Genomic DNA, 57,671 nt, shown 5'->3' with positions numbered 1-57,671 from the left:
ACAGGTGATAATGAAAGCACGAAAACAATCATTAAAAAGATACCATTCGATAATTGCAGTTTTGTTATCTAAAAGCTTCTGAATTTCTCTAAAGTGGATACTGCTACCAACTAAAAGCAAATTTTCTGGATTTGTTAATGTTGCTTTAGCTAACAGTTCTACTAAATTGCGGGTTTTGCTACGTTCAATATATTCTATTGCCTCCGTATCTCTTGCCAATGCTAGGCAAACTTCCACCATGCGTTTATAAAGTTGATTCCATTCTTCTGCTTGTTTACGCTTGGCTTCTTCGCCAGAAACAATTTCACCCCGCAAAGCTTCTACTGTTTCTATCGCGGTAACAAATTTTTTGTAAGCTGAGTCAAATTGTTTTTCCTCTTGGTATAAAATACCGAGATTTAACAAAGTTTCTGCATGGTTTTGGGGAAAGGCGCTGCGGGTTCTAACTTCGAGTGCCGCAGAATAAGCAGCGATCGCCTTTTCTATATTCTCGGCTCGTTCTCCTAATATTCTCTCACCGTAAGCAATCCCCAGATTATTTTGCGTACCTGCCCAAACAACAGGAAAGGCGCTGCGGGTATAAACTTCCAGTGCAGCAGAATAAGCAGCGATGGCACTTTCAATATTCTCGGCTCGTTCTCCTAATATTCTGTCAGAGTAAGCATTCCCCAGATTATTTTGCGTCGTTGCCCAATTTTCAGGAAAGGCGCTGTGGGTATATACAGACAGTGCAGCAGAATAAGCAGCGATCGCCTTTTCTATATTCTCGGCTCTCTCTCCTAATATTCTGTTACGGTAAGCATTCCCCAAATTATTTTGCGTCATTGCCCATTTTTCAGGAAAAGCGCTGCGGGTTCTTACTTCGAGTGCAGCAGAATAAGCAGCGATGGCACTTTCAATATTCTCGGCTCGTTCTCCTAATATTCTGTCAGAGTAAGCATTCCCCAGATTATTTTGCGTCATTGCCCAATCAACAGGAAAGGCGCTGCGGGTTCTTACTTCGAGTGCAGCAGAATAAGCAGCGATGGCACTTTCAATATTCTCGGCTCGTTCTCCTAATATTCTGTTACGGTAAGCAGTCCCCAGATTATTTTGCGTCATTGCCCAATCAACAGGAAAGGCGCTGCGGGTTCTTACTTCGAGTGCAGCAGAATAAGCAGCGATCGCACTTTCAATATTCTCGGCTCGTTCTCCTAATATTCTGTCACCGTAAGCATTCCCCAGATTATTTTGCGTCATTGCCCAATCAACAGGAAAGGCGCTGCGGGTTCTTACTTCGAGTGCAGCAGAATAAGCAGCGATCGCACTTTCAATATTCTCGGCTCTCTCTCTTAATATTCTGTCACCGTAAGCATTCCCCAGATTATTTTGCGTCATTGCCCAATCAACAGGAAAGGCGCTGCGGGTATATACAGTGAGGGCGATTTCGTAGCCAGCGATCGCAATTTCCATGTTGCTGGCTTTACTACCCAAAGGGAACTGCTGAATCAGATTACTCAAATTACCAATTACTGCGGCGATGGATGTTGCTGTATCTGGTTCCGCTTCTGCTAGGGTATTTGTTGCCCTACGGTGCAATAAATCAGCAAAAATATTATTGAGTTTATCGGTATTTGCTGCCAGCAATGGGTAAATTACTTGAGCATCGCCGTTGCTGTCTGCTGTTGCTTGCAGTATTTCTATTAAAAATTGCCCGTAAGTCTCTATATCTTCTTGAGTGATGGGGGTAGTTTCTGGGGTAGTGAGATATGTTGCTAAGTTTCTCAACCACTCGGCAGTATTTTCCTCTCCCTGCTGGGCAAAATGCTCTGCTGCTGCTACAACAACCTGCACAAAGTCAGCATCTAGCAATTCTGTATTCGCTGCTAATATCTCTGGTTCTTCCCCGCTAGGGCAATCTAGCAGGTTTTGAATTAGCTGATTATAAGCGTGTAAACGCTGTTCGTTCATGAGCAGGTGTGAGTTAGACGCATCTTGATGAAGCTTCAACAATATTATGCTCAATTTCAGAAAAATGAGGGGTAAAAAGTTTTAGATCCTGCTTAAAAAGGCTACGGTCTACACGCAAGTGTGAAATAAGTTAGTCGTCTGAGTTTATGCGTCGGTTTTACCCCACCCTAGCCCTCCCCTTGTAAAGGGGAGGGAATTAGAAATCTTGTCTCCCCCCTTTATAAGGGGGGATTAAGGGGGGTAATCCAGGGAATAGTAAGCACAGTCCAGGAATATGAAAACGCTGATGACAAAGCTGTATAACCAAACTTCAGAAAAGCAAAAACGGCAAACTCTCAGAAACAATATGCCCCCATCTGAAAAAATAGTTTGGGCAAAAATTAGAAATCAACAAATTGAAAGCTGTAAATTTCGCAGACAATACAGTATTGACAGATTTGTAGTGGATTTTTATTCTTCGGAATTGAGACTTGCCATAGAAATTGATGGTGATAGTCACTATCAAGATGGAGTTCCAGAATATGACCGCGATCGCCAAGCATTTTTGGAATCAAAAGGTACGATAATTTTGAGATTTACGAATCAAGAAGTTTATCAAGATATTGATGGTGTGATGGAGAAGATTAGGGAAGTTATTTGTAGGTTGAGGGAAGTTACCCTACTCTAGCCCTCCCCTTGTAAAGGTTTTACCCCACCCTAACCCTCCCCTTGTAAAGGTTTTACCCCACCCTAGCCCTCCCCTTGTAAAGGGGAGGGAACTAGAAATCTTGTTTCCCCCCTTTATAAGGGGGGATTAAGGGGGGTAATCCAACTTGTGTGTATACCTTAGCTTATAAAGGGGAGGGAATTAGATGTTCTAGTTTCCCCTTTCAAATGTTATTTTGGCGATCGCATTTGTTGATTCGGTGTTCGCATTTGTTGATTCGGTGTTCGCATTTGTTGATTTAGCGTTCGCATTTGTTGATTCGGCGATCGCATTTGTTGATTTAGCGTTCGCATTTGTTGATTTAGCGTTCGCATTTGTTGATTCGGCGTTCGCATTTGTTGATTTAGCGTTCGCATTTGTTGATTTAGCGTTCGCATTTGTTGATTTAGCGTTCGCATTTGTTGATTTGGCGTTCGCATTTGTTGATTTGGCGTTCGCTGTTGCTGATTTTACTTATTCTCAAACAACAAATCGAGATAAAAAATGAGTAACAATACAGGCAAACTCGTAATTATTTCGTTAAATCTTTAATGAAATAAATCCACAAAACTACCCATCTCAGAGAAAAGGATGCTCCACTATCTTGAAAAAGGAATTATTAAAAAAGAGGATATCTCATGTCTTTAAGAACTCGTAGTTCTGCTGCTGTTGACAAAGCCCAACTTCGTCTCGCCTTGCTTAAATCCGTTGATGAAAATCTGGATTTAGGACATGGATTAAGCATTGAAGCCTACAACCACCTCATCAACACTACCCGTGCGACGTTAGAAGCTCATAACACGCTTGTGTCCAATCTTGAAGAATCGCGTAAAACAATAATCCAGATGGATAAAGCCCTCTCCGAAATGTCTGAACGAATGCTAAGTGGAGTTGCAACTGTCTACGGCAGAAACAGTATACAGTATTCCAAAGCTGGCGGCTCTAATGCAAAAAGAAATAAACAATCTAGTTCAAAAGTTGCTCCAGTTGTAGCGGTTCTTGCCAGTCAACCTGCTCAAACTGCAATTGCGAATGCGTCAACTAACGGCAAAAGCACGACTCCTTTGCTGCAATAATCCACTTGTTTCATAAATTTAGTGCCGTGTCAAACCTAAATTTGTGTATTAAATGTAAGTTGGGTTGACGTCAGGAAACCCAACATGGATCATGTTGTTGGGTTTTGCAAAGCCTCAACCCAAGCTACGTTTTAATTTATCTGAATTTTATAGTGGCGATCGCCCTTGAGTTACGATAACACCTGCAAATTCCTAGCTGAAAACTACCCTGCTGATTTTGCCAGATGGTTACTTGCATCTGAAACCTCAGATATCCAAGTACTCAAAACCGAACTGAATCTGGAACCAATTCGTGCTGATTCAGTAACATTCCTGCAAATCTCTAACCAAATTCTACATTTAGAGTTTCAGACTACACCAAAATCCACACCCCCACTTGACTTTCGGATGCTGGATTACTACACCAGATTAAAACGAGAATACTGGTGTGATATTGAGCAGGTGTTGATTTTCTTACAAGCCACCTCCTCAGAAATTGTTTTTAATACTCAGTATGTAGACAAGAAAACTAGACACGAGTATCGAGTGATTCGTTTATGGGAAGAAGATCCTACACCACTGCTAGCGAACCCTGCACTTTTACCTCTGGCGACATTGGCGAGAACCGACTCACCCGCAGACTTATTAGAGCAAGTCGCTGCTAGTGTCGATATGATTGAGGAAACAGGCGAACGACAGAATATATCAGCTTGCGTACAGGTTTTAGCTGGGTTGCGGTTTGACAAAAATTTGATTAGACAGATGTTTAGAGAGGAAATTATGCAAGAATCTGTGATTTACCAAGACATTCTGCAAAAAGGATTGCAACAGGGATTGCAACAGGGAGAAGAACGAGGAAAGGAACAGGAGGCACTACAATTGATTCTGCGTTTGTTAACACGTCGTTTTAGTAACATTCAACCTGACGTAGAACAGCAGATCCGGACATTATCTATTACTCAGCTAGAAGATTTAGCTGAGGCGTTGTTAGATTTCACTAGCCCAAATGATTTAGTGAATTACCTCACCAATATCTCCCTACCTCAATCCAATTCAGGAGATTAAGGAAACTCACCATGCTGAGTGATTATTACTAAGCGCTTCTCAAAGCCACAATCGGGTCAAGTTTAGCGGCGCGACGTGCAGGAACAACGCCAAAAAATAGACCAATACCACCAGAGACACCAACAGCCATCGCGATCGCTACAGGAGAAATTGCCGCTTCTAATGGACTTAAGGCTGCTACTAAAAGAATACCACTGACACCAACTGCTGTACCAACTAACCCACCAGCAGCAGAGACGATGACAGCTTCAATCATGAACTGTAGCAAAATATCTTGCTCGGTTGCCCCGATCGCTTTCCTTAATCCGATTTCTTGGGTGCGTTCGGTGACGGAGACAAGCATAATATTCATGATGCCAATACCGCCCACAAATAGAGAGATACCTGCGATCGCAGCTAGCATAATTGTCAATGCACCTGTAATTTGACCAACTGTTTGCAAAGCATCTTTCTGGGTGCGGATAGTAAAGTCGTCTTCACCAGTAAGTTTGTGGCGTTGTCGCAGTAAATTAGTAATTTGAAACTCTGCTGCATCCACACTATCTGCATCTTTAGCTGAAGTCACAATATAGGTTAACTCCAATCCATAGGGAGAAGTTCGACCAACAATTCGGTTTGCTGTTGTGATCAGGGGAACCAATGCCGCATCATCATAATCAACGCCGAGGTTTGAACCTTTGGCTTTTAGCACACCAATCACTTGAAATCTGGTATCTTTGAGCCGCAATTGCTGCCCTATGGGATTGACGTTACCAAAAAGCCTTTCTGCCAATTTCGCACCTAGCACAACAACTTGGTTGCTACGCTTCATATCTATATCAGTGAAAAACCTTCCTTTTTCAGTTTCAAAGTCTCGCACTGCTAAGAAAGTAGGAGTAGTACCAATAATATTGATGTCGGTGTTTTTATTACGGTAAGTAACTACCTGCCGACTATTTAACTCCGCAGTCACTTCTGCTACAGTTGGCACTTGAGAAGCGATCGCTTGAGCATCTTCCAAAACCAGCGTTCTTGGCACATCTCTAGAGACACGCTGAGTCTCCTGATTCCCAGGAATCACAAACAACACATTTGGCCCTAACGATTCCAACTCTTTAGAAACAAACTTTTGTCCACCTTCACCAATGCCAATCATCGCAATCACCGAGGCGTTACCAATAACGATACCCAGCATGGTGAGGGCGCTACGCAGTTTATTCGACAGCAGAGTTTTCCCCGCCATTTTGACACTTTCTAGGAAATTCATTTGCTATACCAAATTGCCCAAGTAAGTCTTGTTTCTCTGCGTTTTAATTACGAATTACGAATTACGAATTACGAATTATTCTGTTCTTTCGCCTTTTCGATTTTGTAGTCTTTAGGAGGATTAATAAATACGCGATCGCCTTCTTTTATTCCTCCTAAAATCTGAGTTTGGTCTTGAATCTGCGCCCCAACTGTGATTTCCCGAAACAAAGGTTTATTGCTTGCATCTGGGATGAGTACGCCAGTTCTGCCCTTTTCGGTGACAATTGCCACAGTTGGCAATACTAAAGCATTATTAACGCGATCGCCCAAAAAAGTTAAGTCTACATTTAAGCCAGAACGCAGTTTATCTGTGCCAGTATTGAGGGTAACCCGCACCTGGAAAGATGTCACACCTTGTTCAACTACTGCTTCTGGAGCAATCAAACGCACCTGACCTTTAAAAACTTGGTCGGGATAAGCATCTGCGACAATTTCCACTTGCTGTCCTTGTCTAATTCTGCCGATATCAGCTTCTGGAACTTGTGCTAACACTTCTAAACCCCGTGCCACAGCGACAATTGAACTAGAAGTTGCTGATGCACTAGTAGAGGCAGAAGTTGTTGGAGTTACAAATGAGCCGATGTTGGCATATTTCTGCGTCACAATCCCAGTAAAGGGAGCGCGGATTACTGTATCATTAAGCTTCACTTGAGCGGCTTCTAACTGAGCCAGAGCAGCTTTCACGGCTGCTTCCCGCTGGGCAATTTCCTCTGGACGCGTACCATTTTCTAACAATACTAATGCTGCCCGTGCTTCAGTAACGGCTGCTTCTTGGCGAGTGATTTCCTCACTGCGAGTACCACTTTGTAAAAGTGATAGTCGTTTTTGCGCTTCCTCTAAACTAGCTTCGGCGGTTTGGTTTTCACTAATATATTGTTCAAGCTGATCTTGAGAAATTGCGCCTTGTTGGGCTAGTTGCCGATATCGTTTTACCCGTGCTTGTGACAGATTCACCTGCGCTTTTGCGGAATTCACCTGCGCTTGAGCTTGTCCAATCTCTTGGGAACGATTACCAGCACGACCTGCGGCAAGCTGTGCTTGGGCTTGTGCCAAACGCGCTTTGGCTTGAGCAATTTCTTGGGGACGATTCCCTGCACGGGCTTCATCTAATTGGGCTTGTGATTGCGCTAAATTCGCACGGTATTGAAGGATTTGTGCTTGAATGTCGCCAATATCCATGCGGGCGAGAATTTGTCCTTGCTGCACGCGATCGCCTTGTTCCACATACAATTGCCCCAAGACTCCGGGGTTCTTTGGACTAATATTCACACTCTGAACTGGCACTACCTTACCACTGGCTGGAATCCGTAAGGTAACATTTTTTGCTGCCACTGGCACTGTAAGTTGTGTAATATCTTCTTTGCTTATGCCTTGATTGAGTAAGGTATAAGTAGTCGTTGTCCCAACAACCACAGCACCCGCTGCCATTAATCCCATCAGCCAGCGCAATGGATACTTAATTTTTTTGCCAATAAAGGGAAGTTCTATATGCGTGGTCATATACGGAAGCTTACAAAATTGCTGTGCGGGAGTAGTTTGAAAGTTGAGGGCTAGGCTAAATATTGACTAATAAACTCTTAAGTAAACAGATAATTAGCTTTCTAATTGCTTAATCTTCCTTCATAGTAGCTGTTAATTTTTCCGTATGCCTACACCTGGATGGGTGACTTTATTATGAGTTAGGCAATGATTTAAGTAGTTCTAAACCTTGTATTAAAACTGCTGAAGTTTCTTCCTAACCTGTTGAGTTTTCTTCATAACCTGTTCGGCTTCTGCTCTAACCTGCTGGGCTTTTTCCATAACCTGCTGGGCTTCTGCTCTAACCTGCTGGGCTTTTTGCATAACCTGCTGGGCTTTCTTCCTATCTTGTTGCACATCTAAGGCGAACTGCTTTGCTACTTCAAGAATGTGCCTAAATTCTGGATTTTTAGTTTGCAGTTGACTGTGGATAAAGCGATCACGTCCTGCTGCCTTTGCTTGATATAATGCTTGGTCAGCGGCAGCGATTATTTCTTCAAAATCAGAATTAGGCTCAGGAATTATTGTTGCTAACCCAATACTTATGGTTACATAAGAACTAACTTGTGAATTCCGATGAGGAATTGCCAGTGTTCGTAAAGCAACAGTAATTTTCTGTGCAATGTAAGTAGCACCAAGTGCATCTGTATTAATTAAAATTACCGCAAATTCTTCCCCACCAAAACGGGCAACTAAATCAGCCGGACGTTGAACCATATCTTTGATGGCTCTAGCAATTTCTATAAGAGCGTGATCGCCCATTAAATGACCATAAGTATCGTTGTAAGATTTGAAAAAATCAACATCGCAGAGCATTAAAGAAAGAGGTTGTCGTTCCCGTGCCATTTGCCGCCATTGCTGGTCAAGATACTCTTCAAACCATCGGCGGTTAGCTACTTGAGTTAAGAAATCGATAGTAGCTACAGTAGCCAATCGCTGCACTTCTAGGTTAGCGGCTTCGAATTTTCGATGTAGCTGGGATTGCTGAATTAAGCATCTTAACCGTTGACGTAAAACTGGCCAGTGAATCGGTTTGATCATATAATCTGTTGCGCCTACTTTAAATGCACGGTCAACTGACTCTTTATCCTCAAGGACTGTAATCATTAAAACTGGAGTGTATTTGCTTTCTTCAACAGACAGCATCAAAGAGCAACACTCAAACCCATCCATACCTGGCATCATAGCGTCAAGGAGTACTAAATCGGGATGCAGCTGATGAAAAGCAGTTAAGGCCTCTATGCCATTTTTGGCTTCCGCTATTCGATATCCTTCCTGCTCTAAGAAAAGCCGTAGTACTTCCCGATTAAATACTTCATCATCAACAATGAGAACTAAAGATTGGTTTCCTTGAAAAGTAGCTTTCATTGTTGTCATCTAATATCTTTTCATCTAGTTCTAATGTTTTAAATAGCAATGGTATTAAAATGCATAGAGCCTCAGAGTTATACCATTTCACGAAATTCTTGATACACATCACTTTTCTTGCTTCCCCTGCCTCAAGAGCTTGCCCATGTATATCAACCTTAAAGTGAAACGGTATTAGATACTCTACGTTAGGTTCTGTTTTGTTTCGTTTCGTAGATACTTTTTTCTGATAAAATCATCTGGTTGAGCAGGTGCTAAGATTTATAACGCCTTTTGCCGCGTCACGCGATCGCCTTTCGTAACTCCAATAGACATCATAGTAAACACATATTAAATTTAAACGCATATTAAATAGCTATAAAAACACCTCGATAAAATTAACGAGGCAGGGGAGGAGAAGTAAGAATGATACATCCAGGGCGGCGTTTTGCAACCCTGTCACCTGCGCCAGTAAGTTAATGCGATCGCCCCTTGAGGGGCTATACTCGACGCAATCACGTTTTTACACTATCCAGAACGATTTCAAAATTGCAGATTTTGGTCATGGTACTTATGCCTCATAGCACGAATTGCTACTAATGTAACCCCAGGCTCTCAACAATACTTAAGTACACATTTACTATGATATCATTATGCAATTACACTCTTTCAGTTTTCACCTTTAGCACTAGATGGGGTTAACAGAAAGACTTTGTGTAATCTAGCGTGAAGCCCTAGTAGTAACAGAACGTTGTAAATTAGCCAGAGCGCGATTGTAATCCAAAATAGCTGAAACTCTATTACCTTCAGCCTGTGTCAGAGCATTTTCAGCATCAATTACCTCTGTTTGAGTTCCTACACCAGCTTGGAACCTCAGCCTAGCTAAATTCAGAGCTTCCCTAGCTTGATTTAAAGCCACACTAGAAGTCTGTACATTATTCAGATTTGATTGTAACTGCGAATAAAATTGTTCTACGTCAAAGCGAATTTGATCACGCTGGGTAGCAAATTGAGTTTCAGCGATCGCAATATCTGCTCTTGACTGATCTGCACGCGCTCTAGCGGCTCCACCATCAAAGACATTGAGACTTGCTTGAAGTCCTATAGAATAGCCGTCAGTAACGCTTACACCATCGTTATATTGGTCTAGCAGATTATAATTACCAGACAAACTAATTTGCGGCCCTAGCTGCGAAAGTGCCTGCCGTCGCTGTTGCTCAGAAATATTGCGTTGTGCTAAAAACTGTTGCAGTTCTGGACGATTTTGAAAAGCTTGGATAATACTTTCTTCTACAGTTTGCTGCCAAAGACCGGCTAATTGCACAGGATCTGCCGCTGTAATATTAACCGACTGTGGCAAACTTAACAAGGTTGCCAGCTGGCGACGAGCAATTGCTTGTTGTGAGAAAGCATTATTCAATTGTTGTTGAGCATTTGCTAAATTAACCTGAGCTTGTAACACATCAAACCGTGTACCGACTCCAGCCTGTAAGCGAGCTTGAGTATCCCGCAGACTAGCTTGAGCATTCTCTACAGCAGACTGATTAATTCGTACTTGTTCATCTGCTTGTTGCAAATCATAGTATTGAGTTGTGGTGTTCAAGTTAATTGTCTGTGCCTGAGTTTCAACAGTGAATTCCTGTACACGTACTTGTTCTTCAGCTGCTCGGATGCTAGCCTCTCGGTTGCCGGAAGTATAGAGATTGTAATCCAGTTGCGCGGAACCATTAAAAGAAGTGGTGGGCTGAGATGGTCTGCTCCTAAAACCATTACCGCTGTTAGTCACACTACTGTTGAGGTTAAGATTAGGAAACAACGCTGCTTGAGCTTCTCGTAGCGAACTCCGACTGCGTTCTAGTTGTAATATTGTTACCTGTAAATCACGGTTATTGCGTTTTGCTAATTCTAAAGCCTGAGCTAAAGTAATTGGCACAGTTCCCTGAATCCTCACCTCCTCTGGCTTGGTAGGGAATTGTAGAGGATTCGGATTGGCATTGAGGTAATTGGGAACTTGCACAGAGTTTTTACTCGTTGTTACAGGAGGATTCTGTGTTTGTGGGAGAGGTGCTGCACTTGCGCTCCCTACTAAAGTTGGGATGAGAAAAGCGATCGCACTTAGCGCACCAGCAAAGCTGAGCGCCACAGTTGCTGGGGTAGAATACACTAATAAGCTGAAATTCATATTTGATGTCTTAAATAAATCAAGTTTCACCGCAACTTTGAGGATGCGAGCAAAAATTACAGTTCTGATTTTAAACCCTACACTGTTACATCCTTTCTTTCCCCCTCCCCTACACCCTTACCCCTTACACCCCTTTTATCCACTCGATACCCTTAGACCTCTTCTGTTTGACCGAATTAACCTACAATCAAACCATCCTGAACTCGGATAATCCTTTTAGTTTGAGCAGCAATATCTGGTTCATGAGTCACAATCACAATTGTGATTCCTTGGTCATTTAGTTCTGTGAGCAACTTCATCACCTCGTAAGAAGTCTCAGTGTCTAAAGCTCCCGTTGGTTCGTCTGCCAAAACCAATGCAGGTTTGTTAACCAAAGCGCGAGCAATTGCTACCCGTTGTTGTTGTCCCCCTGAGAGTTGACTGGGACGGTTAGCAATCCGCTCTCCTAACCCTACTCTTTCCAAAGCTTCTAATGCCCTTTGACGGCGTTTTGGTTTGGGCAAGTTGGCGTAAACCATTGGTAACATCACGTTTTCTAAGGCTGTCGCCCGCGCCAACAAATTAAATTGTTGAAAAACAAAACCTATTCTTTGGTTGCGTACATACGCTAATTCATCGTCATCAAAAGTAGTTAGGTTTCTACCTTCAAAAATATAGTTTCCACTTGTCGGACGATCCAAGCATCCCACAATATTCATCAGTGTGGATTTACCCGAACCTGATGTACCCATAATGGCAACATATTCCCCTTCTTCAATAGAGAGTTGAATTCCCTTAAGTATGGGTACAGTAACTTCTCCTAAATAGTAAGTTTTAGTAATGGATTCCATCCAAATCATTGTTGCCATATTATGTAGTGCTGAGTGCTGAGTGCTGAGTGCTGAGTAATGAGAGTTTATTTAGCGTTGGAGGCTAAGTTATTTTGGTTTTTTTGTCTACTAACTGATATGCGAAGACCGCCAATAATTTTGGCTACTTCTTCTGCTTGATTTATGAGTTGGTTAAACTTGACTTGCTCAATGTAGCCGACATCCAAAGCTACATAAAGTTGAGAACGTAGTTCTGCACAAGATGATTTTGCTATAGCAAGAAACTGATGAAATTCTCCTAAATGAGTTCTTTCAAAACCTTCAGCAATGTTAGACATAATAGAAACTGCTGCCCTTTGTATTTGTCCAGATAGCCCAAAGTCTCTAGCAAACCCACCTTGTTGAGTTATTAGATAAATCTCTTTAGTTAAAATTCTTGCTTTTTGCCAAGCTATCAAATCTTCAAACCTTTCAACTTTACTCATTTTATTGATAACTCCAATCTTAAAATTGACAAATCACAACTTAAAAATTAACATTCAAGATTAAACAAACTCTCAGCACTCATTACTCTGCACTCAGCACTGTTTTAATCGCTTCTTAAAGCGGCAATTGGATCTAATTTAGCGGCGTTGCGTGCTGGAATTACCCCAGCAAGTAAGCCAACGGTTAAAGAGAGTCCAAAACCAGCAATAATCGATAAGAAAGAAATCACAAACGGAAACTTAAAAATAGTTGCAGCAGCAAAGGCAATTAATATACCACTCGCCATACCAATCCCTCCACCAAAAGTGGAAATTACGATCGCTTCGGCTAAAAATTGATTTAGGATTGCAGAATTGGTCGCTCCTACAGCTTTGCGAATGCCGATTTCTCGCGTTCGTTCCACAACGGAAACCAGCATAATATTAGCAATCCCAATACCCCCAACAACTAGAGAAATACCAGCGATCGCTACCACCATGATTGTAAATAAACCCACAACATTGGTGAAGGTGCTAACAATATCAGCTTGGTTGGTTAGCCGGAAATCATCGGCTTGCGGCGGATAAATATTGTGCCGTAGGCGTAAGAGATTAGTTACTTGAAACTGAGCAGATTCTAACTGCTGTTGATTAGCACCTTTGACTAAAATCCCATTCACAGAAACGCCTGTTAAAGCATTGTTACCAACTAATCGCTTCGACATACTAGTTAGAGGAATGAAAATTTGATCATCTCGATCCATCGGCCCTTGCGAACCTTTAGATTCCATGATGCCAATCACTTCATAAGCCTCGCCCTGAATTCTGATTTTTTCGCCTAATACATTGCCCGACTGTCCAAAGAGTGTGTTTTGAACTGTCGGGCCAAGAATGGCAACTTGTGAAGCAGTATCTAGTTCTTCTTGAGTAAAATATCTCCCTTGTTGAGGATGAGTATTTCTGACTTCTGGGTAGTTTAAATCTGTACCATAAATGGTTGTAGAAGTGTTCTGTCCTCCATAAACCACTTGTGCCGTGCGTTGTAGATAAGCAGAAACCATCTGAGCAGATGGGGCTTGTGTAGCGATCGCTTTGGCATCTTCCCAGGTCAAAGTACTGCTAGAACCTACTCCTTGGCGCACGTTTCCATTTCTGGCCGCACCTGCTAAAACTTGCAAGACATCTGTACCCAAGGCTTGTATTTGTTGCTCAACGCCCTTTTGCACGCCCTGACCGACAGAGGTAATGGCAATGACTGAGGAAATACCAATAATTACGCCCAACATAGTTAATCCTGTGCGTAATTTGTTACTCCACAGGGTCTCTGCCGCCATTGACAAGATTTCTAAGAACGAAACTGTGCGGGTATTCTTAGCTTTGTAAAAACCCTTAAAAAAACCCTTAAACATATTGTTGTATTTTAAATTAAGCTGTTGCACCTATAATTTGTTTTGTTAAGAGTCAAAAACTTCTTCCCCTGCTTCCCCTGCCTCCCCTGCTCCCCTGCTCCCCTGCTGCCAATATGAAAAATTAAATGTCTCACAGCTTACCTTTAACGGGAACCACGGCCAGAACGGCCGCCTCCATCTAGGCTTTGAGAACGACCACCACCTCCTCCTACACCAGGAAAAACTCCTCCTCGTGGTGATGATTGCGGTCGTGTTCCTGCTGGGAAACTCAGCAATACTCTCTCGTTTCCTGTCAATCCAGATTTCACTTCGGTAAACCTATCCACTGTGACGCCAGTTTCGATGCGAGTAAATAAAGGTCTGTCATTATTATTTCTTGCAACTAACACGCCTGTAGCATTTTCTTGGCGCACTACTGCGGCTGTTGGTACTACTAAAACATTTTTCAATTCACCGGCTTTAAAATCTGCTGCCACATTCATCCCTGACCGCAGTAACCTTTCGGGGTCTGAGAGTGAAACTTTGACTTCAAAACTGGTAACGTTTTGCTCTACTACAGATTGAGCAGCGATTTGGCTAACTTTACCTTCAAAGGTTTTTCCTGGATAGGCATCTGCTTTAATGGTGACTGGTTGACCAAGGCGGATTTTAGAAATATTTGTTTCAGCTAAATTGGCTACAACTTCATTTGTAGAAGCCAAAGCCAAAATTGAAGAAGAAGAAGAAGAAGCTACTTCACTACTAGCAGTTGTGGGTGTCACAAAAGCGCCTGGATCAGCGTACTTTTTGGTTACTACACCATCAAAAGGTGCGCGAATTACTGTGTCATTGATTTCGGCTTGGATGTTTTGCAGTGAACCACGAGCAGATGTAACCTGAGCGCGAGCTGCGTCTATGTCTTCTTTACGCGTTCCGGCTTTGAGAAGTGCTAGGGCTTGCTGTCTCTGCTTGACCACAGCTCTTGCTTGCTCGATGTCTTCCGGACGTGATCCAGCCTTTTGCAACGCTAGTGCTTGCTGTGCTGCATTCACTTGGGCTTTGGCACTATCACGATCTGCACGACTTTGGTTTAAGGTTTGCAGAGAAATACCACCAGCGTTGTAAAGTTGCTGATTGCGAGTAAGATTATCTTCGGCTTTACTCAGAGCAGCTTGGGTGTTTTGTAACTGTGCTTGAGCTTGGCCAATATCTTGAGAGCGATTACCTGCGATCGCTTTTTGCAAATTCGCTTCGGCTTCGTCTAATGCTCCTTGTGATTGACCAATTTCTTGCGAACGATTACCTGCGATCGCTTTTTGTAAATTCGCTTCGGCTTGTGCCAATTGTCCTTGAGCAGAAACAAGTTGTCCTCGCAGATTAGAATCATCCATGTAAGCTACAATCTGCCCTTGTTTGACGTTATCTCCTTCCTTCGCTAACAGTGATTTCAGGATGCCAGAATTTTTCGGGCTGAGGTTGATTGACCGCTCAGGTTTGACTGTGCCGTTAGCTGAAACTGTGATTGTTAAGTTCTGCCTTTCTACAGGTCTTGTCAGCACTCGGCGTCTGGCTTCTTGACGGGAAACTACGGTTAGTTGATAATAAACGGCGTAGCCAATTCCACCCACAAGGCAAATAGCGAGTAGCCAAGGTAGCCAACGATTCTTATTCTTTTTTTTCACAGATGGTGGAACCAAAGTCGATGAATCCACTGTATGCGACGTATCAATTTTCATATTTACTTCTAGTTTAGAAAAAAAGGCTACCGAGTTAGTTATTCACGGCTGTCACCATAACTTGGTAGCCCTATACTTAATTTATTCAGTTTTTAGTGTTTTAAAGGTTAATTTGCACTACCACCCCATCAGGAAGTCTAAAGTAACCATCACGCACTCTCTCTAATCTCCCAACAGGAACAATTTCCTGATTAGGACGCAGAATGTCTCCATTGGGAAGTCTGTAATAACCTTGATTACGCAGCCTGACTATTCTTCTAGCAGGAACAAGTTGCCCATTGGGATATCTAATATCACCGTTACGAAGTCTGACTGCTCTGCCATAACGATCATTGTCGCGGTTCCAATTACCTCTATCTCCAGAATCTCTGTCTTCTCTATAGTTGCGTCTACCATCGCGATCTCTATCTTGGTAGTTGGATCTGTTATCGCGATCGCGATTCCAATCTTGGCGATCTGCAACAAGCAAAGGCTTCGTCTGGGCATTTGCCGGCATACTCATGAAAGCCGGAACAACAATTAGGGCAGCCGCTGCTAAAAGTATGGATACACGGTTTTGTTTCAACATGGAATTGAGTCCTTATTGCACTAAAGTTTTATTTTGTTTAAGTTTCGATTAGCAATTAACAGACGAGGAAGGATAGAAGTTAGCCTATCTTTAGCTTTTGTTCTAGTTCTGCTGTTACTTTGGGGCTAACTTTAGAAGCAGCGATCGCCTCTGTTGGGTCTTTGCCTGATACGATGCTTTGATTAACCCAACTGTTAACTATTTAATTCACTCCTCGTATAATTTCTTACATTACACTTATAATTATCGTTCAAAAAGTCTGAACTTATATATGACCAAAGTCATTAGTAATTGCTAATGAATGTATGACAAAAGTCACCAATTTATTTAAAACTATAATTGCAAACTAATACCAGTTGTACTTGACAATTGTTTGTTAATTCATTGATTAAAAAACAATTATATAAGTACAAATTTAAGACTTACGCAATAGCTCAATATTCACACTTGAGGAAGAATGCAGAATTGAATTCTGGCGACTGACGCCTATATTCTGTTTGTTAAATTTTGAATTTAATTAATCCTAATTTGGTGCGATTCCCTGCCAAAGAATTTCCACAAGACTCTGAACAAATGAGTACATCGCTGTGGGCGAGTCATCATAGTTTAAGAAAGTTTCCTGCTCTAATTTGGCAGTTGCCATACTTACTTGTAAAGACATCTGCTTTAATAAAACGTAGTTTATTAAAGATCCTATTAAGATATGAGCCACAGCTTTGGCATCGCAAGGGCGAAGCCGCTCTTGGTTCATCTCACGCTCTAGGAAAGTAAACAGTATCTTGAAATCTCGAATGGGTGGTGGCTCTGTATCTCTAAATCCTGAAATATCTTTACCTCTGGAACGTACCATCATTATTCGAGGCATCACCTCACTATAAAATTCCAGAATCTTGTGGCACAGGTAAATCAAGTTTTCTTTAAGATTGCCCTTGCCAGAGAGAGATTCCATTTCATTCACCCACGGGGGTATTTCTGGAATTCCCATCGCTGCGAAGAACAATTCCTCCTTGGTTGAGAAACGCTTAAAAATTGATGCTTCAGAAATGCCAGCCCGCTGAGCAATTTCTAAAGTTGAAGCCCCAAAGCCTTGTTGCAAGAAGGCTTCACGTGCTGCTTCTAAGATTTGCTCATTGGTGATTTTGAGTTTACGAGGCATAAATAAGTAAGTAATTACTTATTAATTTAGAGAGTATTGATGGCAATGTCAAGGGATAAATTAGGTTAAAGTAACTGCTGGCAAGCACTAACTCCTGTTAAATTTGCCTTTCGTCTCAAGCGGAGATCGTTTAAGCTTATCTGAAAGATTATTTGATTTATAGTTAAGAGGCGGTAGTGTGCCTAAAAAGGTTAGTTTGATTTCTCTTCTAGTTGTCTGTAGTTTGTGGAGTATGCCAAGAGCAGCTCATGCACAAGCACTGATACCTCATACACTGCAACTAGATCCAGCTAAGTTGGAGAAGCAGGGGTTGAGTTTGGCTCAGGAAGCGGCTCAATTAGCTCAGTTTCAACAGGTTGATTTAGCTTTGCCACGAGCAAAGCTGGCTACTCAACTAGCTCCTAAGAATGATAAAGTATGGTTGCTGTTAGGTGGATTGCAATTGCAAACCAAAGAGTTTGGTGCTGCGATCGCTAGCCTGAAAAAGGCACAATCCATTAACCCTAAAAATGCTGACATTCTGTTTGCTATTGGTTCAGCTAATTTTCAGCAGCAGAATTACCAAGCAGCTGTTGCTAATTATCAAGAAGGTTTGAAGTTAAAACCCAATGATGCAGAAGGGTTATTTGATTTAGGTAATGCCTATTATATGTTGGGTCGATTACCAGACGCGCTCACCCAGTATAATCAAGCCGTATCTCAAGATAAAAAATTCTGGCCGGCGATTAATAACATTGGTTTAGTCAGTTACGAACGAGGTGATACACAAGGAGCGATTAAGCAATGGCAAACGGCTGTAAGTATTGAGAAACAAGCCGCAGAACCTTTATTAGCATTAGCTGTGGCACTCTATACTAAAGGCGATCGCCAACAAGGTCTGACAATGGGAGAAGCCGCACTCCGCATTGATCAGCGCTATGGTAATTTGGATTTTCTCAAGGAAAATCTTTGGGGTCAACGGCTACTGTCTGATACAAAAAAATTCCTAGAATTACCCCGAATTCAAGCAGCCTTACAGCAACGCGAAAACTCATTATCGGCCCCGGAGCCACGGCCAGCTCAGTAGGGAGTGGGGACTGGGGATTGGGAGAATAAATACTAACTCTTGTACAGACGCGATTAATCGCGTCTCTACTTTTATTCCCTACTTCCTAACTCGCCACTTGCCTAATATCATTTTTCGTAGTACATATATACTAAAAAGACAGTAAATAGTAGTCCCAAAACATTGTTGGGAGTATTCCTGACATCAGTCCTCAATTTAACTGTGAGGGTCTGTTGGTAGAAGTGCGATGATTTGGTCAACAAATTGCTGATGGTCGACAACTGGCTTAGAAATGTAGCCATCAGCGCCACTTTGCTTAAGAAAGTTCTCGCGATCGCCTTCCATCGCGTGTGCCGTTACCAGAATAACGGGTAAGTTTGCTGTTTTTGGATCAGATTTCAGCATTTGCGTAATTTTGATTCCATCCACAGACTTACCTTGGTAAACACTTCTAGAGAGAGAAACATCCATCAAAATTAGGTCAACTTCTCCTAATTGGGCAATTTTTATTACTTCTTCAACATTTTCGGTGTGTTTTACATCCAAGCCTCCGCGCTTGGACAAAATCTTGGAAAAAACGCGAGCATTAATCAGATCATCTTCAACAATTAAAACGGTTTTCATGAGAATTTTACTTATAAATGAGAGGGGATTAAAGAATTCAAAATTACCGCTCGCTTCGGTCTACTATACGAGAAGTTTAGCAGTTCGCGCTTGGCGATAAGCTAAAGCACTCTAGTTTAAACCACCACTCCTACTTCTCCATAGACGAAGCATATCCGACTCTGGACAAAATTAAGAAATGCAATCATAGTAAGTATCCTGACTACTGAATGTATGTAAATTAAAGCAAGGACAGACGACCATCTGATTAAAAGAGTAATCTGCTTCCTTTTTAATAGTTAATGGCATCCCCTTTATCAAGGATAATACTACTGCTTTTTATCCTCTGGCTATCAAGATTGTGTTATCAATGCTATTTCATCCGTTATGCTGTGTTTGCTAGGGTGTTAAGTTATAGCGGCTTTTGTATAGTTAAAATTCAGGGAAAAAACTCATGGCAAAACAGTTAAACCTTCTCTCAACGGGACAGGTAATCACAACAGCCCTGCACACCGAGATGCAACGGTCTTACTTAGAATATGCCATGAGTGTGATTGTTGGGCGAGCGTTACCAGACGTACGTGATGGCTTAAAGCCAGTTCATCGCCGTATTTTGTATGCCATGCACGAACTCGGTCTGACGCCAGATAGACCATATCGTAAGTGTGCGCGTGTGGTAGGAGATGTGCTAGGTAAGTACCACCCGCACGGTGACCAATCAGTTTACGACGCCTTAGTTAGGCTGGTACAGGAATTTTCCAGCCGCTATCCGTTACTGGCAGGACATGGCAACTTTGGTAGCGTCGATAATGACCCACCAGCAGCAATGCGTTACACAGAAACGCGCCTTTCACCCATTAGCTATGAGGGAATGCTGGCAGAAATTGGCGAAGAAACTGTGGAATTTATTGGGAATTTTGATAATTCTCAAGAAGAGCCGACGGTGTTACCAGCTCAGTTACCTTTTTTGTTGCTGAATGGCTGTGCTGGGATTGCCGTGGGTATGGCGACAAATATTCCACCACATAATTTGGGGGAAGTCGTCGATGGCTTGATTGCCTTAATCGACAATCCAGATTTAGCGGATGAAAAATTATTTGAACTAATTCCCGGCCCGGATTTTCCTACTGGTGGGGAAATTGTTGGTAATTCAGGAATTCGTGAGGCATACATCACAGGTAAAGGTGGGATTGTGCTGCGGGGAGTCGCCAAGCTAGAGGAAATTGCACCTGTTAGGGGAAGCAAGCGACGGACAGCAATTATCATTACAGAATTGCCTTATCAAGTAAATAAAGCCGGCTGGATTGAGAAAGTCGCAGAATTGGTGAATCAAGGACGCCTGCTAGGAATTTCTGATCTGCGAGATGAAAGCGATCGCGAAGGTATGCGGGTGGTTATTGAACTCAAACGTGATACCAATCCCCAAGAAGTTCTCCAGCATTTGTATCACCAAACTGCTTTGCAAAGCAACTTTGGGGCGATTCTCTTAGGTTTGGTAGATGGACAACCTCGCCAGCTAAGTTTGCGCCAAATATTACAAGAGTTTTTAAATTTCCGAGAAGACACGCTCAACCGTCGTTACAGTTACGAGTTGGGTAAGGCAGAAAGTCGGCTGCAACTGGTGGAAGGTTTGCTCAAAGCGCTGTCTAACTTGGACGAAGTGATTGCAATTTTGCGGCAAGCTCCTGATGGCACTACGGCAAAAATTAATCTTTGTAGCCGATTGGATTTGAGTGAAGTACAAGGAGATGCAATTCTGGCTATGCCATTGCGCCGCCTTACCAGTTTAGAACAGCAGAATTTACAGCAGGAGTTTGAGCAGTTAAGTGAGCAAATTGAAGTATTGCGGCGGTTACTGAATGATCGCCGCGAATTACTCAAGGCGTTGAAAAAAGACTTGCGATCGCTCAAGCGCAAGTACAGCGATCCCCGACGGACAAAAATAATTGGAGAGGAGCAAAGGGGCAGAGGAGTAGAGGGGCAGAAAGGCAAAGGGGTAGAAGGGCACAGAAGCAGAGGAGCAGAGGAGCAAGAGGATAAACCCAAAACTTCCGAACCTTCAGAAGAAGCACTTTTGGAGTTTACTCAGCGGGGATATGTCCGCCGTATTCAGCAATCAGGTAAAAAGTCGAAAATTGAAAATGGTCTGCCAGACAATGACTTCATTATCCAAAGCGAATTGACTGATACAGACAAAGATTTGTTGATCCTAACGAGTGGTGGCAAAGTCTATCCTGTGAATGTGGGAGATATTCCCCCAACAACTGGACGTTCTCCAAGGGGAAAGCCACTTATTACTATGCTCAGTAATACTGCTCAAGGCTCTCAAGAAGCTGTGGTTAGCCGCTTTGTGCTACCTAAACAATTGCAAACTACCCAGATGATTCTCCTGACAAAGCAAGGAAGAATTAAGCGCTTGTCTTTGGAGGAATTTTCAAATTTAACTCGTCGCGGTATTACGATTTTGAAGCTCAAAGATGATGATGAATTGTCATTTACCCAGTTCATTACTACAGGGGAGCATCTGATTTTAGCTAGTTCAGGTGGACGAGTGTTGCGGTTTGCAGTGAATGATGAACAACTTCCCGTGATGGGTAGGGCAGCAATGGGTTTGCAAGCATTTCGGCTATTGCGAAATCAGCAAATGGTTGGCTGTGTCACTGTAGCCAAAGATGACCATCTGTTACTTGTTACTCAAGAAGGATATGCTAAGCGGATGGCTGCAACTCAGCTAAGAGCAGCTAATCGCGGTGATTTAGGTACACAAGCGCTGAAATTCACCAATAAAACTGATAACCTAGCTGGGATGGTAATGGCGATCGCTTCTAGTGAAGTAGCTTTAGTAACGAATAAAGAGCGAGTAGTGCGAATACCTGTGGAAACAGTGCCTATCTTAAGCAAAGATAGCAAGGGTGAAAGCATCCTCCAACTCAATCGCGATGAAAAAATTATCAGCGTTGTGGAAGTGCGTTCATAAAGGGTAATGTTCAACTTGCGACTAGCCAACTTGCAGGATTTAGAGGTGCTTGCCCAATTGCGCCTTGAACTCCTGCGCGAAGCTGGCGATATTAAAGGTGACACCGACACAGCAGCTTTAGCAGAAGCAATCCGAAAATATCTAGCAGAAAAAATGCCGCAGGGTGAATTTTTAGCTTGGGTGGCTGAAGTAGATAATCAAATTGTTGCCGCTACCAGCTTGGTATTTTTTACCCGACCTCCATATCATGGTAATTTATCGGGCTTAGAAGCGTATATCATGAACGTTTATACAATTCCAATGTGGCGAGGGCAGGGAATTGCTACAGCTTTATTAAAGGAAGTTATTAGTTTTGTTAAGGTAACCCAAGCAAAACGCCTCTGGCTTCACGCTACTGAGGATGGAAAACGTCTGTATGAAAAGCTTGATTTTATCTCAACTACAAAAGAAATGGAAATTGTCTGGAATTAATCTCAACGTTCGTTTTTACCTCCCCTAATCTCCCTCAAATGAGATTAGTTACTAATATTCAATTGTATTTATAGGCTCTAGTTTAAGAATAATAGATATTTTAGCTAAAATAATTGATATATTTTCTCAACTATTTTATATAATCTATGAGGGTAAAAAATTTGTGTAATTTATCTTTAACTCTCAGTATTTCTATCTTAGGGTTGATGTTTTATTTTGCTGATTATCACTTATGGCTATTTAAGTCAATGTTTGGCAACAAAAGTATAAATTAGTTGTTGCAATTCTCAAAAACCTTGTTATATTAGTTTACATGAGCGCAATAAATCTTCTTAAATTAAATTTAGGGTATCAATCATGACAAACGCAACTACAACAAAAGTTACTACTCCCGTCATTGAAGACCGCAATGCTTGGCGCTGGGGCTTTACCCCACAAGCAGAAATCTGGAATGGTCGTTTAGCGATGATCGGTTTTTTAGCAGCAGCTTTGATTGAGCTTTCCTCTGGTCAAGGTTTTCTACACTTTTGGGGCATTCTGTAAGTCTTAAGATACAAGATAAATCTTAAGGTACAAGATGAGCTATCAATAAAAAAACCTGGAGTGCTAATTCACTACCAGGCTTTTTATTTTTTGTTATTTGTCCCCGAAGTTCTGATGCCTACGGCAAGCCCTCCGGTTGACGCTCTCTGCGAGACGCTACGCTAACATCAGTCCACGACGCTCCTCCGTCGCTACCGCTGACGCTAACTGCGGCATAGCCCTTACGGGTGACGCTCGTGCCTCGCTAACAGCAGTTCCTTCATTTGGGGAAACCCCAAGATCGGACTGCTTCACCGCTAAGCGTCTAAGCCAGAAATCGACGCTCAGACTTCTTTCTTGGTCATTTGCCATTTGTTTAAAACTAATGACAAATGACTAACGAATATATTCCTTGAGTACGCTGTTGCGATTTGGGTGACGTAACTTGCGGAGTGCCTTCGCCTCGATTTGACGAATTCGTTCACGGGTAACGTTGAAAATCTGTCCGATTTCCTCGAGGGTCTTCATCCGACCATCATCCAAACCGTAGCGGAGTCTGAGAACATCGCGTTCGCGAGGACTGAGACTGTCGAGGACTTTTTCTAAATCTTCACGGAGCAAATTTTTAGAAACTTGGTCTTCTGGTGTTTCGCCATCGGACTCAATAAAATCGCCCAGTCGAGAATCTTCTTCTTTACCGATGGGCGTTTCTAGTGAAATTGGCAACTGGGCGGATTTAGCAATAAATCGCAACTTCTCAATGGTCATTTCCATGCGAGTGGCGATTTCTTCTTCAGTGGGTTTGCGTCCCATCTCTTGAGATAGCAGTTTGGTGGTTTTCTTAATCCGAGAGATGGTTTCGTAAAGGTGAACTGGAAGGCGAATAGTCCGGGATTGGTCTGCGATCGCTCTGGTAATTGCCTGACGAATCCACCATGTAGCGTAGGTAGAAAACTTATAACCTTTTTCGTGGTCAAACTTTTCAGCAGCGCGAATCAAACCGAGACTGCCTTCCTGAATTAAATCTTGGAATGACAAACCACGATTCATATACTTTTTGGCAATCGAAACCACAAGCCGCAGGTTAGATTGCACCATCTTGTCTTTCGCTCTGCGACCAACATGAAGGCGATAACGGAAAGCTGGCAATGGCAATTGTACTGCTTCTGCCCACTCACTATCACGAGGGTCGCGATCTAACTGCTCTGAAAGTCTTTCCCGCACCCTTTCTAGTTCAAGCAAATCGGCGATTTTACGCGCCAATTCAATTTCTTCATCTGCCCGCAACAGCCGAATTCTACCAATCTCTTGCAAGTAAAGCCGAATCGAATCTTCGGTATAGTGCTTTTTCTTGCTTTGTGTCCGACGACGCGATTTAGCGGCTTTTCCAGACTTTGCGTCGTCCTCATCAGACTGAGGCTCTAAAAACTCCTCGTCACCTTCATCGATGATCAGCAAGTCCTCTTCTTCGTCTATTAAGAGTTCTTCTAACTCGAGCTCAGGCTGATTCATTATTTCTAGGTCAGGCTGATATATGCTTTCGAGTACGTTGTTAGCCTGGTTCATGCCGCGTTCCTCATGCTCCTTGCAGAATCAATTACTCAAGATGTGTTTACCGCTCTTTAAAAGAGCTAGTTTTCAACCGAAAACATAATTTTTGGCTGATTTACCAAAAACACTTTCGGAAGTTTTAGACCTCCTAACGGAGGAGTTTTTTACTTTAGTTTATGCCACTACTAAAGGTGACTTGCTCACCTTAGTAAAGGTCTTATGTGTTGCTTTCACACCCAGCTTTTAAGTGACTGGCGCAAAACAATACTTGCTTTAATCAAAAAATTTGCCACATCATACAAATGAAATAATACTGTTGGCAGATTTTCTTAGAAAGACTGTTCCGATTGTAGCCTGTTTCACAAAAATTGCACTCTCTTTGTGTATTAATCATGAAGTCATTAAGCAAGATAATGCCACCTTTACCAGAAATACATTAAAAACGGTAGTCATACCCTTAAATTTTTTCTAACCCTTTTTGGCATTGGTGTGGCATTTTCATGACATTCAAAAGTATCTACACTTGTTTTACGCCATTTCAGGTATTATATAAAACATTTATTACCTAAAATAAAGCGTATTTCATGTTAACTCAGGTGGCAAGTATTAATGTACCCATTTTTACAATCCCTTGATAAATTACTCAGTCTAGAGAGCAAAGCGGGGCTTTCCATTAGGTAGATACAATAAGAGTAGTGGCGTTTGTCTTAAGGCTTTAATCTTGTTGCCAATGAGCCTAACTAAGGAGTTGAGTACATGGCAGAATCGTCCTAATGGTAGATCAATTGAGATTTAACTAATTGGGTCTTATTAACACGTTAGCGCACTGCTGAGATTTCAGCCCTATGAAACTTGACAAACTCTTCTTATTCTATCCAACGATATTTTAATCAATTCAGAAACGATTTGACAGTCAAAATCAGCAATAATTAGGCTATTTAAATTAAAAGTACATTGGATACTTGTAACATAGTAGCCTTTGCCCTAGTAGTACATAAAGACATTAGCAAGTTTATAGCTAGATAGTGTCTACTTCTGGCAGCTATAGCTTTGAGGATAGAAAACTAAAAGAGTTTATTTTGAACCTAGTGGCAAAATTTTTTCAGTAATACAAGTGTAAAATATAATACTTACATATTGGATATTTTTGTCATATTATAATAATAAATCCTTAAAACAATTATTAAAGGCAGTTTCCTAGATGATAGTGGAGCATTCCTCTCCAAGCATAACAAATGCCTTATTATCCGCAAGTCAGCCTAAAAAGTATTGCCTCATACTAAAGTTATGGTGAAGTTGACACGTCTGCCGACACTCAATCATTGATTTTTTAAAAGTATTGAGAATAAATATTTTTTATGATAATGTCTGCTTCCAATGAAAAATTTAAAATTTTTAGTTGATTTTTATGTAATCGATTACACAAGTTTCATAAGCAAAGCCTTTTGCCCATCCTATAGAGTGAGCTACCTATGTTGTAGCGTTGTTTCATGTACGATGCTAGGGGTAAGCCACTCTAAAACTCTCTGAACTGATTATTAGCGTCTAGTTCATGCATGTATTGGGGTGGTTTTCAAACCTACCTACAATAAAAATTAACAACTATTGGTTTTGCTGAACTACCCTCGTGTGAGAGTGGTTTTCAGGCTTGCGATCAAGTTGGGTGGTAGAATTACCTGTCAATTACGTGAACGATGCAGTTTCTAGCCTTCATACTTTTTCTAACATCCATTTAAACAGATAATTATTTACAATACTTAATAAACTTATGGATATAGTCCTTCAATCTAACGATATAGTTTGCAATATCAAAAATATCTACACCTAATCTTGACAATTTTTCTAGTTTGTCATCTGTAAAAAGGAGTAATATTTAATTTTAAAATTTGTTATTGGGATATGTAGGGGTACAGAAATTCATTGTGAAGCATTTAGTTTAGCGATTGAGATTGAGGAAGAGTTGACGTGTTTACGCGAATGCTTACCGCGTAGGTTGTCTGCAAGACATAAGCTAATGAGCATTTAAGTTGCATAAAACAGGGTTCAAGCCCTTACTACAAGCAAATCAGTCTGGAAAAATGAGTGACAATTAGCTTAGGGAACTCAGACTTTTAAAGGCAAAGGACACGTAAACGCCTAGCAGCTTACTGTTGGTCTTGGTCTTCCTCACAATAAGTGAAAGAATAAGACTGTCAGAAAATTATTAGGTAAGTTTTAGCAATAAAAAAGGTAATGGATGAAAACATCTCATCCATTACCTTTTTACCAACCTCACAGATCATTAAGGGAGTGGCATCGTATTGATATCAGATATCTAAATCGGTGAAGTTAAGTTTAGAACCATAGGTTTCAATGAATTCGCGTCTCGGTGCGACACGATCGCCCATTAAAATAGTAAAAATGCGATCAGCTTCTGCGGCGTCTTCAATTTCTACTTGCTTGAGGGTGCGGGTTTCTGGGTTCATAGTAGTTTCCCAGAGTTGTGCTGGCATCATTTCACCCAGACCTTTGAAGCGTTGGATGTTGTAGTTAGCATTAGCTGGTAGCGTGGCGATGTGCTGTTGTAGTTCGCGATCGCTATAACAATATTTTGGTTCACTGCGTCCCCGTTCTAGTTTATATAATGGCGGACAAGCAATGTATATGAAACCCTGTTCGATCAGCGCTCGTTGATACCGATAGAAGAAAGTTAACAACAATGTACGGATGTGCGCCCCGTCTACGTCAGCATCAGTCATGATGACTATGCGATGATAGCGTAATTGGGTGGAGTCGAATTCATCACCTTTGACACCTAAACCCAGCGCTGTAATTAGCGACTGGACTTCATTGTTTTTATAAATTTTGGCGTCGTCAGTTTTTTCGATATTCAGAATTTTACCGCGTAGGGGCAGGATTGCTTGGGTGCGGCGATCGCGTCCTTGTTTAGCGCTTCCACCCGCTGAGTCGCCTTCTACAATATAAATTTCTGATTCGCTGGGATCACGAGAACTGCAATCTGCCAATTTACCAGGTAGTGGTGAAGATTCCAGCACCGATTTGCGCCGGACTAATTCCCGTGCATGACGCGCTGCTTCTGCGGCTTTAAAGGCTTGGATAGCTTTATCTAAAATCGAGTCTGCTATACCTGGGTGAAATTCTAAATACTCAGTCAGAACTTCTCCCACTAAAGAGTCAACAATTCCTCTGACTTCGGTATTGCCAAGTTTAGTCTTGGTTTGTCCTTCAAATTCTGGGTCGGGGACTTTGACGGAAATTACTGCTGTCAAACCCTCGCGGACGTGTTCGCCACTGAGGTTAGGTTCATTCTCTTTAATTTTATTACGTTTGCGGGCGATCGCATTTAATGTGCGGGTTAGAACTGCCTTCAAACCTTCTAGGTGCGTACCACCATCAACCGTGCGAATATTATTGGCAAAACCTAGTACGTTGTCTGTATAAGCATCAGTACACCATTGCAAAGAAACTTCTACTTGAACGTTGTTACGTTCTCCTTGCACATAAATGATTTCTTCATGCAGCGGCTGTTTCTCGCGGTTCATGTACGCGATATACTCTTTAATACCGCCCTTATACTCGTAAGATTCTACCTTGGGTGTATCGCTTTTGAGTATTTCTAGACGATGGTCAGTAAAGGTAATTTTGACACCTGCATTTAGATATGCTAATTCCCGCAGACGACCTGATAAAGTAATGTAATCAAACTCAATACCAGTGCTGAAGATTTGAGTATCTGGCTTGAAGGTGACAGAGGTTCCAGTTCTAGCTTCTTTGTAAGCTTTGACTTGCAGTTCTGTAACTGGGATACCCCTTTCATAGCGCTGGATATGAACCTTTTTATCTCGCCAAACTGTAACTTCCACGACCTCAGAGAGGGCGTTAACAACGGAAATCCCAACCCCGTGCAATCCTCCAGAAACTTTGTAACCACCGCCGCCAAACTTACCTCCGGCGTGTAGTACCGTCATCACTGTTTCTAAGGCCGATTTCCCTGTTCGCGAGTGAATATCAATAGGAATACCGCGACCATCATCTGTTACAGTTACAGAACCATCAGCGTTGATATCCACCTCAATATGTGTGCAGTAACCCGCCAAAGCCTCATCAATTGAATTGTCCACCACCTCGTAAACTAAATGGTGGAGTCCTCGCGGCCCTGTAGTACCAATGTACATCCCTGGTCGTTTACGGACGGCTTCCAGACCTTCCAGAACTTGAATCTGATCGGCACTGTAACTGCTCGTCATGAAAATTCTCCTGATGCGTGGGGTTTAAATCGCCAAAAGGCAAATAAAAGTAAAAACACTCCAAAATTGTAACACAAAAGCCTTGCTGGCGTCTGTAGGGCAATTTTAAGAGAAGTTTATACAGGGGTTGCAGTCCTTTGGAAGATAGGGGCAAAGAAGCAAGGGATAGTGGGAGAACAGGAGAGTGGGGGAGAATGACTATTGTACAGACGCGATTATCGCGTCTCTATTAATGATCAATGACTGATGACTAATGACAAAATTGATTGTAATTTGTGGGGCAACGGCAACGGGTAAGTCAGGATTGGCTTTGGCTTTGGCTATGCGGCTGGGTTCTGTAATTCTCAGTGCTGATTCTCGTCAAGTGTATCGCGAGTTTAACATTGGTACGGCTAAACCAACAGTGGCTGAACAAAAATTGGTATCGCACTATTTAATAGATATCTGCGCTCCAACAGACACGATGACATTAGCAGACTACCAGGAACAAGCACAAGCCTTAATTTATTCTCTTTCTCTGTCTCCTTTTTCCCCTCTCCCCCTCTTCATGGTTGGTGGTACTGGTTTGTACATACGTTCAATTGTCCAAGGGATGAAAATCCCCAGAGTTGCACCACAGAAAGAATTGCGATCACAACTTGAATCTTTAGGTCAACCTCAACTTTACGCGATGCTACAACAAGTTGATCCAGTTGTTGCACAAAAGATTCATTTTAATGACTCGGTGCGAACTTTAAGAGCATTGGAGGTATTTTATGTGACTGGGTGTCCGATTTCAGAACAGCAAGGGGAGAATCCGCCGAATTATCCGATTTTGCAAATTGGTTTAGATTGTGATGTTGAAAGATTAGGCGATCGCATTAAAAGGCGTACTGAGCAAATGATAGCAGATGGGTTAGTGGCTGAGGTGGAATATCTTTGTCAAAAATATGGCGCTGATTTGTCTTTGTTAAATACTTTAGGATATCAAGAAGTTAAGCAATATTTAGCTGGGGATATTTCCTTAGAGAAAGCGCAAGAATTGACAGTTTTGCATACGCGACAATTTGCTAAGCGACAACGTACTTGGTTTCGCGCATATCCACAAATTGAATGGTTTGATGCAGATGCTCCTGAGTTATTAGAAAAAGTCTGGCAGCGTGTGCAGGAGTTTCTAGAAAATTCTAACTAAGAGTGTCTGGATCAATTCCCATCGCTCGGAGTCTTTCTGCTAGTAATTGTGCGCGTTGTTCTGCTTGGGAAGCGCGTTGTTCTGCTTGAGAGGCGCGTTCATCTCCAGTTGGCAAAACATTCCCATCTTGGTAGCACCAACGCAGCCAAGTATCTTGTCTGGCTTCAAATTCGCCTTGCCATAGAGTCAACCCTAAACTAACTTGTTCTAACCAAGTTTCTGGAGTTTCAAAATAGCGCCTTCCTCGGAGTTCATAAACACGCAATACTTGTTCTCCTAATTGCTGATTCGGGTCATATACAATGTAGTAACTAGCTCGCATATGTTCATAAATTTGCAACTTTTTACCTAGTTCCTCACCTTCTTTATTAGAGACAATTTCAATCACAACCTCTGGTGGTTTCCCAAAACGCCAAACCATATAACAACGATTTTGTTTTTCCCACCAATTTGCAGGCACTTCCACATCTAAGCTAAGAAAGACATCAGGTACAATAGGGGGCTGAAGGTCTGTATAGTAAATGCCCACATTAGCTTCAGCTAAAAAAGTTTGTTGCTGTATAGAACTGTAAAGAGAGCTAACTAAAAGACGTTGTTGTTTGGCAGATGCGAAATTGTCCACAGGCGTATCATCTTCAGTGATTAGCTGGTTGGCATCTGGCACATAGTAATCATCATTATTGATTATAAGTTGCTCAACCATGATTTTATGCAGTACTTAAGAGCGTTATTTCTAGGTTAGTTGATTGTAAGTGTGGGAGTGCGATCGCACTCCTCACATAGCAATAGCAAGCCTGTATACCTACAGCCAGCATATTGTGTCAAAATCTACATTGAAGCAATCTCTACCATCAGCACAATGAGTGGACAAATACTGCGGCAGCGCTATAGAGTTATCCAGAAGTTGGGAGCAGGGGGATTTGGTGAAACATTTCTAGCTGAAGATTTAGATATCCCTGTTGAGCCTAAGCCGAAGTGCGTCGTCAAGCGGATTCAGCCGCAGATGATGGACACAGATGTTTTACGAATGTTCGAGAGAGAAGCACAAACACTATACAACTTAGGGCAGAACCACAACCAAATTCCCAAGCTATTCGCCTATTTTCAGGAAAATGGAGAATTTTATCTGATTCAAGAATTCATTGACGGAAATGACTTGAGTCAGGAAATTACTCTGGATAATCAGTGGAGTGAAGTTGAAGTAATTAAATTTTTACGAGAGATTTTAGAAGTGCTGGCGTATCTTCATCAGAATAATATGATACACCGGGATATTAAGCCAGCAAATATAATGCGGCAAAAGGCAAATGGCAAGCTAATTTTAATCGACTTTGGGATAGTGAAGGAAATTAGCACTGTCATGATAAATGCTTCTGGGCATACCAGCCGCACTGCTGCTATTGGCACTTTGGGTTATATGCCAAGTGAACAGGCTTTAGGAAGACCAAAATTCAGCAGTGACATTTATGCGTTAGGGATGACAGCTATTCAAGCACTAACTGGAATTGCACCCCGCCTACTTCCAGAAGACAATAACGGTGAAGTCGTTTGGCAGGATAAAGCGTATGTAAGCGAAGGCTTAGTAGAAATTTTGAGCAAAATGGTGCGTTATGATTTTCGTCAGCGCTACGCAGATGCTAATGAAGTTTTGCAAGTTTTGAATCAGGCTATAGAAAACCAATCAGTTCGTACTGCATCACCAAGACCAATCAAGATTGGTGACAAATATGGCTATATTGACCGAAGTGGGTTAGTTATTCAACCTCAGTTTGATTATGCTAGTAAATTTTCTAAAGGGCTAGCAACGGTCGAAATTGATGGCAAGTGGGGCTATATCGACCAGAGTGGGCGCATCGTCATTCAACCCCAGTTTGATCAGACTAGTAGATTTTCCGAAGGGCTGTCAAAAGTTAAAATTAACAGCAAGTGGGGCTATATTGACCAGAGTGGGCGCATCGTCATTCAACCCCAGTTTGATCAGACTAGTGAATTTTCCGAAGGGCTGGCAAGCCTTAAAATTAACGGCAAGTGGGGTTATATCGGCAAGAGTGGGCGCATCGTCATTCAACCCCAGTTTGAATCCGAGTTAGATTATATTGGCGACTTTTCTGAAGGGCTAGCAACGGTCGAAATTAATGGCAAGTATGGTTATATTGACAAGAGTGGTCGCATCGTCATTCAACCCCAGTTTGATAATGCTAGTAAATTTTCCAAAGGGCTAGCAACGGTCGAAATTGATGGCAAGTATGGTTACATTGACAAGACTGGTCGCATTGTTATTCAACCCCAATTTGACGAGATTTACGGCTTTTCTGAAGGGCTGGCAGCAGTCGGGATTGGCTACAAATGGGGCTATATCAATAAAACTGGGCGCTTGGTCATTCAACCCCAATTTGATTTTATTTCTTTGAGAGGCTTTTCTGAAGGGCTATCAATGGTCAAGATTGACGGCAAGTGGGGCTATATTGACAAGGCTGGACGAATTGTTATTCAACCACAGTTTAATTTTTCACTTGGTGAAGATGCTTTTTATCATACAGGCTTTTCTGAAGGGTTGGCAACGTTCGAGATTGACTACAAATGGGGCTATATCGACAAAAGTGGAAGCATTGTTATTCAACCCCAGTTTGATCAAGTTGAGGACTTTTTGGAAGGAATAGCAAAAGTCGAAATTGGCAAACAGCAACGCTATATTGACAAGACCGGAAAGTTTATTTATTAATCTGTAAAACTGTAACGACTAATTTAATGCTGCACAGTTACCTCACCTCATCTCAGTGCATTTATAAAAAAGCACTTTTGGCTTCATCAAAATGTACAATGGAGATCAACCCATCTCACTCAACCTACAATACGCCATGAGAGCTAATTGCCAATAACTTAAAACAGTTGTGAATGTATCGTATACAAGCAGATTATGTTGATAAATATCCTGGATTAGCTGGCATTAAAATAACAGCTTTAGATTTATCTCAAGAAGTCATTTCAATTTTAAGCAACTTGTAGTTATCTATCTTTAACAGTAAAAAACTATGCTTACCCAAGATAAAAAACAACGTAACTGGCAACCTATTATCAAAGCATTCGAGGCTGCACTTGGTAAAAATGGCGTGATACAACGCCGCGAAGAACTTATTACTTATGAATGTGATGGTTTAACTAGCTATCGCCAACGTCCGGCTGTAGTGGTCTTACCTAGAACTACAGAACAAGTTGCCCAAGTGGTGAAAATATGCAACCAGTATTCTGTCCCCTTCATCGCACGTGGTTCTGGCACTGGTCTATCTGGTGGGGCTTTACCATTAGAAAATTCTATTTTAATTGTCACTTCATTAATGCGGCAAATATTAAGCACTGATTTAGAAAATCAGCGCGTTGTCGTGCAGCCAGGAGTAATTAATAGTTGGGTAACACAAACTGTTAGTGGTGCTGGTTTTTACTACGCTCCCGATCCTTCCAGCCAAATTATTTGCTCTATTGGCGGTAACATTGCCGAAAATTCTGGTGGAGTGCATTGTCTCAAGTATGGTGTGACTACTAACCATGTTTTAGGATTAAAAATTGTTACACCTGAAGGGGAAATTGTTGATTTAGGTGGTCAAATTCCAGAAATGCCAGGTTATGACTTAACAGGTATATTTGTGGGTTCTGAAGGTACTTTGGGTATCGCTACAGAAATTACTCTACGAATTCTTAAAAGTGCAGAATCAATTTGTGTGCTTTTGGCAGACTTTACTAGTGTAGAAGCGGCGGGGGAAACTGTTTCTGATATCATCAGCGCGGGAATCATTCCTGGTGGTATGGAAATGATGGATAACTTCAGCATTAATGCAGTTGAAGATGTTGTAGCAACTAATTGTTACCCCCGCGATGCTGCTGCTATTTTGATCATCGAAATTGATGGTTTAGAAGTGGAAGTTGCAGGAAATAAACGGCGAATTAGCGAAATTTGTAAAAAGAATGGTGCGCGTGATGTGACTACTGCTACTGATCCAGAAACGCGATTGAAACTATGGAAGGGACGCAAAGCTGCTTTTGCTGCTGCCGGCAACTTAAGTCCAGATTATTATGTTCAGGATGGTGTAATTCCGCGTACTCAATTACCTTATGTTCTCCAAGAAATTGAGGCATTAAGTGAAAAATACGGTTATCGAGTTGCGAATGTATTTCATGCTGGCGATGGCAATCTTCATCCACTGATACTTTATGATAATTCTGTGCCTGGAGCATTAGAAAAAGTGGAAGAAATTGGAGGAGAAATTCTGAAACTTTGTGTAAGAGTTGGTGGTAGTATTTCTGGTGAACATGGTATTGGCGCGGATAAAAAATGCTATATGCCAAATATGTTTAGCGAAGCTGATTTAGAAACTATGCAATGGGTACGACAAGTATTTAATCCCAAAGGTTTAGCAAATCCTGAGAAGATATTTCCTACACCGCGCACTTGTGGGGAAGCCGCTAATGCGTCTAATATCAAGCAGTTTGCAGGAGTTGATAAATTTTAATTTCTTAGAAATTGGCAAAGGCGAAAAATTCCTTGATGATTATAAGTGTAGTTTATTTAGTATATAAACTAAGGCTACACACGTTGATTCATAGCCTAAAAGCCTTGAAGCTTCGGCTACGCTCAGCTTCAACACTCTCGCTAGCCGAAGTGTTGAAAAACAGCTTTTGTCTCTAGTCCTGAATGTAGGCAATTAATTTCATCTCTACATTTGTTGACAATTTTTTGGGATTGCAAGGAGTGAACAGATTTTAACTTTGCACCAAAGTATAAAGGTACAAGCCTTAATTTACATCGTTGTATTTTGGTGCAAAATCATCATGTCTTTACATAATCCGGAGGGTTGTAATACCAATTCAATTAATGATTGCAACACATACTTCGGTGAAGACGCGATTCATCGCGTCTCTACAGATGGTCTATTTGTCACATTCTTTTTTTAAATTGGTATAACTTTATTTTGTAGTTATGCAGCAGGAGTCAGAATTCAGGATGGGCTACGCCCCGCTATGCTAACAGAAGGAAAACAGGTTTAATACCTGACTTTACTTCGACTACGCTCAGTAAGCATGAGAACTATATTGTGTACTTCCTCAAGTTGAAATCTACTGTATTATTCCGATCGCACTAGGTCACGCTTACAGATGAATCGGATTACTCGCCGTTTTTTTTATTACTTATTTTGTTTGGGATTTGTAGTATATTTAACAGTAATTTCACTCTCTTCACCCTCAGCTTATTCTCAAACAAACACTTCTTTAACTAAAGAAATTCGCGGCGTTTGGCTGACTAATGTTGCTAGTGGTGTATTATTTGTACCTTGGGGTATTAACCGCGCTTTAAATCAACTATCAGCACTCAACTTCAATACTGTTTATCCTGTAGTTTGGAATCGAGGACACACCTTTTATAAAAGCGCTGTAGCCAAAATGGTTATAGGTTCAGAGACTCAACCTTTTCTCAAATTCATGCACGGTGGACGTGATGTTTTAGAAAAGTTTGTGAAACTTTCCAAAGCTCAAGGTTTAACTGTCATTCCCTGGTTTGAATACGGGTTTATGACACCACCTAATTCCCAATTAGCAAGACGTTATCCTGATTGGTTAACAATTGGGCAAGAAGGTATAAACTATATCAAAGAAGTTCCGCCAGAAGAAATTAACAACCACTTCGTAACTAAGCAAGCTTGGCTGAATCCTCTTCATCCACAAGTTCAAAAGTTTATTCAATCGTTAATTGTGGAAGTGGTGAAAAATTACGATGTAGACGGAATTCAAATTGATGATCATTTTGGGATGCCTGTACAGTTTGGCTATGATTCCTTTACCATCGAACTCTACCAGCAAGAACATCAAGGCAAAAGTCCGCCAATCAATCCTTTTAACTCGGAATGGATGCGTTGGCGAGCCGATAAAATAACTGATTTCATGGCAGAAATCTATCAAGCTGTCAAGGCTGCTAAACCAAAAGCCAGAATATTACTGTCTCCTAACTCTCAAGCTTTTGCCTACAAATATTATTTACAAGATTGGGAAAGTTGGGTAAAAAAAGGTTTAGTTGATGAGTTGATTTTACAGGTATATCGTAATGACAAAAGCAGTTTTATCGCCCAATTGGAACAACCAGCAGTGGAATTGGCGCGGAGTTTAATCCCAGTAGGAATTGGGATATCGACGGGGACAACATATAATCCTGTACCAATTGCAAAAATCAGAGAACAGGTTCAAATAGTGCGCGATCGCAATTTTTCAGGTATCTCTTTTTTCTACTGGGAAAGTTTGTGGAGTTACATCACGCCTGAATCCCCTCAACAACGACGCAAAGCTTTTCTTGATATCTTTAATGCCAAAGCTGCCAGACCATTACAACTAGAGAAAGTTTGATGTCATTAGCGCCGGAAAATACTAGATTTAACTTTATAGTGCTGTGGACTCTAGCTACTTTAAGCGGTTTTTTACTGAGTTTGTTATTAATTGAAATTGGCGATAAGCCCTATATTGGAGTAGTACAAGCTGCTATTGGTGGAATTGCGATCGCAATTCCTCAAGGCTTTCTCCTCCAAGAACCCATATTCTGTATTAGGTGGGTTTTGTCAAGTCTTTTGGGTTGGAGTGTGATCACGGCTATCGGTATTGGTGCAATCGGTTGGATTGTACCAAGTACTCAAGTTTTTCCTGTAAGACTTCTGTCTGGGGCGATTAGTGGCGCGATTGGCGGCTTTGGAGTTGGACTGGCCCAATGGTTAGCAATTCCTCAGCCAGTCTCTTGGGGATGGCAATGGATGTTAGTCAGTTCCTTCAGTTGGGCGGTTGCTATTCCTGTTGGTTCTACTATGGGGATCATTTTGCGCCACATAACGAATTTATTCTTAGGCGAAGTCATAGGTTTAGCTATCACCTGGACTCTGGTTGCTATCTTCACAGGAATCCACGCTCATAAATTGCGATCGTGAGCTATTCTTCCGTCCTTTAGCAGTTTTCCTAGCAGGACTTTTCAGAAAGTTACATTAATTGTTGTAAAATTTTATCCTGTAAAATATAAAATTGAGTTAAAGATATGCAACAATCTAAAGAAACTGTTAAAAATAAATCTCAGGAACTTTGCGTTACAGAGCAAATGTACTTTCGCCTTAAAAAAGCAGGATTTGTTAAGCTGAGTCCTATTAGCTTTCCTAAATTTCTGATAAGAAGTAGAGAAAGATCCAAATTTTCGATGAGCAACAGCTGACAATTCTTTGCTTCGGGCGCAAAAGGGCATCTTTATACAAGCATAAAAACAAGAGAGCGCCTAGAAGAGTCAGTAAAACCAGACAGGGACTCTCGCATGAATATAAATCCAGCTGAATCAACTTTAGAGTTGACACAACTATCTCCTCCTCAGATTCTTTTCGATACAGAAGTAAATAATAAAACCAGTAGTGAGCAGTTTCTACTGAGTATGTACGATTCTGTGCAGGCATCTATATTTGTAGTAGATGTTCTGGAGGACGGGGATTTTCAGTACGTGGCACTAAATCCCACTCATGAAAGGTGGTTAGGCATTCGCTCAGAGGAGCTAAAAGGCAAAAAACCAGAGGATATTCTCTCTGCCATCGATGCGGCCAGAGTGCGTCAGCACTATACAGACTGTGTGCGCTTCGGCAAAACCATTTCTTACGAACAATGTTTGCAATTTCAAGGAATTACTACTTGGTGGAGTACAACACTCACCCCATTACGGGATGCTAATTCTAGGATTTACCGATTAATTGGTACTAGTAGCAATATCACCACTGCCAAGCGAGCAGAACAAGCCGTCGGACTTCAAGCAGAACGAGAACAGTTACTAGAAGCGATCGCCTCTAGGATTCACCAATCTCTAGATTTAGAAACAATTCTCCATCAGACAACACAAGAACTGCGGCAGTTTCTGGAAAGTGATCGCGTGCTGATTTATCGTTTTGAGCCAGATGGTAGTGGATTGATTGTTGCTGAATCAACTGTGGCTGAAAGTAGTCCGCTGTTGGGAAAAAATATTTATGATCCCTGCTTGAGTAGCAAACCTAGAGAACGTTACGGACGGGGTTGCATTCAAGTTGTCGAGGATATTTATGCAGCGGGTTTGCATCCTTGCCAAATAGACTTACTCGCCTCTTTGCAGGTGAGAGCCAATCTGGTTGTGCCAATTTTCTTAGAGCAAGATGTGTGGGGGCTGTTGATTGCCCAGCATTGCCGTGAACCACATCAATGGCAACAGACAGAAATTGATTTGCTCAAGCATTTGGCGACTCAAATGGGAATCGCTGTGCAACAGGCAGAACTGCATCAGCAGCTTAAAGATATTAAAGCTAAGTTGGAATTTAAAAAACAGAAGCACAAAGCCCAGTTGCAGCAAGTGCGGAACTTTGATGCCTTGGTGCGGCGCATGACAGAACAAATCCGGGACAACCTGGATAAAAATCAGGTATTGCAAACACTCACCCAGGAATTGGCACAGATACTCAATCTTGATCGTTGCCAAATCGAACTCTATGACACCTGCCACACCCTGGTAACTGTTGCCTACGAGTACACGAATACCCTACCCCAGTGCCAGGGATCAACGCGACAGGTTGCAGACTCTCCTGAAGTTTATCAACCACTGTTGCAAAATCAACCTCTGCAATATTTAGAAATTGTTCCTGGATGGCAACCAAATTTGCTGGTTGTTGCACAGATGGCTTGTCCTATTTTCGATACTCAAGGGATTTTGGGAAATATTTGGGTGACAAGACCATCACAAGAATGCTTTGATGAATTTGAAGTTGGGTTAGTGCAGCAGATAGCAAGTGAATGTGCGATCGCCATTCGCCAAGCTCAGCTTTATGAAAAAACTCAGACACACGTTAAAGAACTAGAAAAACACGAACGCCGCAAAAATGAATTTCTCCGCACCCTTTCCCAAGAACTGCGGACACCAGTTACTAGCATTAGCCTTGCAGCCCAAACCCTCGAAAGTGTGCTGACATCGGAAGGAGTCTTAGATATCGAGATAGTTCCGCAACTATTGCAGATTTTGCATAACGAATGTGGGCGAGAAAATAAGTTAATTAACGATTTGCTTACCCTCACATATCTCGAAGCCGAACCCGATCCCCCAACTTTAATCGCGATTGACTTGCAAACTTGGCTTCACCCCATCGTCGAGTCTTTTCGAGAACTCACCAGTTGCCAGCGACAGCATTTAAAGCTAACTGTTGATCATGCACTCCCACTTTTTGAGACAGATATCACCGACTTAGAGCGAATCATCACCGAACTGCTCAACCATGCCTGCAAATACACTTCAGCGGGCGAATCAATCACAGTCTCTGCTCACATGATAGAGAACGCACTCAAGCTGAGCATCTGCAATTCTGGAGTAGAGATCACCAACAATGAGCGATCGCGTATTTTCGAGCCGTTCTATCACCTTTCCAAACACGATTCTTGGAAGCATAGTGGTACTGGGCTGGAACTGGCATTAGTGCAAAAAATGGTTAGGCATTTAGGCGGCTCAATTGATGTAGAGAGTGCAGCAGGCCAAACTACTTTTACCGTTAAATTCCTGCTTTAACAGATTACTCATCTGCCGCGCTGGTAAATTAATCAAAAGTTTGCTATCATCGTCTTCTGTGTGGGTGACTAGCTCAACGGTAGAGCAGTAGACTCTTAATCTATTGGTTGCGGGTTCAAATCCCTCGTCACCCACTGCTATTAATTAGATGATGATTGCTTGGTGCAAAGCAAGCAAAAATAAAAAAGCTTGTAGAACAAGTTTTTAAAGTTGTATGGTAATTTTCAATAAACAGCAATAGTTAGAAGGTTTTGCCTAGAACTTACTTAGAGAAAAGTTAATTTAGGCTTTAAACAAATTATCTATGTAGCAAGCAAATATTTCTACTCATCATTATTTGGAATTTCTGTATCCCAAGCATCATTAGATTTCGCAAGTTCATCGGCTTTGCGAGAGTCTGAAACTATCACCAACTCAGTATCTTGTTGATGATGATCTCCCCATTTATCTAAAACATCTTCAATCAAAACTTCTTGCACCCAAATTTTAGCAACAACAGTCAAGGGTAGTGCCAAAAATAATCCTAAAAACCCAAAGAAAGTAACGAAAAATAGCTGGGCAATTAAAGTTAGAGCAGGTAGCAAAGAAACTTGATGTGCCATGACAACGGGTGTGATGAAATTGCTCTCAACTTGTTGAATAATGAAGTAGAGAATCAAAACAGCAACAACTTTCCAGGGATTATCCAAAAGAGCGATCGCCATTGCTGGGATCACACTCAAAGTTGGGCCCAGGTTAGGGATTAAGTTCAAAAATCCTGCTAATACGCCTAAAGCCAATGCTGCTTTGACACCTAAAATTGATAAGCCAACTACGCTCATCAGTGCTACTACACCCATAGCAAAGAAAGCACCTGTTACCCACCCCCCTAACGAGACTTCGCATTTATCTAAAATTCCCTCTACCCGCCACCGATAAAACGAGGGAAACACCCGGACAAATACTTTGCGGTAAGCGTGGGGATTGGCTAACATCATCCCTGTTAAAACTAGTACCAGCAAAATCTTCAAAACAACTTCTAAAGAGCCGGAGACAAAGGCAAAAGAGTTTCCTAATACTCGATTGACGATGGGTTGTGCTTGTTGGATTAGGCTATTAAGATCCGGGATGTAAGGAACTAACTCATTAGGAATGCGAGTTCTGAGTGCATCTAGCCAACTATTAAAGCGCTCAAACCCTTGAGGAACACGATAGGTTAGTTCTTGAAACTGCTGTGCAAAAGGCGGCACAATCAGACCGAAAAAACCCACGACGCCTGCAAAAAAGATAGCCACCGACAACAAAACAGCTAATCCACGCTTCATGCCTAAGCGCTGGAACCGTTTCGCTAACCGATTTAAGGTAGTCGCTAACACAACTGCGGCAAACATCAGTAAAAGTACTTCTTTGATTTGCCACAATATGTATAAAGAAATAAGTATGGCGATTAAACCGATCCATTGACCAAGGTTCACAGGCTGTCTCCCAATGGTTGGCAAGATGCAATGAAGAGTGCTGAATCCTGAGTGCTAAGTAATAAGTACTGAGTGCAATCAATTTCAGACACGTTAGCTGATTTTAGCAACTTCTGCGTAGATGGTTTAAGTTAATTTTGGTTCTGTCTTTGGAAACGCCACAGTAAAGCGATCGCCATAATTGCAGGTGGTAACAAAACTATAATCAGCGCATTGGTTGCTGTTGCCGCAATTGCTAAACTCGGTGCTGCGTACTTAATTAGTAGCGACAGCAAAGCCGAAAGTAGAAGTAATTTAAAAACAAATCCTAGTTGATTTTCCATAAGAGTACGGCAATACACATTTTTTTGTAGGGTTACACTAACTTGGGCTGCACCATCTCATTTCTAGAATAGACCTATCTGAAAGATATTCAAGCTCTGAGTGAGTGCTGGTGTGTTTGATGGCATTGCTTTGGAGGGTCTATTTGCCCTGTTATTGATCTGAAAAATCAGTCATTAGAAAGTAGTCATTTGTCCTTGGTTATTCGTAAGCACAGAGGAGAAATGACTAATGACAAAGGACGAATTCAATTTGAGGAAACATCAAAATGCCTGTTGAAACTAATAATAAAAAGCCTATCAAACCGCCCAAGGTGCGTCAGGTTGGCGGCAGCTTCCTAATTTTCCTAACACTGCTGTTAGTACTTAACTTTATTGTTCCTAGCTTCTTCAGCCCGCGATCGCTACAAGTTCCCTACAGCGATTTTATTGCTCAGGTAGAAGCGGGAAAAGTAGATCGGGCAATTGTGGGTAGCGATCGCATTGAATACTCCATCAAAACTCAAACTCCAGATGGCAAACCCACAGAACAAGTATTTACTACTACACCAGTAGCAATTGATCTAGATTTACCCAAAATTCTCCGTGACCATCATGTTAACTTTGCTGCACCACCACCAGATCCAAATGGCTGGATTGGCACTTTACTTAGTTGGGTAGCACCACCGTTAATTTTCTTTGGCATTTGGGGATTTTTAGTCAATCGTCAAGGTGGCGGCCCGGCTGCACTAACGGTAGGTAAAAGCAAAGCCCGCATCTATTCCGAAGGTAGCACTGGCGTCAAATTTACAGATGTGGCTGGTGTAGACGAGGCAAAAGTAGAACTAGAAGAAATTGTCGATTTTCTGAAGAATGCTAGTAAATACACCAACTTGGGTGCAAAAATTCCCAAAGGTGCATTGCTCGTAGGGCCTCCAGGAACAGGTAAAACATTACTGGCAAAAGCGATCGCCGGGGAAGCTGGCGTTCCTTTCTTCAGCATTTCTGGCTCAGAATTTATCGAATTGTTCGTTGGTGTCGGTGCTGCACGCGTCCGCGACTTATTTGAACAAGCTAAACAGCAAGCTCCTTGTATTGTCTTTATTGACGAATTAGACGCATTAGGTAAGTCTCGTGGTGGTAGCGGATTCGTCGGTGGTAACGATGAACGCGAACAAACCCTCAACCAGTTACTCACCGAAATGGATGGCTTTGATGCCAACACAGGCGTAATTATCATCGCCGCCACCAACCGTCCCGAAGTTCTCGACCCTGCTTTACGCCGTCCTGGTCGATTTGACCGCCTAATTGTAGTTGATCGCCCTGATAAAATTGGTCGCGAAGCGATTCTGAAAGTCCATGCCAGAAACGTCAAATTGGCTGATGATGTCGATTTAGGCACTATCGCTATCAGAACTCCCGGTTTTGCTGGCGCAGATTTAGCAAACCTTGTGAATGAAGCTGCGCTGTTAGCAGCAAGACAAAATCGCCAAGCTGTAATCATGGCAGATTTCAACGAAGCGATCGAGCGCTTGGTTGCTGGTTTAGAAAAACGCTCTCGTGTTCTGAATGAAACTGAGAAAAAGACCGTAGCTTATCACGAAGTTGGTCACGCTATCATCGGTGCATTGATGCCTGGTGCTGGTAAAGTCGAAAAAATCTCAGTTGTGCCTCGTGGTGTAGGTGCTTTGGGTTACACAATTCAGATGCCAGAAGAAGACCGCTTCTTGATGGTAGAAGACGAAATTCGCGGACGGATTGCGACTCTATTAGGTGGACGTTCTGCTGAAGAAATCGTCTTTGGCAAAGTTTCCACTGGTGCAAGCGACGATATTCAGAAAGCTACAGACTTGGCAGAACGCTACGTTACTTTATACGGGATGAGCGATAAACTTGGGCCTGTGGCATTTGAGAAAATTCAACAGCAATTTATCGAAGGTTACGGCAACCCGCGTCGTTCTATTAGTCCGAAAGTAGCTGAGGAAATTGACCGCGAAGTTAAGCAGATAGTAGATAATGCTCATCATATCGCCTTGAGTATTCTGCAAAACAACCGCGAGTTGTTAGAGGAAACCGCACAAGAACTATTGCAAAAAGAAATTTTGGAAGGTTCTCAACTCCGGGAACACCTCAAGCAAGCAAGAACACCAGATGAACTTACAGAATGGTTGCGTACAGGTAAGTTATCAGAAGATAAACCACTGCTGCAATCTATTTTGAACTAACAATTTGGGATTGAATTAAAAAAGCGTAGGCGAAACCTACGCTTTTTTAATGGGCAGTTTATCAACTATACACTGGCAAATACCTGCTTATATTGTATATTTATGCGTTTTCGATAGAATCTTCAATTGGCAGGACGTACCACACGAATTAGTTTGCATTGTAAAGTTTCCTCTACTGTGACAGCCTCATCTATCCGTGCTGCGAACTGTTCCCAGTTGCGATTGTTGGTGCAAACAATAATACCGCAGTGTTTGGAGTTACGACGATGCAAGCGGATGAAATCATCTCGATTGATAGTTAATATTGAGCGTTCTTGGCTGATGGCAAATACTAGCACTTCGTCATCAGATATACCTTGAGATGCATTGCCTGCTTCTTGAACTGTCAAAACATCATGCCCTAAAGCACGTAATAATTCTACTACTGGAAACGGAAACTGCTCATCCGCGTAAAAACGTGCCATCAATTAGGCTACCTCATTGCGCTCAATTGCCAGTTGGATTTCATCAGGGTGAGCTTTTGCGTATGCCCAAGCATTGGCTAAATCAGTGGTGGTAATAGTTGGATAGCTTGTCAAAATGTCTGCATCACTGTATCCAAGACCACGAGCTTCCACAAGTACCCAGATGGGAATACGAGTATTAGCGATACGAGCTTCTCCACCACAGACTCTAGGGGTTTTCTCAATTCCTTGCCAATTGCTACCCAGACTTTGAGCTAGTAGCTGAATAGCTTGCACTTTTTCATGAGGGCTGAGGGCAAGAAGTTGTTGCTCTAAGTCTTTGAGTGTCACGAATATAATTTCTTTGTTGTTGCGGGAGGCTACATTTAAAATTTTATCAGCTGAGTTAACTTGAACTTTACCTCAACTCAAAGTCAACCAACCAAAAATCTGTTCCACAGTCAGTTCCAACTCGATACCCTCAAGTATGGGTAACTTATCAGCACCTTCGTATAATTCCACCCGCTGTCCGGGAAAAATCCCCAGCACACTTTCATCTTCTGGGTTGATTAACCAGCCGAGTTCAGTACCATTGCGCGAACAATGGAATAATTTACTCAACACTTTTTTTAATCTTTGGTCTGGGTAAACAATCTCAATTGCCCAGTCGGGATGAATTTCAAAGCGATTAACAATTCTGCCAGTTGAAGTTTTAGGAATTCTATCCCAGCGAAACACAGCGACATCAGGGACGATAGAAGCACCGCCAAAGGTGCAACGTAGCTCGGGGAAAGCGTAAGCAATTTTCTGGCTTCTAGCTATACCGTTAATTGTTTCGCAAAGAGTAGATTGGAGCAAGCTATGTTCGCCTTGAGGCATGGGTTTTTGAATAATTTCTCCCTTAAGAAAATCTGATGCTGGTTCAGTTTCCGGCAGTTTAAGGAACTCGTCTAAAGTTAGTTGGGGTTGACTGGCAATAATCATAAGCAAATAGTATGAAGTTGATAATTGAATTATGTGCGAACTTGCTAAACGACAGTTAGAGGAAGAATTTAGTTTAAATAGTAAGTGGCACTAAAATTATAATTCCACTAAAGATAAGTAAAACCAAAGTAATGATTAAACCGGATTTTAGAGACATAGTATTTAAAACTACTAATAACCATACAAAAGCCACTTCAACTATAGTTGCTCCAAAAACTTTCACAATATGTGTAGCTATTTGAAATAAAGAATAAGCATGATATAGCTCAACTTTGTTATTGATAAAATATAAACGTAAATCTCTACTTGACCTAAGCAAGACAAGATTTATTCCAATAATTATTATCGTTGAAAGTACAAAAGTAATGAGTTTAAATAATCGATTTTGAAGTCTCATATTTTTTGATAAACCCAATCCATCTTTACTTGCAGTACCAATAGCGATCGCTGCTCTGGTAGCTATGTAGTTGGGTGCGTTATCGCTTTAGCGATCGCCTACTCTTAAAGCTTGCTACGCCTAACGTCCTTCACTTGTGACAGGTGCTAAAAATTATCTTTTTGGTAAACCTACAAGGCGATTAACTTGAACGGATATATCACCAAAGGCTAAGGGGACAATAGTATCTGTGGTTAATGTCAGTTCAGTTGTGTATTGCCCATTTTTTAAGTCTCGAAATACTAACAACTGAGAATTTTTGAGATTGACTACCCAATATTCAGCAATGCCTGCTTCTGCATAGATGTCTTTTTTATCACCTAAGTCTTTGCTCAAAGTAGATTGAGAAAATTCTATAATCCAGAAAATATCTTCAGGGTAGGGATGGTGTTCTAAGTAAACTTCCCCTAAAGGTTTAACAATAGCAACATCGGGGACGGGTTCTGAGTCGTTGGGTAGGGTGATGGGTTTGGCATCACGGATTTTTGCCCGTTCACCAAGCAATGTGCGGAGATAATCAGCTGCTTCGGTATTGTAGTAGGCATGAGGTTCTCGTTCTGGGGGCATAACTATGAGGTCGCCACGCAATAGTTCAATGGGTTGGTCATCAAAGATGCCTGCTTCTATTGCTCGGTGATAGCGTTCAATTGTCCATTTATAGGTAGTTACCGTCATAGCCGCCTTCTTTCTACCGCTTCGACAATAGCTTTAGTTTGATTTTAGTTGATTACTAAGTTACAAAGATTTTTGCCTTGCTACCCTACTGACTAATTACGAATTACGAATTACGAATTACGAATTAGCCTAGCCCTCAACCTGCCGCAGTTCCTCTAATTCCTCTGGCGTGAGGGGATTATTTCCTGACTTCAGTGCTTCTATCCAGCGTAGCCGTCGCTGCTTCACATGGTCTGAGTAATCAAGTCTGTTACTTTCTACAGCAGCCTGAAAATCTTCTAATGCGCCTACCAAGTCGCCTGTCAGTACTCTAGCCAGTCCTCGATTGTTTTGATAGCGTTTATTGTCAGGGTTTAAGGTTACAGCTTTTTCACCGAAGCGGAGAACAGCTTTAGCATAACCGTATAAACAGCCAACCCAGCAAATACTACTCCAAAATTCAGCAGAGTTGATCAAACTAGGGTCAAATATTTGGGCTTGTTTGAAAGCTTGCTGTGCTTCTTTAATTTTGCCTTCTCTTACCCAACTGATGCCCTGACTTAAGGAAGCCGCAGCCGCAAAAGCTGGGTGTTTCGCTAACTCTGAAGATACGCCTACTGCTTCATGCAGCCTCTTAGCATTAAACCATTTTGTGTCACTGTTCCATACAACTGCTTCGAGATTGGCAGCCCTAAAGTCGGCATTCCAGAGTTCGGCACTGCTGAGGTCAGCACCGCTGAGGTTAGCACCGCTGAGGTTAGCACTGCTGAAATCGGCATTCCAGAAGTCGGCATTTCTGAGGTCGGCACTGCTGAAGTTGGTATACCCAAGGTAGGTACTCCTGAGGCGGGCATCCCTAAGATCGGCACTGCTGAAGTTGGTATTCCAGAGGTCGGCAAGGGTGAGATCGGCACCCCTGAGGTCGGCACGGCTGAGGTTGGTATCCCAGAGGTTGGAATTCCACAGCTCGGCACCTCTGAGGTTGGCATCCCTGAAAGACAATCTTAAGTTGTCCCTAAAAGAGACATTCAGACACTCACTGTAGTGGATAAGACGCAGCAAGCGTTGTGAGTCAAATTGATCGCTATTAGGTTGACCGCAGGGGTAAAAGTTGATTTTTTCTTTGAGGTCGTCTTTTGTTTGGCTATAGTGATGCAACTCTAGAAGCAAAATCAACACGTTCAGCCCTGTATACACATCCACTTCTCGCAATCCCAAGTGATTTTCTCGCTCTGGTAATTGCTCTTTCAATTGTTTTTTCTTCATCTGAGGCAGGTTTACATCGTCTGCATCAATAAATTCGCCATCGCACCAACGAAAATAGAATTGCTCCAATCTTTGAAACAATCTACACAAGCGTTCCACGTCTTGAAATTCTGAACTCTCAGTCAACAACCCCATCAAATATTCCGCAATCGCAGGCGTTAAATTCCCATAACCTAATAAATCGTAAATCTGCTTATCCATCGCGGCTGTGCTAACCAAATCTTCTTCGCGCTGACGCTTGCTTACTTTGGTTGTCCAATCTCCAAAGCTTTCTATTAACCGTTCTGCCAATAAAAACTCGCAAAAACTCTTGTGGACAAATTCAACAGAGCCGCCGCGATCGCCTGAAGCTGGTTTAATATAAAATGCCGTCAACAGATTATTGAGTAGCTTATCTTGTTGATTTTTTTGGGAGGCATTTTCCTGTCTCGCTTGCTGAATTAACTTTGCAGCTGGGTTATTACTGTCTTTAAGTCGTGCTTCTAACATCGTCACTCTGGCACAATCATTCCCAGACTGCACCACACACAAAGCGGCTTCGGTGAGAAATTGCCGCAAATCTTCGCTCTCCAATCCAGTCAAGCGGGAGTTATCATTCTGATTTTCACTGTCACGCTGTTTTTCTAGTACCCACTTCACCGCTTCATCATAGATGCGGATTTTTGCCTTAATACCGTCTGCGCCTGCAAACATTTGGACGTTGAGACGTTTGTCTCGGTGCATCCGCGCCAGTAAATAGAGTAGTAAAGGTTCTCGTGCTAGGTTATCTTTGACTTCATCAGGGCAAGCCTGCAAAAATTCTTCAAACTCACTCTTGTTAACTTGAGTTGCAACCGCCCATTTTTCCAGCCATATTTGCCGCAGCGAGTCATCCATTGGTTGAAGTTCGACGCGCTTTAAGCTTTTGGTTTGTGAAAGAAACCGCTCAATTCCTTGCAAGGCTAGAGGACGACCAGTAACTAAAAACTGATGATGACAAAGGCGGTCTTTTTGATACTGTTCCACCTGTTCTAAAAATTCCTTCAAGCCGCCACTGGCACGTCCTTCCAGCAACAACTCATCAAACCCATCCAAGAAAAATAAAAAGCGAGTATTTTTATCGGTCAGCCAGCCTGAATCACTGGTGACAAAATCAAGGTGTTGTAAATAGTTTTCTAGAGTATCAGTTAAGTTATCTTTTAGTACGCGCAAATCTCGCAACCGAATCAGAATTGGGGTAAAAGTCGGATGCAATTCTCGCCGCACCCAATCAGCAAACATCCGACAAAAGACACTTTTGCCCCGTCCGGCTTCGCCCTGAATAAACAAAACTTGTTTCTGTTTTGTGTCTGCATCATTCAGTATTGCCTTAACCCATGCTTCCAATTCAACATTTGCATCGTCTTTAGTATCGACTTGTTTGACTTGCAACGGTACATACAAATCGCGAAAGGTAATATGGGTTTCATCAAAAATGTTTTCTTCTGGCTTTGGTTGAATTATCTTTTCTAAATAATCTTCAATATCCAGATTTTTCTCTAGCTTTTCTTTTCCTCCGGCACTGTACCATTTCCAAAGTTTGTCTGCTTTCTCTCCGACTTCTACCAATGCGTCTTGCATCTTATCATCGGTGTGACGCGCCACTCGCTCAGTTAAGGTTTTTGCTTCTGTCTCATCTAATCCGGCTTCTTGCAAGCGTTGCTGTAATATCTGATTAAATGATTCTGCTAGTTGAGATTCGTGAAAATAGAGAATTGCTTTTTTCACTTCCCGCTGTTCAAACTCTTGCTCACCCAATGTCTGAATCTGCAAAGCTAAAGCATGAGAAGCTGGGAAGTTTGGATCAATTTTCTTGAGTAATTCGGAATCTTGTTTGAGAATATCCTGAAAGCTATCTATATATGCAGCCTGACTAACTAGCAGTACACAGTTTTCTAAACTTGGCTCTTTGTCGGTTGCATCAACAATGAACTTTAGGATAGTAATAGCGATGGGTGCAAAGGGAATTACTTCTTTGGTAATTTGACCGAGAGGAGAATTAAAGACATCTAATAGCGACGAAATCTGTTCTAGATATGGTTTGAAGTTTTGAACGTTGGGTTTTTGCTCTTTGATTGCTTTTGCCAAATCAAGCACGGCTTTAGCTGCTTCGGCTCCAGTTTTTGTTACCTCTACCCCTTGTGTCCAGTTCAACTCCTGAATGTTTCGCAAAAACTTCCAGAGTTTCGTCATCGCCATAGACTATTCTCCAACAGCATTAATTTGGTAAAAATGCACCTGTATAGCGCTTCTCGTTTGTATGCAATAGATTTTGACTTCTCTCCAAACCTCTCTCCTAAAAGGAGAGAGGCTTTGAGTCTTACTCCCCAACACTAGTAGGGAAGGGGTTGGGGGCTAGGTCTTTATTACACTCAACTGAGAACTGCTATATTACTTAACTCATAGTCAACCAGCTAAAAACTTGTTTAACTGTCAGTTCTAACTCGGTATCATTGAGTATAGGCAACTGATAAGCTATTGTATATAATTTCACTCGCTACTTGGAAACGCTGTTAGTGCAGTTTTAAGTTTCACTTAGAGGTGTAGAAGCCCAGAGATTTTTTAAAGTTTGTTGTCCACGGGTATCAAAGACTCGTTAACGGAGATAAAAGGTGGATTCATCCAGTTCAAAGACTCGTTAACGGAGATAAAAGGTGGATTCATCCAGTTCAAAGACTCGTTAACAGAGATAAAAGGTGGATGAACAGACGCGATTAATTGCGTCTCTACTAACTCCGTTGCCAAATTTTAATTGTCTTATCCAAACTGCCGCTAACCAACATCTCACCAGAAGCGGTAAAAGCTAATGCTGTGACTGTGTTGCCATGTCCTGTAAACGTACCCAGCAATTCCCCAGTTTGTAGATGCCATAATTTGATGGTTTTATCAGCACTACCACTGGCGATAATTTGTCCATCAGGACTTAAAGCGATCGCATATACTCTATCTCTATGACCTTTGAGGGTGCGAAGTAATTTCCCAGTTTCTAACTGCCAAATTTTTATCGTCTGATCCCAGCTACCGCTGACGAGTAGTTTACCATCTTCACTCATCGCCAGTGAACTAACGATGTGAGAATGACCCATCAACATATGCAGCGGTTCTGTTTCTTGCTCTTTGAGATTTTTTCCCCTCGTTGGGGTTGAGGTATCCCAAACTTTGATTTTGCGGTAGCTACCTGTAACCAGAGTTTGCCCGTCTTGACTCAAAACCAGAGAGTGAGCCGCGGTATCATCTAAAGAGAGTGCGATCGCTACCTGACGTTGCATTAAATCCCAAAATAGAATTTTTCTGTCATCCCCACCAGTAGCTAACATCCTGCCATCTGGCGTAAAAGCAACACACCGCACTATCCCATTATGCTTATGCAAAATATCTATCAAGTCTAATGCGCCTACGTGCCAAATCTTAATCGTAGAGTCTGCACCACAACTTGCTAAAGTTTGCCCATCAGAACTGAACGCCAAGGAATTTACTTCATCCACCAGCCCAGACATCACCCAAGGCTGTTCTGATAATGTATCTATTAATATACCTTTACTTAAATCCCATAACTTTGTCTCTCCACGACTACCACTAGCCAATATGGGCGTAGTTTTGCCATTCTTATATGAACTAAAGGCAAGGCAATTAATTCCTCTAGTATGCCCTTGGAGAGTTTGCCAACATTCCCAATCACCTACAATTTCTTTAAGAATATGCTCTGGGGGCAAAGTTTGAATTGTCTCTGCCGTTGTTCTTTCATCAACTACTGGTGGTGCTTCTTTTTTAGTAGTTAATGATTCTAAATACCAACTCAATCCCCCTGCATACAACAAGTTACTGGGAGAAATGTACAGTTTTGGTTCAGTTAATTCTATTTGATTTGAAGGTAAAAACCCTGTAATTACAGCTTGCTTTTCGTAACCTAATTTACCTGCAAATGGATAAAGCAAACATAGAAAAATTAATAATTGGTGATTTTTTAAATCCTCTTGAGTAACCGACCATCTGATTTTGTTTTTCTTAATACCGTTAAAACTTTCGCCATCAGCAACGTAAACTAAAACACTCAGTTCGGGATTATTCTTAACCACGTAAGAAAATTTACTTTCGCCACGCAAATTACCTTCATCATCTAAGACGATGTTTTGTAAGGTATCTTGTGGGACTTTTATTAGCAGCTTGCCCAGGCGTTCAGCTATCACCTGTTCAACGATTTGCTCTCGTAAAAAATAATCTTCCGCTTGCTGCTGGAAGTAGCTGGGAAAAGGAATCACCCAATCGGGAGGTTCAGGATATTCAGGTGGCGTTGGCGGTGGATTTTTGGAGATAATCTCTGCTTGTTGACGAGAAAATTCCAGGATTTTTGCCAATGGCCCTCCCCAAAATGCCATAACCTCGGTGTGGCAACCTTTGACTTGACTTTCCAACAAAGACAAGTCGTAAGTCTTGAGTTTTTTCACACGTTGAAGAAAGTCAGCTTGTTGAGCTTTTAGTAAGCTAATCCAGTCCATTTGCATTATAACGGCACATTATTGCATACCTACGGTAAGCTATACCATTGCTATTACTCAAGTTTATAATCTTAAGTTAATTAAAAATTCAGTAATCCTAGCAGTCTAATAAAACACAGCTATCAGCATTTATTCGCCCTCAAGTTACCCCTTAGATAGTATTTGAACATTTAATTAACTGATGTCAGTCAATTCTAACGAATCTGGAGAACGAGATACTGTTTCCCTAGAAACAGTTCTATATCTCAAGGAAGCTATGATTTGAGAGAAAGATCAGGGTTATAGCGGCGTGAGATTAACAAATACCTATACGAAAGTCAACTAGCGCATCTTAATTTCGGTACAAGACTCTAAAATTGTCATAAATAATCAATTTTGACTGATTCTAGGCTTTGTGTTTTTGTCTCTTGAGTGTATTGTCTATACCAGAAGGTTTGCCTAAAGTATCGCTTGCTTCTAGCTGTTGAAGTTTCATTTGTAACTCAAAGTCATGACTGCTAATAATTGTTTCTAAATTCGCTATTCTCTGCTCTAACAGTTCTACCTGCTGCTGTTGTAGATATGGAGTTTGCGATTTTTCTTCATTAGAACGCCAAACAGCAACCGTACCAACTGTTGCACCACCAATAGCAACTAAAGGAAGAACAGCACCGCTTCTAGTGGCAACTGAAAGTGGAATGCAAATCGCCAGAATGCCTACTGTAAGTCCCCAAATTCTTGTAGTGGCAACTACTCTAACATCGTGGGATGCTTCTAAGTTTTTTTTCGATTGTTTAGCCATAAGTTTATCTCAGCAGTTACTCGCTAGATTGGCATAATTACTGACAAAATACTTCCTACAATAGGGTTAAGTATAATTGCTTCACGGAAATATTTTGTGATTATTATTACCTTCGTCAGAAATACTTGGTGTTTTCGTGTCTTAGCCTTTTTTATTACCTGGAAACAAAGGTTTTAATGTTTCTCTTTTTTAGATTTAAACAGCTAGTTGTACACTAGGGCAATATAAAGATTTGCTTGAAATTATGTAAGGAAGCAGCAGATGCTAGTTCGTGCTTTTTTTGAAGCTGCCAAGGTTGAGAGTGCTAAATCCCCTTACGATACAGTTCATCTGAAAATTTTTTATCCAGCAAAAATGTCTGGGAGTCATCTAGAAAAGGATATGGGAATTGTACCTGTAGATCCAGAACAGGCTCCTTTTCCGGTAGTGATTTTCTTCAATGGTGTTAACTGTGAAGCCCAAAAATACCAATGGCTAGCAGTTGAACTAGCTAAACGGGGGCTGGTGATAGTTCTATTTAACTGGATAGCGGAAAACATTCCTGGAATTGTTGGCTTGACTCCTGGGGTTGATTTGGCGAACTGGAACCCAGAAGTCTATGGTACTGCTCCGACTGCTGCGGCTTTGCCAGCAATTTTAGCGAAACTGGAAGACTTACAGACAAAGGGGATTTTAGCAGGGACGCTTGACTTACAACGAATTATTTTAGGCGGACACTCGGCTGGTGGGAGAGTAGCCATAGAAAATGCCGATCGCAGTTTTTTCCCGCAAGTCAGTGCGGCTTTTGCTTACGGCGCACATAACACTGGCGGGGTGGCTTTAGGGTATGAGCCAGGTACTATGTTACCGTTACCAGACACCTTACCCCTGCTACTGATAGGAGGAACCTGTGATGGAGTGATTGCTAATAGCAGCGATCGCTATGGTGTAGATTCTGGTAATGCTACCACCCCAGTCATCCGGACATTCACTGAAGCGATCGCAGGGGGACGAAATGACAGCTATCTAGTACTTCTAGAAGGAGCAAATCACTTTTCGATGGCTGATAGCCTAGACTCTACTACAGGTAGACCCTTTCTTGACTTCCCCGCCACCCAACCCCAAGAAAACTTCCGTCTGCTGATGGGTGAAATCATTGGCTTGTTTATTGATACTCATATTCGCCTTCAACCAGAAGCTTCCCAGCAGCTAGAACAATTGCTTAATGCTACTAATCCTCTGATAAAATCCTTTGAGCGGAAGTAGAGACGCGATTATACTCTGCGAGAAGCCGCTCTTCGAGTGTCTACGCGTCTGTACAGGAGTTAGTCATTAAATTATTTCCCTCATCTCCCTCACCGATCCATAAGGGTTCAATAAGTAATCTAAAATCTAAAATTGATTGATATGGCAAGTAAGTAGGTAGGTGCCAAAAAAGTCAGCTATGTTAAGATATGTAAAGACTGATAATGCATCTACAAGGTAGTTGGTGTATGGGTGCGCGTTTAAGGGTATTTCTGACTCCTGAGCAAGACCAAACTTTACTAAATCTGAGAAAACAGGATGTACCACAGAAAGTCAAAGACAGGGCGGAAATAATCAGGCTAAATGCACATGGTTGGTATGTAGAGAAGATAGCAGATCACTTTGATTGTCACAAAAAAACAGTCACAAAAGTTTTGCATCAATGGCAAAAACTGGGCACAGAAGGGCTTTGGGAATCTCCTGGGCGAGGGGGGAAACCAAAGTGGCTTGAGGATGACATGATATTTTTAGAAGAATGCCTCAGAAACGAGCCACGCACATACAATAGTTCTCAGTTAGCTTTGAAGTTGAAAACAGAACGCAACGTTGAGATGAGTGCCGACAGATTAAGACGGGTACTCAAAAAAAGGGGGTCGATTGGAAACGGACAAGGAAAAGCCATAAAGGAAAACAAGACCCAGTAGCACGAGCAAACAAGCAAGCAGACCTAGACATGTTGGAATTAGCTGCTGCCACTGGTGAAATAGACCTGAAATACCTAGACGAGTCAGGGTTCTGTATGTGGAGCGAACCTAGTTATACATATTACTTTAGAGGTGAGCAAAAACGGTTAGAACAGACTAAACGCCGTGGTCGCAGATTAAGTATTATCGGGCTTCTCCAACCTTTAATCAGTTTTGTTTACGGTTTAGTTATCGGTGGTGTTGACCGTAAATCTTATATAGAAATGATGGAGAAAGAAGCCAAACAAGCCCAAGAAACTGGACGTATCAGCGTGATTGTGCAAGATAACGGGCCAATACATCGCTGCCAAGAAGTTCAACAATTGTGGAAAAAATGGGAAAGTCAGGGTTTGTACATCTTTTTTCTCCCGAAATATTGCTCAGAAATGAATCCAATTGAATTGGAATGGCAACATCTCAAGAAAGATGAGTTATCCGGGCAAGCATTTGATGATGAGCTAGATCTCGCTTACGCCGTCATCAATGGTGTTCAAGCTAGAGGAAAAAAAAACAATCACAACACACATCGTGTAAAATTTAGCTCTAGATTATCAACTTAAGATTTTGTTACATAGTAGAAAATTTCGGTGCCTACCTACTTACATCTTACATTTTTCTGGCTGGGGCAAGTCGCGGTGTTGGCCGAGAGATTGCTAAACAATTGACAGCACAAAATTTCAAGTTAAAAGCACTCCTGAGAACTGATGCTGCTGCTGCTGAACTGGAAGCATTGAATATTCAGGTAGTTTTGGGAGATGCTTTAAATATTGATGATGTAGAACGTGCAATACTCACAGGTGAACCTATCCACGCTGTTATCAGTACTATTGGCGGGTTGCCTGTAGACAGTGAAAGAGCTGACTTTCTCGGTAATAAAAATTTGATTGATGCCGCAGTCAAAGGTGGAGTGCAAAAGTTTATTCTTGTGTCTTCCATTGGCAGCGGCAATAGTGCTGTTGCTTTGCCTCCTCAAGCTTTGAAAACACTGGGGCCTGTATTAACTGAAAAAGATAAAGCTGAAAAACACTTAATTGCTAGTGGATTAACTTACACAATTATCCGTCCTGGTGGATTAAAGTCAGAACCAGCAACAGGCAATGGCATATTAACTGAAGATCCGCGTATTGCTGGCAGTATCAATCGTGCAGATGTCGCGCAGTTGGTTGTCCGCTCTTTAAATTCTCAGCGCACTAATAATAAAGTATTATCAGCAATTGACCGAAATATGCTGTTTGGGCAGCCAGAGTTTGCGGAGTTAAGTTTGGAGTAGAGACGCGATTAATCGCGTCTGTACAGGAGTTTGGAGTAGAGACGCGATTATACTCTTACGAGAAGCCGCTCTTCGAGCGTCTACGCGTCTCTACAAACCATAGTTTTCTAATTTTTTACTCTCCAGAAATTTGTATAAACACAGTCCTTTTACGAGGCCCATCCAATTCAAAAAACAATACAGATTGCCAAGTTCCCAAAGCTAATTTTCCATCCACAACGGGAATTGTTTCACTAGTGTTTAGCATCATTGCAATCAAGTGAGAATGAGCATTAATTGGTTCATCTTCTGGGACATCTCTTAAATGCAAGTCATTATGTAAGTATCGGTCTGATTCGGGTGCTAATTTCTGTAAGAATACTCTGACATCTTCTAACAATCTAACTTCATTTTCATTAATAGCTAAAGCGGTTGTAGTGTGTCGAGAAAATACTAAAGCTTGACCATTTTTAATTGATGCTGAATCAATAAATTCTTGAATTTGTTGCGTTATATTATGAATATTAATTCCTGGCTTAGTTTCGATTTCAATTAACTTATTAATAATTGGCATATTTGTGTGATTATTAATTATGAATGACGAGTTAGTATTACACTAAAATATTTCTGCCTACTTAGCGATTAATCGCGTCTCTACTCTCCACTCCCCACTATCATTTGTAAACCTCGTACCAATCTCTCTATGCCTTCTTTGACTGTCTCTTTTTGCAGTGCACCATAAGCAACTCGCAGATAACATCCCTCTTCCATACCAAAGGTTGTACCTGGAATCACTGCTACTTGATACTCCTGAATCAGTCTTTTAACTAACTCAAAAGCATCCATCTGAGTATGAATTTTGAGGAAAAAATAGAAAGCACCATTGGCAGAAGTAATGCTACATAAATCTTGTAAGCGGTTAAGAGATTCGAGTACTAGTTGTCGCACTTGGGCAATTGCACCAATATTGTCTCTTAAATACTCCTCTTTTGCCTGCAATGCTCCTAAAGCCGCATACTGAGAAACGACAGGCGGACAAATCAAAATTGTATCCTGAACTTTTCTAATAGCAACAAGTAAATGTTTAGGAATCACCATATAACCAATGCGCCAGCTGGCAAAACCGTAAGCTTTAGAAAGGCTATAAAGGGAAATTGTGTAATTATTACCACCAAATGCACCAGGGGAAACGTGTTTTACTCCGTTGTAGGTAAAGTATTCATAGGCTTCATCACTGATATGATAAATGCCGTGAGCGCCACATATTTGACTTACTTGCCGTAATGCTGCTTCTGAATAGACAACTCCTGTAGGATTATTCGGTGAAATTGTTACTATTGCGCGTGTTTTAGAAGTAATTGCTTGCGCGATCGCTTCTGGACGTAATTGGTAATTTTCATCTGTTCCTACTAAGACTGCACGACAACCCGCGATTGCGATCGCCATTTCGTGATTGAAATAATAAGGTGTATTCAGAATAATTTCATCACCAGGGGAAGTAATAGCAAGAATGGCGTTCATAAACCCCATATTGCTCCCGGCTGTAACTACGATGCAGTTTTCTTCGTTGATTTCAATGCCGTTAAAGGCAAACAATTTTCCCGCCAGTGCTGTTAATAAGGGGGGAATTCCCTCAACTGCTTTGTAGAGATGATTAGCAGGTTCAGCGAGGAATTTGGGCAAAAGTTCTATAGCTTCCGGTGGTGGGCTGTAAGAAACTACACCTTGTCCTAATGAAATTGTTCCAGGAGAGTTTTTAATCAGTTCACCAACTACAGGGATAATCGGCGACTGCACCGCCTGCATACGAGAAGTAAGAGATTCCATGTGATCGTGATACTTAAGCTACATTTAATTGTCTCTCGTATCTACACTTTTTAATGTTGGTTTTTGTTCTTTAAACTAAATGATGCATTGGCATAACACCACGATGCATTGGCATAACACCACGACGTATTGGCATAACATCACGATGCAATGGCATAACACTGCGATGTATTGGCATAACACCACGACGTATTGGCA

The 57,671-nt window shown here is 41.7% G+C and carries 49 protein-coding genes and 1 tRNA gene (2 of these 50 running past the window's edge); 19 read left to right on the top strand and 31 right to left on the bottom strand.

From position 1 onward, the window contains the following. Window positions 1-1,950, bottom strand: the 5' portion of a protein-coding gene (locus WKK05_RS25305) for a CHAT domain-containing tetratricopeptide repeat protein (RefSeq protein ID WP_341525801.1). The gene continues 1,095 nt to the left of window position 1, outside the view; only the first 1,950 of its 3,045 coding nucleotides appear in the window; its start codon is at window positions 1,948-1,950; its stop codon lies off the left edge, out of view. 286 nt (window positions 1,951-2,236) lie between these two features. Here WKK05_RS25305 and WKK05_RS25300 point away from each other — a divergent pair, with 286 nt between their 5' ends. Further along, a complete protein-coding gene (locus tag WKK05_RS25300) occupies window positions 2,237-2,617 on the top strand; it encodes an endonuclease domain-containing protein (protein ID WP_341525800.1) in 381 nt (126 codons plus the stop codon). Between the two features lie 209 nt (window positions 2,618-2,826). Here WKK05_RS25300 and WKK05_RS25295 read toward each other — a convergent pair whose 3' ends face one another. Beyond that, window positions 2,827-3,075 carry a hypothetical protein gene (locus WKK05_RS25295; protein ID WP_341525799.1) on the bottom strand — a complete coding sequence of 83 codons (249 nt, stop codon included), beginning with the start codon at window positions 3,073-3,075 and terminating at the stop codon, window positions 2,827-2,829. 198 nt (window positions 3,076-3,273) lie between these two features. Here WKK05_RS25295 and WKK05_RS25290 point away from each other — a divergent pair, with 198 nt between their 5' ends. Together WKK05_RS25290 and WKK05_RS25285 are read left to right on the top strand one after the other, a co-directional pair. After that, window positions 3,274-3,711: a hypothetical protein gene (locus tag WKK05_RS25290; RefSeq protein WP_341525798.1), complete on the top strand. Its 438-nt coding sequence runs from the start codon at window positions 3,274-3,276 to the stop codon at window positions 3,709-3,711. Between the two features lie 165 nt (window positions 3,712-3,876). After that, a complete protein-coding gene (locus WKK05_RS25285) occupies window positions 3,877-4,755 on the top strand; it encodes a DUF4351 domain-containing protein (RefSeq protein ID WP_341525797.1) in 879 nt (292 codons plus the stop codon). A 28-nt stretch (window positions 4,756-4,783) separates the two neighbouring features. Here the strand turns inward: WKK05_RS25285 and WKK05_RS25280 are convergent, their stop codons facing one another. The 10 genes from WKK05_RS25280 to WKK05_RS25235 all read right to left on the bottom strand — a co-directional run bounded on the left by WKK05_RS25280 (window position 4,784) and on the right by WKK05_RS25235 (window position 17,210). Continuing rightward, entirely contained in the window at window positions 4,784-6,001 is a 1,218-nt protein-coding gene (locus tag WKK05_RS25280; protein ID WP_341525796.1) for an ABC transporter permease, read from the bottom strand. A gap of 68 nt (window positions 6,002-6,069) precedes the next feature. Continuing rightward, window positions 6,070-7,542: an efflux RND transporter periplasmic adaptor subunit gene (locus WKK05_RS25275; RefSeq protein WP_341525795.1), complete on the bottom strand. Its 1,473-nt coding sequence runs from the start codon at window positions 7,540-7,542 to the stop codon at window positions 6,070-6,072. A gap of 213 nt (window positions 7,543-7,755) precedes the next feature. Next, window positions 7,756-8,928, bottom strand: coding sequence for a diguanylate cyclase (locus tag WKK05_RS25270; protein ID WP_341525794.1), 1,173 nt, complete (start codon window positions 8,926-8,928; stop codon window positions 7,756-7,758). Window positions 8,929-9,628: 700 nt separating this feature from the next. Continuing rightward, window positions 9,629-11,089 (bottom strand): TolC family protein, encoded by a 1,461-nt coding sequence (locus WKK05_RS25265; protein ID WP_341525793.1) that lies wholly within the window; start codon window positions 11,087-11,089, stop codon window positions 9,629-9,631. 176 nt (window positions 11,090-11,265) lie between these two features. Beyond that, window positions 11,266-11,937, bottom strand: coding sequence for an ABC transporter ATP-binding protein (locus tag WKK05_RS25260; protein ID WP_341525792.1), 672 nt, complete (start codon window positions 11,935-11,937; stop codon window positions 11,266-11,268). 47 nt (window positions 11,938-11,984) lie between these two features. Beyond that, the gene (locus WKK05_RS25255) at window positions 11,985-12,383 is read right to left on the bottom strand and encodes a four helix bundle protein (RefSeq protein ID WP_341525791.1); all 399 of its coding nucleotides are present in this window, start codon (window positions 12,381-12,383) and stop codon (window positions 11,985-11,987) included. 104 nt (window positions 12,384-12,487) lie between these two features. After that, window positions 12,488-13,771: an ABC transporter permease gene (locus WKK05_RS25250; RefSeq protein ID WP_341525790.1), complete on the bottom strand. Its 1,284-nt coding sequence runs from the start codon at window positions 13,769-13,771 to the stop codon at window positions 12,488-12,490. 143 nt (window positions 13,772-13,914) lie between these two features. Then, entirely contained in the window at window positions 13,915-15,486 is a 1,572-nt protein-coding gene (locus WKK05_RS25245; protein WP_341525789.1) for an efflux RND transporter periplasmic adaptor subunit, read from the bottom strand. Window positions 15,487-15,586: 100 nt separating this feature from the next. Beyond that, window positions 15,587-16,054, bottom strand: a complete 468-nt coding sequence (locus WKK05_RS25240) for a hypothetical protein (protein WP_341525788.1) — start codon at window positions 16,052-16,054, stop codon at window positions 15,587-15,589. Between the two features lie 523 nt (window positions 16,055-16,577). After that, window positions 16,578-17,210 (bottom strand): helix-turn-helix domain-containing protein, encoded by a 633-nt coding sequence (locus tag WKK05_RS25235; RefSeq protein ID WP_341525787.1) that lies wholly within the window; start codon window positions 17,208-17,210, stop codon window positions 16,578-16,580. Between the two features lie 178 nt (window positions 17,211-17,388). On the opposite strand from WKK05_RS25235, the gene WKK05_RS25230 reads away from it, so the two are divergent. Next, window positions 17,389-18,276 (top strand): tetratricopeptide repeat protein, encoded by an 888-nt coding sequence (locus tag WKK05_RS25230; RefSeq protein ID WP_341525786.1) that lies wholly within the window; start codon window positions 17,389-17,391, stop codon window positions 18,274-18,276. Between the two features lie 195 nt (window positions 18,277-18,471). Here WKK05_RS25230 and WKK05_RS25225 read toward each other — a convergent pair whose 3' ends face one another. Then, entirely contained in the window at window positions 18,472-18,879 is a 408-nt protein-coding gene (locus WKK05_RS25225; RefSeq protein WP_341525785.1) for a response regulator, read from the bottom strand. A 433-nt stretch (window positions 18,880-19,312) separates the two neighbouring features. Between WKK05_RS25225 and WKK05_RS25220 the strand changes: the two genes are divergently transcribed. The 3 genes from WKK05_RS25220 to WKK05_RS25210 all read left to right on the top strand — a co-directional run bounded on the left by WKK05_RS25220 (window position 19,313) and on the right by WKK05_RS25210 (window position 22,849). After that, window positions 19,313-21,835 (top strand): DNA topoisomerase (ATP-hydrolyzing), encoded by a 2,523-nt coding sequence (locus WKK05_RS25220; RefSeq protein ID WP_341525784.1) that lies wholly within the window; start codon window positions 19,313-19,315, stop codon window positions 21,833-21,835. Between the two features lie 6 nt (window positions 21,836-21,841). Next, window positions 21,842-22,306: a GNAT family N-acetyltransferase gene (locus WKK05_RS25215; RefSeq protein WP_341525783.1), complete on the top strand. Its 465-nt coding sequence runs from the start codon at window positions 21,842-21,844 to the stop codon at window positions 22,304-22,306. Window positions 22,307-22,663: 357 nt separating this feature from the next. Next, window positions 22,664-22,849 (top strand): chlorophyll a/b-binding protein, encoded by a 186-nt coding sequence (locus WKK05_RS25210; RefSeq protein ID WP_341525782.1) that lies wholly within the window; start codon window positions 22,664-22,666, stop codon window positions 22,847-22,849. Between the two features lie 156 nt (window positions 22,850-23,005). Here the strand turns inward: WKK05_RS25210 and WKK05_RS25205 are convergent, their stop codons facing one another. The 3 genes from WKK05_RS25205 to gyrB form a co-directional block, all read right to left on the bottom strand. Continuing rightward, on the bottom strand, window positions 23,006-23,200 hold the full coding sequence (locus WKK05_RS25205; RefSeq protein WP_341525781.1) for a hypothetical protein: 195 nt from the start codon (window positions 23,198-23,200) through the stop codon (window positions 23,006-23,008). 24 nt (window positions 23,201-23,224) lie between these two features. Beyond that, window positions 23,225-24,394, bottom strand: coding sequence for an RNA polymerase sigma factor RpoD (gene rpoD, locus WKK05_RS25200; RefSeq protein WP_335118850.1), 1,170 nt, complete (start codon window positions 24,392-24,394; stop codon window positions 23,225-23,227). 2,291 nt (window positions 24,395-26,685) lie between these two features. After that, window positions 26,686-28,626, bottom strand: coding sequence for a DNA topoisomerase (ATP-hydrolyzing) subunit B (gyrB, locus tag WKK05_RS25195; protein ID WP_341525780.1), 1,941 nt, complete (start codon window positions 28,624-28,626; stop codon window positions 26,686-26,688). A gap of 253 nt (window positions 28,627-28,879) precedes the next feature. On the opposite strand from gyrB, the gene miaA reads away from it, so the two are divergent. Continuing rightward, window positions 28,880-29,797, top strand: coding sequence for a tRNA (adenosine(37)-N6)-dimethylallyltransferase MiaA (gene miaA, locus WKK05_RS25190; protein WP_341525779.1), 918 nt, complete (start codon window positions 28,880-28,882; stop codon window positions 29,795-29,797). On the opposite strand, the gene WKK05_RS25185 is transcribed toward miaA, so the two are convergent. Beyond that, window positions 29,790-30,500, bottom strand: coding sequence for a Uma2 family endonuclease (locus WKK05_RS25185; RefSeq protein WP_341525778.1), 711 nt, complete (start codon window positions 30,498-30,500; stop codon window positions 29,790-29,792). The two genes, miaA and WKK05_RS25185, sit on opposite strands and share 8 nt — an antisense overlap. Window positions 30,501-30,539: 39 nt before the next feature. On the opposite strand from WKK05_RS25185, the gene WKK05_RS25180 reads away from it, so the two are divergent. The 7 genes from WKK05_RS25180 to WKK05_RS25150 all read left to right on the top strand — a co-directional run bounded on the left by WKK05_RS25180 (window position 30,540) and on the right by WKK05_RS25150 (window position 39,508). After that, window positions 30,540-32,519: a WG repeat-containing protein gene (locus tag WKK05_RS25180; RefSeq protein WP_341525777.1), complete on the top strand. Its 1,980-nt coding sequence runs from the start codon at window positions 30,540-30,542 to the stop codon at window positions 32,517-32,519. 310 nt (window positions 32,520-32,829) lie between these two features. Then, window positions 32,830-34,302, top strand: coding sequence for a glycolate oxidase subunit GlcD (glcD, locus tag WKK05_RS25175; RefSeq protein ID WP_341525776.1), 1,473 nt, complete (start codon window positions 32,830-32,832; stop codon window positions 34,300-34,302). 319 nt (window positions 34,303-34,621) lie between these two features. Next, window positions 34,622-34,744 (top strand): hypothetical protein, encoded by a 123-nt coding sequence (locus tag WKK05_RS25170; RefSeq protein ID WP_341525775.1) that lies wholly within the window; start codon window positions 34,622-34,624, stop codon window positions 34,742-34,744. 201 nt (window positions 34,745-34,945) lie between these two features. Continuing rightward, on the top strand, window positions 34,946-36,184 hold the full coding sequence (locus WKK05_RS25165) for a glycoside hydrolase family 10 protein (protein ID WP_341525774.1): 1,239 nt from the start codon (window positions 34,946-34,948) through the stop codon (window positions 36,182-36,184). Next, entirely contained in the window at window positions 36,184-36,753 is a 570-nt protein-coding gene (locus tag WKK05_RS25160; RefSeq protein ID WP_341525773.1) for a hypothetical protein, read from the top strand. Before WKK05_RS25165 ends, WKK05_RS25160 begins: the two co-directional genes overlap by 1 nt. A gap of 371 nt (window positions 36,754-37,124) precedes the next feature. Beyond that, complete coding sequence (locus WKK05_RS25155) at window positions 37,125-39,374, top strand: GAF domain-containing protein (protein ID WP_341525772.1); 2,250 nt, start codon at window positions 37,125-37,127, stop codon at window positions 39,372-39,374. 62 nt (window positions 39,375-39,436) lie between these two features. Beyond that, window positions 39,437-39,508 (top strand) — tRNA-Lys (locus tag WKK05_RS25150). Window positions 39,509-39,697: 189 nt separating this feature from the next. Here WKK05_RS25150 and WKK05_RS25145 read toward each other — a convergent pair. Continuing rightward, the gene (locus WKK05_RS25145) at window positions 39,698-40,828 is read right to left on the bottom strand and encodes an AI-2E family transporter (protein WP_341525771.1); all 1,131 of its coding nucleotides are present in this window, start codon (window positions 40,826-40,828) and stop codon (window positions 39,698-39,700) included. Between the two features lie 131 nt (window positions 40,829-40,959). Beyond that, window positions 40,960-41,151, bottom strand: coding sequence for a hypothetical protein (locus tag WKK05_RS25140; protein WP_341525770.1), 192 nt, complete (start codon window positions 41,149-41,151; stop codon window positions 40,960-40,962). A 266-nt stretch (window positions 41,152-41,417) separates the two neighbouring features. Between WKK05_RS25140 and ftsH the strand changes: the two genes are divergently transcribed. Beyond that, window positions 41,418-43,352, top strand: a complete 1,935-nt coding sequence (ftsH, locus tag WKK05_RS25135; RefSeq protein WP_341525769.1) for an ATP-dependent zinc metalloprotease FtsH — start codon at window positions 41,418-41,420, stop codon at window positions 43,350-43,352. Window positions 43,353-43,474: 122 nt separating this feature from the next. Here ftsH and WKK05_RS25130 read toward each other — a convergent pair whose 3' ends face one another. From WKK05_RS25130 to WKK05_RS25090, 9 genes are all read right to left on the bottom strand, one after another. Next, entirely contained in the window at window positions 43,475-43,816 is a 342-nt protein-coding gene (locus tag WKK05_RS25130; protein ID WP_341525768.1) for a DUF5615 family PIN-like protein, read from the bottom strand. Window positions 43,817-43,819: 3 nt separating this feature from the next. After that, window positions 43,820-44,146 (bottom strand): DUF433 domain-containing protein, encoded by a 327-nt coding sequence (locus tag WKK05_RS25125; RefSeq protein WP_341525767.1) that lies wholly within the window; start codon window positions 44,144-44,146, stop codon window positions 43,820-43,822. A 72-nt stretch (window positions 44,147-44,218) separates the two neighbouring features. Next, window positions 44,219-44,779 carry a Uma2 family endonuclease gene (locus tag WKK05_RS25120; RefSeq protein WP_341525766.1) on the bottom strand — a complete coding sequence of 187 codons (561 nt, stop codon included), beginning with the start codon at window positions 44,777-44,779 and terminating at the stop codon, window positions 44,219-44,221. Between the two features lie 73 nt (window positions 44,780-44,852). Next, window positions 44,853-45,176, bottom strand: coding sequence for a hypothetical protein (locus WKK05_RS25115; protein WP_341525765.1), 324 nt, complete (start codon window positions 45,174-45,176; stop codon window positions 44,853-44,855). A 153-nt stretch (window positions 45,177-45,329) separates the two neighbouring features. Then, the gene (locus tag WKK05_RS25110) at window positions 45,330-45,890 is read right to left on the bottom strand and encodes a Uma2 family endonuclease (protein WP_341525764.1); all 561 of its coding nucleotides are present in this window, start codon (window positions 45,888-45,890) and stop codon (window positions 45,330-45,332) included. A gap of 129 nt (window positions 45,891-46,019) precedes the next feature. After that, window positions 46,020-49,352 (bottom strand): pentapeptide repeat-containing protein, encoded by a 3,333-nt coding sequence (locus WKK05_RS25105; RefSeq protein ID WP_341525763.1) that lies wholly within the window; start codon window positions 49,350-49,352, stop codon window positions 46,020-46,022. Between the two features lie 363 nt (window positions 49,353-49,715). Further along, on the bottom strand, window positions 49,716-49,898 hold the full coding sequence (locus WKK05_RS25100) for a hypothetical protein (RefSeq protein WP_341525762.1): 183 nt from the start codon (window positions 49,896-49,898) through the stop codon (window positions 49,716-49,718). Further along, window positions 49,883-51,649 (bottom strand): WD40 repeat domain-containing protein, encoded by a 1,767-nt coding sequence (locus WKK05_RS25095; RefSeq protein WP_341531188.1) that lies wholly within the window; start codon window positions 51,647-51,649, stop codon window positions 49,883-49,885. The genes WKK05_RS25100 and WKK05_RS25095 overlap by 16 nt, the downstream gene beginning before the upstream one ends. Window positions 51,650-52,034: 385 nt before the next feature. Further along, window positions 52,035-52,430, bottom strand: a complete 396-nt coding sequence (locus WKK05_RS25090; protein WP_341525761.1) for a hypothetical protein — start codon at window positions 52,428-52,430, stop codon at window positions 52,035-52,037. A 261-nt stretch (window positions 52,431-52,691) separates the two neighbouring features. Between WKK05_RS25090 and WKK05_RS25085 the strand changes: the two genes are divergently transcribed. The 3 genes from WKK05_RS25085 to WKK05_RS25075 all read left to right on the top strand — a co-directional run bounded on the left by WKK05_RS25085 (window position 52,692) and on the right by WKK05_RS25075 (window position 55,667). Continuing rightward, window positions 52,692-53,675, top strand: a complete 984-nt coding sequence (locus tag WKK05_RS25085) for a dienelactone hydrolase (protein ID WP_341525760.1) — start codon at window positions 52,692-52,694, stop codon at window positions 53,673-53,675. 227 nt (window positions 53,676-53,902) lie between these two features. Further along, a protein-coding gene (locus WKK05_RS25080; RefSeq protein WP_341525019.1) for an IS630 family transposase occupies window positions 53,903-54,957 on the top strand; the annotation gives its coding sequence in 2 pieces (ribosomal slippage) (window positions 53,903-54,295 and window positions 54,298-54,957; 1,053 coding nt in all). Between the two features lie 11 nt (window positions 54,958-54,968). Continuing rightward, window positions 54,969-55,667, top strand: coding sequence for an SDR family oxidoreductase (locus WKK05_RS25075; protein ID WP_341531187.1), 699 nt, complete (start codon window positions 54,969-54,971; stop codon window positions 55,665-55,667). Window positions 55,668-55,782: 115 nt separating this feature from the next. Here the strand turns inward: WKK05_RS25075 and WKK05_RS25070 are convergent, their stop codons facing one another. The 3 genes from WKK05_RS25070 to WKK05_RS25060 all read right to left on the bottom strand — a co-directional run. Continuing rightward, window positions 55,783-56,220 (bottom strand): secondary thiamine-phosphate synthase enzyme YjbQ, encoded by a 438-nt coding sequence (locus WKK05_RS25070; protein ID WP_341525759.1) that lies wholly within the window; start codon window positions 56,218-56,220, stop codon window positions 55,783-55,785. 80 nt (window positions 56,221-56,300) lie between these two features. Next, a complete protein-coding gene (locus tag WKK05_RS25065; protein WP_341525758.1) occupies window positions 56,301-57,473 on the bottom strand; it encodes a pyridoxal phosphate-dependent aminotransferase in 1,173 nt (390 codons plus the stop codon). 70 nt (window positions 57,474-57,543) lie between these two features. Then, window positions 57,544-57,671 carry the 3' portion of a hypothetical protein gene (locus tag WKK05_RS25060; RefSeq protein ID WP_341525757.1) on the bottom strand. Its footprint extends 64 nt past the window's final position, so only the last 128 of its 192 coding nucleotides appear in the window; its start codon lies off the right edge, out of view — the gene reads right to left on this strand; it ends in the stop codon at window positions 57,544-57,546.

It is taken from the genome of Nostoc sp. UHCC 0302 (genome assembly GCF_038096175.1).
GTDB lineage: Bacteria > Cyanobacteriota > Cyanobacteriia > Cyanobacteriales > Nostocaceae > UHCC-0302.
This window is presented reverse-complemented; position numbering and strand designations above follow the sequence as displayed.

What these genes read in the sequence shown, in the direction of transcription:
- WKK05_RS25165 (WP_341525774.1), top strand. Translation starts at nt 34,946, where the DNA reads ATGAATCGGATTACTCGCCGTTTTTTTTATTACTTATTTTGTTTGGGA.
- WKK05_RS25110 (WP_341525764.1), bottom strand. Translation starts at nt 45,890, where the DNA reads ATGACGGTAACTACCTATAAATGGACAATTGAACGCTATCACCGAGCA.
- glcD (WP_341525776.1), top strand. Translation starts at nt 32,830, where the DNA reads ATGCTTACCCAAGATAAAAAACAACGTAACTGGCAACCTATTATCAAA.
- WKK05_RS25215 (WP_341525783.1), top strand. Translation starts at nt 21,842, where the DNA reads ATGTTCAACTTGCGACTAGCCAACTTGCAGGATTTAGAGGTGCTTGCC.
- WKK05_RS25265 (WP_341525793.1), bottom strand. Translation starts at nt 11,089, where the DNA reads ATGAATTTCAGCTTATTAGTGTATTCTACCCCAGCAACTGTGGCGCTC.
- WKK05_RS25250 (WP_341525790.1), bottom strand. Translation starts at nt 13,771, where the DNA reads ATGTTTAAGGGTTTTTTTAAGGGTTTTTACAAAGCTAAGAATACCCGC.
- WKK05_RS25095 (WP_341531188.1), bottom strand. Translation starts at nt 51,649, where the DNA reads ATGGACTGGATTAGCTTACTAAAAGCTCAACAAGCTGACTTTCTTCAA.
- WKK05_RS25245 (WP_341525789.1), bottom strand. Translation starts at nt 15,486, where the DNA reads ATGAAAATTGATACGTCGCATACAGTGGATTCATCGACTTTGGTTCCA.
- WKK05_RS25065 (WP_341525758.1), bottom strand. Translation starts at nt 57,473, where the DNA reads ATGGAATCTCTTACTTCTCGTATGCAGGCGGTGCAGTCGCCGATTATC.
- WKK05_RS25155 (WP_341525772.1), top strand. Translation starts at nt 37,125, where the DNA reads ATGAATATAAATCCAGCTGAATCAACTTTAGAGTTGACACAACTATCT.
- WKK05_RS25225 (WP_341525785.1), bottom strand. Translation starts at nt 18,879, where the DNA reads ATGAAAACCGTTTTAATTGTTGAAGATGATCTGATTAATGCTCGCGTT.
- WKK05_RS25170 (WP_341525775.1), top strand. Translation starts at nt 34,622, where the DNA reads ATGTCTTTACATAATCCGGAGGGTTGTAATACCAATTCAATTAATGAT.
- miaA (WP_341525779.1), top strand. Translation starts at nt 28,880, where the DNA reads ATGACAAAATTGATTGTAATTTGTGGGGCAACGGCAACGGGTAAGTCA.
- WKK05_RS25280 (WP_341525796.1), bottom strand. Translation starts at nt 6,001, where the DNA reads ATGAATTTCCTAGAAAGTGTCAAAATGGCGGGGAAAACTCTGCTGTCG.
- WKK05_RS25240 (WP_341525788.1), bottom strand. Translation starts at nt 16,054, where the DNA reads ATGTTGAAACAAAACCGTGTATCCATACTTTTAGCAGCGGCTGCCCTA.
- WKK05_RS25085 (WP_341525760.1), top strand. Translation starts at nt 52,692, where the DNA reads ATGCTAGTTCGTGCTTTTTTTGAAGCTGCCAAGGTTGAGAGTGCTAAA.
- WKK05_RS25295 (WP_341525799.1), bottom strand. Translation starts at nt 3,075, where the DNA reads ATGCGAACGCCAAATCAACAAATGCGAACGCTAAATCAACAAATGCGA.
- WKK05_RS25140 (WP_341525770.1), bottom strand. Translation starts at nt 41,151, where the DNA reads ATGGAAAATCAACTAGGATTTGTTTTTAAATTACTTCTACTTTCGGCT.
- WKK05_RS25220 (WP_341525784.1), top strand. Translation starts at nt 19,313, where the DNA reads ATGGCAAAACAGTTAAACCTTCTCTCAACGGGACAGGTAATCACAACA.
- WKK05_RS25235 (WP_341525787.1), bottom strand. Translation starts at nt 17,210, where the DNA reads ATGCCTCGTAAACTCAAAATCACCAATGAGCAAATCTTAGAAGCAGCA.
- WKK05_RS25185 (WP_341525778.1), bottom strand. Translation starts at nt 30,500, where the DNA reads ATGGTTGAGCAACTTATAATCAATAATGATGATTACTATGTGCCAGAT.
- WKK05_RS25270 (WP_341525794.1), bottom strand. Translation starts at nt 8,928, where the DNA reads ATGAAAGCTACTTTTCAAGGAAACCAATCTTTAGTTCTCATTGTTGAT.
- WKK05_RS25275 (WP_341525795.1), bottom strand. Translation starts at nt 7,542, where the DNA reads ATGACCACGCATATAGAACTTCCCTTTATTGGCAAAAAAATTAAGTAT.
- rpoD (WP_335118850.1), bottom strand. Translation starts at nt 24,394, where the DNA reads ATGAACCAGGCTAACAACGTACTCGAAAGCATATATCAGCCTGACCTA.
- ftsH (WP_341525769.1), top strand. Translation starts at nt 41,418, where the DNA reads ATGCCTGTTGAAACTAATAATAAAAAGCCTATCAAACCGCCCAAGGTG.
- WKK05_RS25210 (WP_341525782.1), top strand. Translation starts at nt 22,664, where the DNA reads ATGACAAACGCAACTACAACAAAAGTTACTACTCCCGTCATTGAAGAC.
- WKK05_RS25300 (WP_341525800.1), top strand. Translation starts at nt 2,237, where the DNA reads ATGACAAAGCTGTATAACCAAACTTCAGAAAAGCAAAAACGGCAAACT.
- WKK05_RS25130 (WP_341525768.1), bottom strand. Translation starts at nt 43,816, where the DNA reads ATGGCACGTTTTTACGCGGATGAGCAGTTTCCGTTTCCAGTAGTAGAA.
- WKK05_RS25255 (WP_341525791.1), bottom strand. Translation starts at nt 12,383, where the DNA reads ATGAGTAAAGTTGAAAGGTTTGAAGATTTGATAGCTTGGCAAAAAGCA.
- WKK05_RS25260 (WP_341525792.1), bottom strand. Translation starts at nt 11,937, where the DNA reads ATGGCAACAATGATTTGGATGGAATCCATTACTAAAACTTACTATTTA.
- WKK05_RS25160 (WP_341525773.1), top strand. Translation starts at nt 36,184, where the DNA reads ATGTCATTAGCGCCGGAAAATACTAGATTTAACTTTATAGTGCTGTGG.
- WKK05_RS25120 (WP_341525766.1), bottom strand. Translation starts at nt 44,779, where the DNA reads ATGATTATTGCCAGTCAACCCCAACTAACTTTAGACGAGTTCCTTAAA.
- WKK05_RS25070 (WP_341525759.1), bottom strand. Translation starts at nt 56,220, where the DNA reads ATGCCAATTATTAATAAGTTAATTGAAATCGAAACTAAGCCAGGAATT.
- WKK05_RS25115 (WP_341525765.1), bottom strand. Translation starts at nt 45,176, where the DNA reads ATGAGACTTCAAAATCGATTATTTAAACTCATTACTTTTGTACTTTCA.
- WKK05_RS25205 (WP_341525781.1), bottom strand. Translation starts at nt 23,200, where the DNA reads ATGGCAAATGACCAAGAAAGAAGTCTGAGCGTCGATTTCTGGCTTAGA.
- gyrB (WP_341525780.1), bottom strand. Translation starts at nt 28,626, where the DNA reads ATGACGAGCAGTTACAGTGCCGATCAGATTCAAGTTCTGGAAGGTCTG.
- WKK05_RS25290 (WP_341525798.1), top strand. Translation starts at nt 3,274, where the DNA reads ATGTCTTTAAGAACTCGTAGTTCTGCTGCTGTTGACAAAGCCCAACTT.
- WKK05_RS25090 (WP_341525761.1), bottom strand. Translation starts at nt 52,430, where the DNA reads ATGGCTAAACAATCGAAAAAAAACTTAGAAGCATCCCACGATGTTAGA.
- WKK05_RS25105 (WP_341525763.1), bottom strand. Translation starts at nt 49,352, where the DNA reads ATGGCGATGACGAAACTCTGGAAGTTTTTGCGAAACATTCAGGAGTTG.